The following is a 55708-nucleotide window of genomic DNA, read 5'->3' as shown; positions in this document are numbered from 1 at the left end:
TGAAGTTCGAGCCCGCCGAGACCGACGTGGACCTCGGCGGTCCTATCGTGCGCACGTGGGCATACACCCACCGATTACCGGGCAACGAGATCCGAATTCGCAGAGGCCAGCGGCTGCGCGCCTCGGTGACCAACAAGCTGCCTTCAGACACCAGCATCCATTGGCACGGACTCGCGATCGTCAACGACATGGACGGGGTGCCGCCGCTGACGCAGCCGCCGATTCCGGCGGGCGGGACCTTCGAATACGACTTCATGGTCCCTGACGCCGGAACCTACTGGTATCACTCACATGTCGGAACACAGCTCGACCGCGGCCTCTACGGCGCGCTGATCGTGGAAGACCCGAACGAGAAGGCCGATTACGACGACGAACTGGTATTGGTGCTCGACGACTGGATTGACGGGACCGGCACAACTCCCGACCAGGTGCTGGAGAATTTGCGCAAGACCGGGATGAAACCGATGGCACCGGGTGGGCCGGGGGTCAGCCCGACAAGTCCGGTCGGCGCCGACGGCGGCGACGTCACATACCCGCATTTCCTCATCAACGGCCGTGTTCCCGCCGATCCCGACATGCGTGATTACCGTCAGGGACAACGTATCCGGCTGCGGATCATCAACGCCGGTTCGGACACGGCATTTCGGATCGCCGTTGCCGGTACCAGCCTCAATGTCATCGCGACCGACGGCTACCCGGTGATGCCCGTGCAGACGAAGTCGGTCATCCTCGGGATGGGTGAGCGGGTCGATGCCACGTTCACGGTCAACGAGTCGGTACCCGTGGTCGCCGTCCCTGAGGGCAAGCAGGGCCACGCACAGATGAACGTCCGGGTGGGAGACGCGGCGACGACAACCGAGGTCGACGACTTCGTCGCCTCGGTACGCAATGAGGCGCCCCTCAACACGGCGACGCTGTCCCCAGCGCCGGAAGTCACGCTGCCCGCCCGCACACCTGAGCAGGTGATCGAGGCGAAGCTCAGTGGTCCAGGACCGGACTACACCTGGCCTTTCAACGGACGGCTCTACGACCCGGCGAAAGACGGTATCGGGGTTAAGCGGGATCAGCGGGTGCGGTTACGAATCATCAACGAGTCCATGATGTTTCACCCGATTCATCTGCACGGCACACGTTCCAGGTGATGAGTGGGGGCAACCCGCGAGCCCGCAAGGACACGGTGCTGGTGCCGCCGAAAGAAACCGTCGAAGTGGACTTCGACACCGTCAATCCGGGCAAATGGATCACGCACTGCCATAACACGTACCACCTCGAGGGCGGCATGGCGGGCTGGATCTTTTACGAGGCCTGACCTACATCAAGACGGCTTGATGCGCTAAGCGCTGTCAGCTTGATCTGAACTTCCTGAAAATCCGCTTGGGAAGTCATTCACAGTTTCGGCAAACCGCGTTGCATGGCTATTCACGGGGGCGGCGCAGGCAGTCGCTCACTATCGAACTCGCTTGGGATGGAGCAACGAAAATGGCACGCAATCGCGCGAAGACGATCGCCGCCGTCGTGGGCGCCGGCGCCATGGTCACACTGGGCACCGCAGGCGCACTGACCGACGGCGGCGGCCCCGTCGGCCCGTCGGTCGAATCAGCGTCGCAGATGACGCTGGGCAGCACCGCGACGATGGCGTACTCCGCAACGGAGGAGACGTCGGTGGCGGTACCGGTCGATAAGGCGCCGCCATACGGAGGCTCGGGCGGCTAGCACCACACCCCTTCGCCGCAGATAAGCCCTGAGCTACTTCAACAGAGCGCGCGACATCACCACGCGCTGAATCTGGTTGGTGCCCTCGTAAATCTGCGTGATCTTGGCGTCGCGCATCATCCGCTCGACCGGGAAGTCCTGCGTGTATCCAGCGCCGCCGAACAGCTGCACGGCGTCGGTGGTGACTTCCATCGCGACGTCGGAGGCAAAGCATTTCGACGCCGACGAGATGAACCCGAGCGCGGGCTCGCCGCGTTCGGCCCGCGCCGCGGCGGTGTACACCATCAGGCGCGCCGCCTCCACCTTCATCGCCATGTCGGCGAGCATGAACTGCACACCCTGGAAGTCGCTGATCGGCTTGCCGAACTGCTTGCGCTCCTTGGTATAGGCGATTGCGGCGTCCAGCGCGCCCTGCGCGATGCCGACGGCCTGCGCGCCGATGGTCGGCCGCGTGTGATCAAGCGTGTGGAGTGCGGTCTTGAAGCCCGTGCCCGGCTCGCCGATGATGCGGTCGCCCGGGATGCGGCAGTTCTCGAAGTACAGCTCGGTGGTCGGCGAACCCTTGATGCCGAGCTTTTTCTCCTTCGGCCCGACGGTGAAGCCCTCGTCGTCCTTGTGCACCATGAACGCCGAGATGCCGTTGGCGCCCTTGTCCGGGTCGGTCGACGCCATCACGGTGTACCAGGTCGACTTGCCGCCGTTGGTGATCCACGCCTTGGTGCCGTTGAGGATCCACGAGTCGCCGTCCTGCTTGGCGCGGGTGCGCATCGCAGCGGCGTCGCTGCCCGACTCGCGCTCCGACAGCGCATACGAGGCCATTGCCTCACCGGAGGCGATGGCGGGCAGCACCTGCTTCTTGAGGTCGTCGGAGCCGGACAGGATCAGCCCCATCGTGCCGAGCTTGTTCACCGCCGGGATCAACGACGCCGACGCATCGACCCGCGCGACCTCCTCGATGACGATGCATGTGGCGATCGAGTCGGCACCCTGGCCGCCGAACTCCTCGGGGACGTGCACCGCTGAGAAGCCGGACTCGTTGAGCGCCTTGAGCGCCTCCTCCGGGAAACGCGAATTCTCGTCGACGTCGGCGGCGTGCGGGGCGATCTGCTTCTCGCACAGGTCACGCAGCACAGCGCGCAGTTCATCGTGCTCGTCGGGCAGCTTGAACACATCGAAATCAGGGTTACCAGCCATGAGAAACTCCTTGCTACTTGCCAGTAACTTTACCGTCGGCACCGAGCACCCGGTCCTGCAGGGCGGCATCCTTCTCCAGCACCGTCTCTTTGAGTTGCCGCTGGAACGCCTCCACACGCCCGCGCAGGCCCGCATCCGAGGCGCCAAGGATGCGCACGGCCAACAGCCCCGCGTTGCGCGCCCCGCCGATGGACACCGTCGCCACCGGGACGCCCGCGGGCATCTGCACGATCGACAGCAGCGAGTCGAGGCCATCGAGCTTGGCCAACGGCACCGGCACGCCGATCACCGGCAACGGCGTCGCTGACGCCACCATGCCCGGCAGGTGTGCCGCACCGCCCGCGCCTGCGATGATCACCTCGATGCCGCGGCCGGCTGCCGTGCGGGCGTAGTCGAGCATCCGCTCCGGTGTGCGGTGCGCAGATACCACGCCGACCTCGAACGGAATGTCGAACTCCGTCAAGGCATGCGCGGCGTCTTCCATAACCGGCCAGTCGCTGTCGCTGCCCATGATGAGCCCGACCCTCGCGGGACTCTTACTCATGTCCGTCCCATCCGTCCGTCCACTCGGCATGCGATAACCAGTGTGCCGCCCTGCTCGCCCGTTCACGTAATTTCACGACATCGTCACCGATGATGTTGACGTGGCCGACCTTCCGACCGGGCCGCTCCTCCTTGCCGTAGAGATGCACCTTCGCGTCGGGGATACGGCCAAACAGATGGTGCAGCCGCTCGTCGATGCTCATCGCCGGCTTCTGCTGCGCTCCAAGTACATTGGCCATCACCGTCACGGGCGCCACGGGATGGGTGTCACCGAGCGGGTAGTCCAGCACCGCCCGCAGATGCTGCTCGAACTGACTGGTCTTGGCGCCGTCCATGGTCCAGTGCCCCGAGTTGTGCGGCCGCATCGCCAGCTCGTTGACCATCAGCGTACCGTCGGCCGTCTCAAATAATTCGACCGCCAGCAACCCGACCACGCCCAGCTCGTCGGCCAGCCGCAACGCCAGTTGTCCTGCGGTGGCGGCTATTTCGCCGTCAAGCCCCGGAGCGGGCGCGATCACCTCGACGCAGATCCCGTTGCGCTGCACGGTTTCCACGACCGGGAATGCAGCGCCCTGACCGAATGGCGAACGGGCCACCAGCGCGGCCAGCTCCCGCCGCATCGCGACGCGCTCCTCTATCAGAACCTGGTTTCCCGCCTCGAGGTTGCGCCCGGCGAATTCGCGGGCCTCGTCGATATCGCGCGCCAGCAGCACACCGCGGCCGTCGTAGCCGCCGCGCGCGGTCTTCAACACGACCGGTTCACCCGGTGCGAAGGTGTCGAGCTGGGCGACGTCGCTCACCTCGGCGTAGCGCGGGACCGGAGCGCCGATGGCTTCCAAGCGCCGGCGCATCACTAGCTTGTCCTGGGCGTGGATTAACGCCGTCGGTGGCGGCGCCACGTTGACGCCCTCGGCAACCAGCTTCTCGAGCAGCTCGGGCGGCACGTGCTCGTGGTCGAAGGTGAACGCCTGGGCGCCCTCGGCGGCGCGGCGCAGCGCGTCGATGTCGGTGTGCGACCCGATCACCACATCGGGTGTGACCTGTGCGGCGGGATCGTCGGGTGTGACGGCGAGCACGCGCAACGTCTGGCCAAGCGCGATTGCTGACTGGTGGGTCATCCTGGCCAGCTGCCCGCCGCCGATCATCGTCACTTTGGGGATGAACGCCGCTCCGGCGGCGACATCGGGCTTCGGAGCCGCTCCGGCGGCGACATCGGGCTTCGGAGCCGCTCCGGCGGCGACATCGGGCTTCCGCACGCGTTCATGGTGTCATGCGTGGGTGCGGGCTGACCTGCACGGGTGAGCGTTGACCCCGTTGTTTACGTACACTGCGTTGTCGTGTCCTTCACCGATGCCACGATCGCGCGGCTGCCCAGCCCGATCAGGCCCTTCTTCGAACGGCACCACGAACTCATCAAGTTTGCGATCGTGGGCGCGACCACGTTTGTCATCGACTCGGCGGTCTTCTACACGTTGAAGTTGACGGTGCTCGAGCCCAAGCCGGTGACCGCGAAAATCATCGCGGGCATCGTCGCGGTGATCGCGTCCTACATCCTCAACAGGGAGTGGAGCTTCTGCGACCGGGGCGGCCGCGAACGTCACCACGAGGCGCTGCTGTTTTTCGCCTTCAGCGGCGTCGGCGTGCTGCTGTCCATGCTCCCTCTGTACTTCTCCAGCTACGTGCTGCACCTGCGCGTCCCCGACGTGTCGCTGACGGTCGAGAACATCGCCGACTTCATCTCCGCCTACATCCTGGGCAATCTGCTGCAGATGGCGTTCCGCTTCTGGGCGTTCCGCCGCTGGGTGTTCCCCGACGAGTTCGGCCGCAACCCGGACAAGGCCCTGGAGTCGGCCTTCACTGCAGGCGGTATCGCCGAGGCGATGGAGGAAGTACACGAACTCCACCAGGAGGCTTCCAATGTCACCCCGCTGCGGCGTGCGCGGCGGCGTCAGCGCCTTCCGGAGGACCGGCTGTCGGACTCCTCGCCGCCCAGCGTGTCGAAGACTTCGTGATACAGCAGCGAGTGGACCCGCTCCACTTGCGGAATGTCGTGAAACTCCAACGGGTCCTGTGACGCCGACTCGATGATCAGCGTGCCGGTCCGCACCATCCGATCGACCAGGCCGTGCCGGAACTCCACGCTGTTGATCCGCGCCAGCGGAATGTCGATGCCCTGACGGGTGATCAGGCCGTGGCGGAACATCACCCGGCGGTCGGTGATGACGAAGTGGGTGGTCAGCCAGTTCAGGAACGGCCACAGCGTCAGCCAACTGACGAGCAGCAGCCAGACGGCGAGGATCACCAGCAGCACCACCGTCTTGGCCGTGCCCCAGTTCTGCCGCTCGACGACAGCAGCCACGAACGCAGCCACCGCCGAGCTGATGAGAAGCAGCAGTACCGGCCCGATGAGCCGCTTCCAGTGTGGGTGGCGGTGCAGCACCACCTGTTCGTCAGCGGCCAGCACGTTGTCCGGGTAACCCACGGTCAAACTCTATGGCTTGGCGGCCCGCAAATGCGTGATATCGCCGGCCGAGACCGTGACCGTCTCACCTCCGGTGTCAATGCGCAGCCGCCCCAGCTCGTCGACGTCGGCGGCGACGCCCTCGATGGCGCGGTCCCCGGGCAGGCTGGCCCGCACCCGGTTGCCGATCGTGACGCTGCGGGCCCGGTAATCGGCGGCCAGCGTCACATCGGCGCCTGCGCCGCTGCGCCAGGCTTCGATGCGGCTGTCCAGGTGTCGCAGCACCGCCTTGGTGAGCGTGCTGCGCTCCACCGTCGCGCCGAGCGCCGAGAGCGACGTGGCGGCGGGGTCGGGCGCCTCAGTCACGTTGAGACCGAGACCGACGACGACGACGGGCAGCGGCGCGGCCACCTCCGCGAGAATGCCTGAGAGCTTGCCTCCGCTGGCCAGCACGTCGTTCGGCCACTTGAGTCCGGCCTCAACGCCTGCCACCTCGGCGACCGCGTCGACCACGGCGACGCCGGTGAGCAACGGCAGCCAGCCCCACGCCTCGCTGGGTACGCCGCCGACACCGACACCGGCCGACAGCGCAATCTGCGAACCGGGCGGCGTCGACCACGACCTGCCGTGCCTACCCCGGCCCGCCGTCTGGGAATCGGCGATCAGCACCGCGCCGTCGATGTCCTCACCTGCGGCGGCGCGCGCCAGCAGGTCGGCGTTTGTGGATCCGGTTTCGTCGACGTGGTCAATGCGCCACGGTCCGCTTTTCACCCGCTCAGCCTATGTCGATAGCATCAACGACCATGACGAGCGTTTCTGACCATAAGGCCGAGCCCTCGGCAGAGCACACGATCGACATCCACACCACCGCCGGCAAACTGGCCGATCTGCGCAGGCGCGCCGAAGAGACGCTGCACCCGGTCGGCGAGGCCGCGGTGGAGAAGGTCCATGCCAAGGGCAAGCTGACCGCCCGTGAGCGCATCCTGGCGCTGCTGGATGAGGACTCGTTCGTCGAACTCGACGCGCTCGCCCGGCACCGCAGCAAGAACTTCGGGCTGGAGAACAACCGCCCGCTCGGCGACGGTGTGGTGACCGGCTACGGCACCATCGACGGCCGCGACGTGTGCATCTTCAGCCAGGACGCCACGGTGTTCGGCGGCAGCCTCGGCGAGGTCTACGGCGAAAAAATCGTCAAGGTGCAGGAGCTGGCCATCAAGACCGGCCGCCCGCTGATCGGCATCAACGACGGCGCGGGCGCCCGCATCCAGGAGGGTGTGGTCTCACTTGGCTTGTACAGCAACATCTTTCACAACAACATCAAGGCGTCGGGTGTCATCCCGCAAATCTCACTGATCATGGGCGCCGCGGCGGGCGGCCACGTATACTCCCCCGCGCTGACCGACTTCGTCATCATGGTCGACCAGACCAGCCAGATGTTCATCACCGGCCCGGACGTCATCAAGACCGTCACCGGTGAAGAGGTGACGATGGAGGAACTCGGCGGCGCGCACACCCACATGGCTAAGTCGGGTCTTGCTCACTACGTCGCCTCCGGTGAGCAGGACGCCTTCGACTACGTCCGCGACCTGCTGAGCTACCTGCCGAGCAACAACTACTCCGACCCGCCGCGGTATCCGGCCGAGGTTCCCGAGGGCGCCATCGAGGACAGCCTCACGGAAGAGGACCTCGAGCTGGACACGCTGATCCCGGATTCGCCGAACCAGCCCTACGACATGCACGAGGTCATCACGCGGATCCTCGACGACGACGAGTTCCTCGAGGTGCAGCAGGGCTACGCAACCAACATCATCGTCGGCTTCGGCCGCGTCGACGGCCGCCCGGTCGGCATCGTCGCCAACCAGCCCACCCAGTTCGCAGGCTGCCTTGACATCAACGCCTCGGAGAAGGCCGCCAGGTTCGTGCGGACCTGCGACTGCTTCAACATCCCGATCGTGATGCTGGTCGATGTGCCCGGATTCCTGCCCGGCACCGACCAGGAATACAACGGCATCATCCGCCGCGGCGCCAAGCTGCTCTACGCCTACGGCGAGGCGACCGTCGCGAAGATCACCGTGATCACCCGCAAGGCCTACGGCGGCGCCTACTGCGTCATGGGGTCCAAGGAGATGGGCGCCGACGTCAATGTCGCGTGGCCGACGGCCCAGATCGCGGTCATGGGCGCCTCGGGCGCCGTCGGCTTCGTCTACCGCCAGCAGCTCAAGGAGGCCGCCAAGGAGGGCAAGGACGTCGACGGCCTGCGGCTGGAGCTGCAGCAGGACTACGAGGACACCCTGGTCAACCCCTACATCGCCGCCGAGCGCGGGTACGTCGACGCGGTCATCCCGCCCTCGCACACCCGCGGCTACGTCGCCACCGCCCTGCGGCTGCTGGAACGCAAGATCACCCAGACGCCGCCGAAGAAGCACGGGAACATACCGCTGTGAGCGAGCGAACGATGGGACTTCTGTGAGCGAGCGAACGATGAGGCTGCTGTGAGCAAAGACGAACACCACATCACCGAGGTCAGCGATCCCCGCGAGCTGACAATCGACAAGCCGCCCAGCCAGGCGGTCGAGCAGATCAAGATCGTCAAGGGCGAGCCGACCGATGAGGAGCTCGCCGCGCTGGTGGCGGTGCTCAGCGCGGCCTCCGGCGGCCGGGTCGAGCCGGGCCCGCAGGAGCTCAACCTGTGGGGCCATCCCGTCGACAAACTGCGCTATGCGCCGATCAGCTGGCAGCTCGTGACGCTCAAGGAGCGGACCCACATGCGGCGCTGACGAGCGCTTGCGCGAGGATCATCGATCATGACGCGCGTAATCCTTGCCTCAGCCTCCCCGGGCAGGCGAATGGTATTGCGCCAAGCGGGAATCGATCCCGTGGTTGTCGTCTCAGGCGTCGACGAGGACGCCGTCATCGCCGCGCAGGGCGCCGACGCCGCGCCCGGCGATATCACCAACGCGCTGGCGCGCGCCAAAGCCGAACGCGTCATCTCCGAGCTCGAGTCGTCGCTGAAGACGGATTGCATTGTCCTCGGCTGTGATTCGATGCTGTTCATCGACGGCACGCTGCGGGGTAAGCCCGCATCGGCCGATGAAGCGCGCCGGCAGTGGGCGACGATGGCCGGGCGCTCCGGCGTGCTCCACAGCGGTCATTGCGTGATCCGACTGCGTGACGGCTCCCTCACCCATCATGAAGTCGAGTGCGGCCGCACCACAGTGCATTTCGGCAAGCCGTCGGAAACAGACCTGACCGCCTATCTCAACACCGGTGAGCCGCTTCGGGTCGCTGGGGGTTTCACCATCGACGGGTTCGGCGGCTGGTTCGTCGACGGCATCTCCGGTGATCCGTCCAACGTGATCGGCCTGTCGCTGCCCACAATGCGCAGGTTGCTCGGCCGAGTCGGGCTGTCACTGGCCGATCTGTGGTCTGACAACCCCGCGGTAGGCTCGTAGTTGTGCCACTTCCTCCAGATCCTGATCCCAGCCTCGCCACATACGCCCACCCGGAACGGCTGGTGACCCCCGACTGGCTTTCGGGCAACCTCGGCAGGCCCGGACTGGTCGTCGTCGAATCCGACGAGGACGTGCTGCTCTACGACACCGGCCACATTCCGGGCGCGGTGAAAATCGACTGGCACACCGACCTCAACGACCCCAATGTGCGCGACTACATCAACGGCGAACAGTTCGCAGATCTGATGAACCGCAAGGGCATTACGCGTGACGACACAGTGGTGATCTACGGCGACAAGAGCAACTGGTGGGCGGCATACGCCCTGTGGGTGTTCACGCTGTTCGGCCACCCGGACGTCCGGCTGCTCGACGGCGGACGCGATCTGTGGATTTCCGACGGCCGCGACACCACCCTCGACGTGCCGACCAAGCAAACCACCGGCTACCCCGTCGTCGAGCGCAACGACGCCCCGATCCGGGCATTCCGGGAGGACGTGCTGGGCATCCTCGGCAAGGAGCCGCTGATCGACGTGCGCTCCCCACAGGAGTACACCGGCGAGCGCACCCATATGCCGGACTATCCCGAGGAAGGCGCCTTGCGCGGCGGCCACATACCGACCGCCCGCTCGATCCCGTGGGGCAAGGCCGCCCAAGACAACGGCCGGTTCCGCAGCCGCCAGGAACTCGAGGAACTCTACGGCTTCCTGACACCCGACGACAAGACGGTCGTGTACTGCCGCATCGGTGAACGCTCCAGCCACACTTGGTTTGTGCTGACCCATCTGCTGGGCCTGCCGGGTGTGCGTAATTACGACGGTTCGTGGACCGAATGGGGCAACGCGGTGCGCGTGCCCGTGGCCGTCGGTCCTGAGCCGGGCGGGGCGCCCGGCTCCTCATGACCTCCCTACCGGCCCCGTTGGCCGAGGTGGTGTCGGACTTCAAAGAGGTTGAGGGACAGGACAAGTTGGCCCTCCTGCTGGAGTTCGCCGGTGAGCTGCCACCGCTGCCCGCCGACCTCGAAGAGGCGGCGATGGAGCCGGTGCCCGAGTGCCAGTCTCCGCTCTTCCTGAGCGTCGACGCCGACGACCGCGAGCACGTGCGGCTGTACTTCAGCGCGCCGCCCGAGGCGCCCACCACGCGTGGATTCGCCTCGATCCTGGCCCAGGGGCTCGACAACCAGGCCGCCGACGACATCCTCGCGGTGCCCGACGACTTCTACAGCGAACTGGGCCTGGCCGCGCTGATCAGCCCGCTGCGCCTGCGCGGCATGTCGGCGATGCTGGCCCGCATCAAGAGGCACCTGCGCTGAGAGGTTCGGGAGTTCACCGGTCAATCCGGTGGATCGGAGTTTTTCTGTGAGCGTTCGGTTTTGATGCGCCGCGCGCGGCCCATAGCGCGAGATTGGGATCGCGCAGGCATGGCAAGCCCGGATCCGGAACGTTCGGGGATCCGGTCGGATGTCGGTAGGTGACCGGTGTCGGTGTTCCACCAGGGGAACAGACTTCGACAGCCTGGATGCGTGGTGTAGCGCTTGCCGGTCGGTGAGGTCCAGGTGGCCGCGCCGTCGGAGGCGAGGGTCAGCGCCCAGTCGCCGACCCAGAAGGTCTTCAAGAGATGGTGTTTACGACACAGACAGACAAGATTCGACGCATGCGTCGGGCCGATCGGATACGGCACGACGTGATCGATGTCGCACCGTTCTGCCGGCACCCGACATCCGGGGAACCTGCACGTCATGTCGCGGGCGCGAATGAACTCGGCGAGCCTTGCCGAGGGCCTGTACCGAGGCTCGGGATCGGCTCCGCACGGCGTGCGCAGTGGCCGCAATCTGGCTCCGTTGGCCAGCATCACGGCCAGCAACGGGGTCGGCACCGTCGAACCATCTGAAAGCACCGCGACACCGAAATCGTCTCGGAGAGAAGGTTCTTCTGCTTGGAGTTGCTCCCTCTCGGGCCGCGATTCGCCATGTTCTTGAAGTTTTCCGGCCGCAGCGATCGCTGTCTCGTCGGCGATCACGGCGATCACGACGGAAGATTTGGACGTGGGACGATCCTGAACCGGGCAGTCCGACCGACCACACATACACCGAAGGAATGCGTTGCCTTCGGACATCGCGAACAGGGCGTCGGAGCGGCGTTCGCCTGCGCTGCGTGGATCGTTCTCGCACACCGACCGGGCGATCGCGGCAGCCTTCTTGTAGAGCAGCTTGATGTCGGCGGCGGGCATCTTGCCGTAGAACGACGTCAACCCCTCTTCGTCCTCACGACATCCGATACCGAAATCACGTCCCCGCACGCGCTGTTTGACCTGGATGACCGCTTCACGGTCGTACTCATAGATCAAGGCGTCGACCGCGGTGGTCAGCTCAGCATCGGCGAGCGGCCCCCACGTCCGCGCTCGCTCGGACAGCGCTGCGTCGAGCCGCGCCCACACCGCGGCGTCGACGATCAGACGTGTGCGCCAGGTGATCGCGTAGACCACCCGGGCGCTGAGCTGACCCCGCGTGAACAAAGCGGCTACCCGCGGCAGCCGATCCCGCAGGATCTCAGCGATCCGCAGCTGCCCACATGCCCTGCCGTGGGACATGTTCGTCGCCGCGGCCACCTCGGCGGCCACGGAATCGAACGCGTCGCACGCCCACATCGACGTGTCGTCGCGGTGCGGATCGGGAAGCCGGCGGGTCAGCAGCTCGCCGACAGCGGCAAGCCGGAGCGCGGCCGAAGCAGCCTCGGCGCGAGTCGCTTCCTCGACGGTGGCTATCAAACCGCTGTCATCAATTGACTCGAACACATGTTCGATTATGCCGGTCATCACCGACACGCGGGCGCGTCGCTACTCGTTACTCGTCGGTAGCCGGGGCCACTTGGGGTCGGCCCTGCGCAGGCGCATAAACTGCGCGGGATACATTCTTAAAGACGATTCTTAGACAAGCGATGACGCCAAAGTCGATCAGGAGGCGCAGTGCCAAGTCACGCCAGCTCACGCATCCAGAAAGTGCTGGTAGCCAATCGCGGTGAGATCGCCGTTCGGGTGATCCGCGCGGCCAGGGATGAGGGAATCCCGAGCGTGGCCGTGTACGCCGAACCCGACGCCGACGCGCCGCACGTCCGGCTCGCCGACGAAGCGTTCGCGCTGGGCGGTCAGACGTCGGCGGAGTCATACCTCGACATCGGCAAGCTGCTCGACGCGGCCGAGAAGTCGGGCGCCAATGCGGTTCACCCCGGCTACGGATTCCTCTCGGAGAATGGCGATTTCGCGCAGGCGGTCCTCGACGCTGGCCTGATCTGGATCGGTCCGAGCCCGCAGTCCATCCGCGATCTCGGTGACAAGGTGACCGCGCGCCACATCGCCGCCCGCGCAAAGGCGCCGCTGGTACCCGGCACGCCGGATCCGGTCAAGAACGCCGACGAGGTCGTCGCGTTCGCCGAGGAGTACGGCGTGCCCGTCGCGATCAAGGCCGCATTCGGCGGCGGCGGCCGCGGCATGAAGGTGGCCCGCACCATCGAGGAGATCCCCCACCTGTACGAGTCGGCGGTCCGTGAGGCCGTCGCGGCGTTCGGTCGCGGCGAGTGCTTCGTCGAGCGCTACCTGGACAAGCCGCGCCACGTGGAGGCCCAGGTGATCGCCGACCAGCACGGCAACGTCGTCGTCGCAGGCACCCGCGACTGCTCGCTGCAGCGTCGCTTCCAGAAGCTCGTCGAGGAGGCCCCTGCCCCGTTCCTGACCGACGCGCAGCGCAAGGAGATCCACGAGTCTGCCAAGCGCATCTGCAAGGAGGCCCACTACTACGGCGCGGGCACCGTCGAGTACCTGGTCGGCCAGGACGGCCTGATCTCGTTCCTCGAGGTGAACACCCGCCTTCAGGTGGAGCACCCGGTGACCGAGGAGACGTCGGGCATCGACCTGGTGCGCCAGCAATTCCGCATCGCCAACGGCGAGCCGCTGGACATTACCGAGGATCCGACGCCGCGCGGCCACTCGATCGAGTTCCGCATCAACGGCGAGGACGCCGGCCGCGGTTTCCTGCCCGCACCCGGCCCGGTGACCAAGTTCGAGGCGCCGACGGGACCGGGCGTGCGGCTGGACTCGGGCGTCGAGACCGGCTCGGTCATCGGCGGGCAATTCGACTCGATGCTGGCCAAGCTGATCGTCAGCGGCGCCACCCGCAAGGAGGCGTTGGAGCGCTCCCGTCGCGCGCTGGCCGAGTTCAACGTCGAGGGCCTGGCTACGGTCATCCCCTTCCACCGGGCAGTGGTGTCCGACCCGGCGTTCATCGGTGACGACAACGGCTTCACGGTGCACACACGCTGGATCGAGACCGAGTGGGACAACCAGATCGAGCCGTTCACCGGTGGTGAGCCGGTCGACACCGAAGACACCATCCCGCGCCAGACGGTCGTGGTGGAGGTCGGTGGGCGCAGGCTCGAGGTGTCGCTGCCGGGCGATCTGGCCATCGGCAACGGCGGCGGCCCGACCGCGCCCGGTGTCGTCCGCAAGAAGCCCAAGCCTCGCAAGCGCGGCTCCCACGCCGGCGCCGCCGCGTCGGGCGATGCGGTGACCGCCCCGATGCAGGGCACGGTCGTCAAGGTCGCCGTCGAGGAGGGTCAGGAGGTCTCCGCGGGCGATCTGGTTGTCGTGCTCGAGGCGATGAAGATGGAGAACCCAGTCACCGCGCACAAGGACGGCACAATCACCGGCCTCGCGGTCGAGGCGGGCGCCGCCATCACGCAGGGCACGGTGCTGGCGGAGATCAAGTAGCCCCTCGAGGGCGACGCCGGCGGCGCGGTCTAGTCGGGCGTGACCAGGCTGCGCTGCTGGAGCTCGGTCCCGAAGTACCGGGCCTTCAAGTCCACGACGACCGGCTTCTGCTCGCCGCGGCGCGCCAGCGAATCGCGGGCCATCTGCTCGAAAGAAATCTTCTGCGGCCCACCGATATTGGTGTAACCGTTGAGCGGCGCCGCGACCGCGGCACGGGCCACGTCGGCGGCCACCTGATCCGCGGCGATCGGCTGGATCAACGCATCCGGAACACGCACCTCGTCGCCGACGACGAGTGACTCGGTGATCTGGTCGGTGAACTCAGCGAACTGGGTCGCGCGCACCAGCGTGTAGGGCACGCCCGACGCGGTGATGATCTGCTCCTGGGCGACCTTGGCGCGCAGATATCCGCTTTCGGGCAGGCCGTCCAGCCCGACGATCGACAGCGCCACGTAATGGCCGACGCCCGCCTTCTTGGCCTCCTCGACCAGGTTGGTCGTCGATGTCGTGAAGAAATCCATCACGGGGCCGTCGGAGAAGTCCGGCGAATTGAGCACGTCGATCAACACCTCGGCGCCCGACAGCGCCTCGGCGAGGCCCTCGCCGGTGAGCACGTCCACGCCGGTGTTGCGGGAGGCGGCGGCGACATCGTGGCCGTCGGTGGTCAGCAGGTCGACGAGCTTGCTTCCGATGAGGCCACTGGCCCCGATCACGGCGATCTTCATCCCTACTATTAGTGCCCATGGAACCGGTGGAAATCAATGCCGGCGCTTGGTATTTGCGCGGCGTACCAGCCGACGTCGGATATCGGTGGGATGTCTGCGAACCCATCACGGGACAGGTGGTGGCCGAGGTATCGCTAGACCCGCGCAGCGGCCTGATCGACACGAAGGCGCAATCCGGCTACGCCGAGGCCGCGCAGACCGCAGCAGATGCGGTACGCCGGTTCGCCGATTCCCCCTTCGGCGACGCCTAACGCTCGTCGATGTCGGCCCCAGTCGCGAGGTTGGCGCAGTCCACCCACTCGACGTCGCCGCGCGAGGCGAGGAACCGTCGCGCGCCTTCATCTCCGTCGAGGGTGGCCACCAAGCCGGGCCAGTGCCGCCGTGCCACCACGACGGGGTGGCCGGGCCGGCCGTCGTAGCCCGCCCGCGCGATGCCCGACGGCGACGTCGACGCCGCGGTCACGACGCGACGCACCGCGGCCGCACCGACGTCGGGGGTGTCGACGGTGAGCACGACGGCGTAGTCGGCTGGACCGCTTTCCAGCGCAGCTATCCCCGCCCGCAGCGAGGCGCTCATTCCGTCGGCCCAGTCGCGGGCCACCACCGGGCGTGCCCCCGCAGGCACGTCGACCACCGCCGCGCCCAGCACCACGACGATGTCGTCGCATCCACCGCCGGACAGCGCTGCCACAGCCGCAGCCAGCCATCCTCCGTCTGCGGCGAGCACCTTGGGCATTCCGTACCGCGTGCCCGCGCCCGCGGCGAGGACGATCCCGCCCACGTGCCCCGTCATGTGCTCAGTGTTTCACGCGCTCATCTACGTCAAAATTGACATTTCTGGTGTGTCTTACAAGCCGAATCGACGCGCTGAGCAGGCTTTTTCAAGATCAAGAATTCATGATTGAAGATTCGCGCCGAATGCGCGTAGGGTCAGAACAGGTTGAGTTCCCAGCCTCGGGAAACGTCATCGACATGCGGAGGTATTTCTCCGCAGCGATGGGCTTTGAGGAGCCAGGGCCTTGAACTTTTGACGTGAACCACAGTCCGAAATCTTCTTCGACTGATGGAGTCACAAACCATGTCCACTGCTACCACCATTTCTCGTCCTGCAGACCGTGGGGACGGTCGCACCGCCACATTCGCCACGCGCTGGCTGACGTCGTCGGTCGCCGTCATCACGGCTGACGGCGATCTCGACGCGTGCAACGCCCAAGAATTTGTCGAATACGCACTGCGCGACGCCGACCGCACCGAACGACTGGCACTGGATCTCACCGGTGTCGAATTCTTCGGCACCGCCGGCTTCTCCGCACTGCACACGCTCAACGTGCGGTGTGCGGGTGCCGGTGTCGAATGGGTGTTGGTGCCCAGTCGCGCCGTCAGCCGCCTGATGAAGATCTGCGATCCCGACTCGACGTTGCCGATTGCGGCCACGATGCCCGCTGGGCTGGCACGGCTACGCGCCGAACAGCATCCGCTACTGAAGCTGGTCTCGGAGCCGCGTTAGCGACTTCGCCAGCAGCCGCGACACATGCATCTGTGAGATGCCGACTCGCTCGGCGATCTGGGTCTGCGTCAGCGACTCGAAGAACCGCAGCAGCAACACGGTGCGTTCGCGCTCCGGAAGCGCTTCGAGCAAGGGCCGCAAGGCTTCTCGGTTCTCGATCTGATCCAGGCTCAGGTCTACGTCACCCAGCGTGTCGGCGATCGCGGGCGCGTCCTCGTTGCCGCTACCCCCGCTGTCGATCGACAGGGTGTTGTAGGAACTCCCTGCCACCAAGCCCTCGACGACCTCGTCGCGGTCCATTCCGAGTTCGGCGGCGAGCTCCGTCGGCGTCGGGGCGCGCCCCAGCCGCTGCGACAGTTCGGCCGTCGCTCCGCCCAGCCGCAGATGCAGCTCCTTGAGCCGTCGCGGCACCTTGACCGACCAGCTGTTGTCGCGGAAGTGCCTGCGGACCTCGCCCATGATCGTTGGCACCGCGAACGACACGAAATCCGAGCCGGCGTCGACGTCGAACCGGATCACGGCATTCACCAGTCCCACACGGGCAACCTGGACGAGGTCGTCACGGGGTTCACCGCGGCCGTCAAATCGGCGCGCGATGTGGTCGGCCAGCGGAAGGCATCGCTCCACAATGCGGTCGCGCTGCCGCGTGAAGGAGGCGGAACCCTCCGGCATGCCCTGTAACTCGCGGAACATGCCTGCGACATCCGCATATTCAGAGTTCTGTCGCGATGACGAACCCTGGGAGGACCTCGGACTCACCTGAGCGAACTCGCTCGTCTCGTCGTCATGGAAATCCCGAATAGACGCCCTTCTTCTGGGCCCCGGCCGTCCTGGAACGTCGTCACCTCGTCGGTGAGCGAACTCAGCACGTGCCAGCTGAAGCTACCCGGGGTCAAGATGTCCTGGCTCTTGCACGTGGTCGACGCGTCGACGACCACCTCGTTCTCGCGCGGATGAACCACCAGCACCAGCGTCGAATCCGGCATGGCGGACCGGATCAGTCGGGTACACGCCTCGTCAACGGCGAGCCGCAGGTCAGACACCGCGTCAAAGTCGAGATCCTCGAAGGTGCCGATTGCCGCGATCACGGTACGTACGACGGCAAGATTCTCCAACTCGGCGGAGACGCGCACCTCTACGGAACGGTCACCGCGCTGGTGTCCGTTGTTGATCTTCTCGACTTCGGCCATCTGACCTCCCGGAAATGTCGACCCGACACTACTCCAAGCCGTCTGCCAGCTAACCACCGGCGGTCCCGAGCTCTGACCACGTGTGACGCGGCGACCGGCGGGGTAATAACCCCCAATGACCGTGATCGCGGCTACGCCGTACGTTGTGGCGCAGCATGAGTCCGCGCGGATGGTGCTGTGACATCGATGTCTGATACCCAGGTCCCGCGAATTTGTAACGGTAGGTTTCCGTGCGGCTGCGACGCAGCGTAGTCAGTGGGCCCGGCCTGCACCGGGTGCGCCGCGGGCGAGGATTCTCCTACCACGACCAGGACGGCAAGGCGATCACCGATGAGGCGACGCTCACGCGGATCAAGGATCTGGTCATCCCTCCCGCGTGGAAGAACGTCTGGATCTGTCCTTACGAGAATGGCCACATCCAGGCCGTCGGGACGGACGCCGCCGGCCGCAAGCAGTACCTCTACCACGAGCGGTGGCAGGAGGAGCGCGCCGAGGAGAAGTTCGATCGCGTGCTGGAGATGTCGAAATCCCTGCCCGCGATGCGCCGACGCCTGGCGCAGGATTTGCGTAGGCGGGGTCTGGATCGCGACCGTGTCCTGGCCGTGGGTCTGCAACTGCTAGACCTGGGCTACTTCCGTGCCGGCGGTGAGCAGTACGCCGAGGAGAACAATTCCTACGGCATCGCGACGCTGCTGTGCGAACACGTGACGCTGCAACGCAAAGCGGTCGAATTCGACTTCCCCGCCAAGAGCGGGGTACGCCGCACGCTGCTGATCGACGACCCCGAGGTGGTCCGCTCGGTACGTGCGCTGCTGCGCAGACCCGACCGCACCGACCGGTTCCTGGCCTGCCGCAACTCGTCGGACTGGCGCGAGATCCACTCCGACGATCTGAACGCCCGGTTCAAGGAATTGGTCGGCGACGAGTACAGCGTGAAGGACTTGCGCACCTGGCACGGCACGGTGCTGGCGGCGACGGCATTCGTCGACGCCGATCCGCCGGTGAACAAGACGGTGATCAAACGGGTGGAGTCGGCAGTGATGAAGGAGGTGTCCGAGGAGCTCGGCAACACCCCCGCGGTGGCGCGCAGCTCCTACGTCGACCCCCGCGTGGTCGAAGGCTACGAGAAGGGCATGACGATCGCCGCCGGTGTCCGGCGGGCCGACCGCGTGAAGTCACCGACCGAGCGTCAGGAAATCCTGGAAAGCAGCACGGCACGGTTGATCCGCAAGGTGGCGCGCAGCTAGAACCCACCCGGGACGCCGTTGCCGACCAACCTCAACCCCGCGTCGGCGATCATGGTCGCGTCGAGCAGGTTTCGCGTGTCGACGACCACCGCCTCGCGCGACTGCTCGGCGATCGCGGCCCAGTCGAGGTCACGGAACTCCGGCCACTCCGTCAACACGACGATGGCGTCGGCTCCCTTGGCGGCCAGATAGGGATCGTCGAGGCCCGTGATCATCGCAGCGCGCAGCGCGGCGGGCTCGATGGATGAGAGCCGCGGGTCGTAGCCGGCTATCTGCGCTCCGGCCCGGGCCAGGTCGGCGCAGATGGTCAGCGCGGGCGAGTCGCGGACATCGTTGGTGCCGGCCTTGAACGTGAGCCCGAACGCAGTTATTCGCGCCTCCTGCAGCGGCACATGCATTGCGCGGGTGAGGGTTTCGGCGACCCGGCCCGGCTGAACAAGATTGGTGGCACGCGCCCCGGCCACCTCGGGTAACTCGATGCCGTGGCCACGGCCGGTGTGCAGCAGCGACGCGGTGTCCTTCGGCAGGCACGAGCCTCCCCAGCCTGGGCCCGGCGACAGGAAGTGCGGACCGATCCGCACGTCAGCTCCCATGCACCTGGTGATGTCTTCGACATTCGCACCGACCGCGGCGCACAGCCGTGCCAGCGAGTTGGCGTAGGAGATTTTTACGGCCAGAAAGGCATTGCTCGCATACTTGGCCAGCTCGGCGCTTTCCGGGCTCATCCGCAACGTCAACGCCGTTGCGGCGCGACATGTCTCGATAACGGTGTCGGCGGCGCGCTCGTCGTCGGCGCCGACCACGAGCCGGTCGGGGTGCCGGAAGTCGTAAACCGCGTATCCCTCTCGCAGGAACTCCGGGTTGGACACCACTGAGATGCCCGTACCGCGCAGTCGCTCCGCGATACCGCGGCAGGTTCCGACCGGAACAGTGGACTTCACCGCGATCACCGCCCCCGGCCGCAAAACGGTCGCCAATTGCTCTGTCGCGGCGTGGACTGCGCTGAGGTCACACGATCCGTCATCGGCGCTTGGGGTCGGCACACAGACGAACACCACATCGCGGTCGGCCAGCATCGAGTAGTCGGTGGTGAATCGCAGGTCGCCCGAGCGGAGGCCGCGCACCAGAAGGAACGGCAGGCCGGGTTCGTCGAGCAGCGTCACCGCCTTGCTCAGGCGTTCCACCTTGGCTTGGTCCACGTCGACACAGATGGTGTCGTGATGTGTCTCCGCAAGGCAGACCGCACTGGTCAGCCCGACGTAGCCGGCGCCGACGACCCCTACCCGCATACCCGTCATGCGCTCTCCTGCAAGACCTCTCGAGTAGCTGCCAACACGCGCGCCACGGTGATCAACAGCAATCCCGGATCCGGACGGTCACCGTGCGGGTCTCCCCTGTCGCCGGCCCATACCGCGATGTGTGGGCCGGTACCGCGCGGACCCCACTGGCACGGCGGTGTCGGGCCGAACAGCAGCACCGACGGCGCACCCGTCGCGGTGGCGATGTGACCCACCCCGGTATCCCCGCAGATGAGCAGCTTGCAGTCATGGATCAGCGCAACCAGACCGAGCAGGTCCAGTTCGCCTGCCAGCACGGCGCTTTCGGCCAGACCCGCTTGTCGGGCGACGCTGTGGGCCAACTGCAGTTCACCAGAGCCCCCGGTGATCACGACCTCGTTGCCCTGCGCCGCGAGTTCGGCGGCCACCTCGGCGAACCGGTCAGCGGGCCATCGCCGCGCCGCCGCTGCGGCCCCGGGATGGATGACCACCGCGCCGGAACGTTTGGGATAGCCGGCGGGGCGCGTGATCGCCATATTTCCTGGATCACAGCGGACCCCGAACGACTCGAGCATCGCGCACCACCGGTCGACCTCGTGCATGTCCGGCCGCCATGGCGGGCCGACGAGATCGGGATAAGCCGTGTGCCGATGGCTCAGCAGCGTCCCCGGCGCGAGGCCTCGCAGATCGGCGATGCTCTCCGGTCCGCAGCCGTGCAGGTTCACCGCCATCGCCGGCGGAGACTGCATCGGTGGCAGACAGCCCAGCCCGGCGGTTGGCTTCAATGCGTCGACGGCTCCCGAGTGGATCGCCAGCTCGCGCAACGGCTCCGGTGCAGCGAGGACGATGTACGCGTCGGGATACGCGGCGCGAATGCCACGCATCGCCGGAATACCGGTCAGGAAATCGCCGAGCCCGAGGGCGCGCAGGACGACGATCGTGCCGGCCGTCATGGCCACGAAGACTCCGTCGATGCGCAGATCACCAATTCCCGCACCTCGCAGCCCGCCGGTTGGGTGAGCGCGAAAACGACGGTCTCGGCGACGTCTTCCGGCTGATTCAGTTTTGCGTCGGGCGGCGGCTTGTACTGTTCCGTGCGGCCGTCGAAGAACGGCGTGTGCATGCCACCGGGGATCAACGTCGTCACACCCACTTCGCCGGCGAGTTCGGCGGCGAGCGCCCGGCTGAACCCGACCACGCCGAACTTCGAGGCACAGTACGCCGTCGCGTCGCTGACCGCCTTGATGCCGAGTGTGGATGCACACGTGACGATTCGACCGCCGGATTCCCGAAGATACGGCAACGCAGATCTGATCACCGCCGCGGTGCCGAGCAGGTTGACGTGAATGACGCGTTCCCAGTCCTTGACAGCGACCTCGTCGAGCTTGCCGCAGGAGTCGATGCCCGCAGCGGTGAACACCCCGTCGATGCGGCCGTCGGCGCGCTCGGCGAGCGCGCGCACCGCTGCGTCGACCGCCGCTGTGTCGGCGAGGTCGGCACATTCGAATGCGACATCGTCGTCGATGTGCTGTCGATCGATGACAAGCGGCGTGCCGCCGTGTCGCGCAACGGCTTTCACCGTCGCCGCGCCGAGGCCCGATGCGCCTCCGGTGATGAGTACGTTTCCCAGCGTCATGGGTTTCACTCCTATCGTTGGATCATGACCGCGCGGCCGCGATCAGGTTGGACGACGAGTAACCGGCGACAATCGGCAGCAGCACCACTTCACCGCCATGCCGGCGTACGACCTCAGCCTCGGGTAGGTCGGCTTCGGTGTAGTCGCCGCCCTTCACCCACACGTCCGGTCGCAACCGCTCCAGTGCCGCTTCCGGCGACAGCTCGTCGAAGATGATCACGTCGTCGACACATTCCAGTGCAGACAACACCCGGGCACGGTCCTGAGCCGGCATCACCGGCCTGGCCGGGCCCTTCAGCGCGCCTACGGAGCTGTCCGAATTCAGAAGCACCACAAGGGCGTCGCCGAGTTGACGCGCCTGATGCAGCAGCCGCACGTGGCCGGTGTGCAGAAGATCGAAGCACCCACCGGTGGCGACCAAGCGCCCGCCGTTTCTGCGCAGCGCCTCGAGGTCGGCTGCCGCGGCCGGGCGTCCGCGTGCGGCGATTGGTGCGGGACTGGACACGCCCACCGCTCCGCCGGCCGCGACGAAGTTGGTGGCCGCCTCGACGGCCGCGCGAACCGAGGCTTCCGCATCGCCCCCGCTGCCGAGGGTCAGCGCCGCAGCAACAGCGAACCGGTCTCCCGCCCCGCATGGATCACCACCGCCCGTCACAACCGGCGCGGCGACGTGGACTGATCCGGCGGGGGTCGCCAGGAGCGCACCCTTGACGCCTATGGTCACAGCCACCGCTCGCGCGGCCCATCGGCCGCGCAGCGACTCGGCCGATGCCTCGCCCGCCTCGGCCTGGTTGGGTGTCACCAACCAACAACCTGGGGTGGGTGTTTCGCCACGGGGATGGGGATCCCAGACCACGGGCACCCGGTCGGCGACCTTCGACAGCGCGTTGCGGATGCCGCGATGCGCAGCGACACCGTGACCGTAATCCGCGACAAGAATCGCCGCCGCCGATTCCAGCGCGGTCATGGCCGATGCCGGCGCCTCGTCGGCTGCCGCGGTCCCGTCGCCGTGGTCGAGCCGCAGCATCGACTGCCCGCGTGCCCGAATCCTCGTCTTGCACAATGTGCTTCCGGTCATCGACAAAGCGATCACCTCGACGCCCGACGCGGCAAGCAGGTCAGAAAGGACGCGGCCGTCGACATCGTCGGCCACCGCGGTCACCAGCACAACATTGCGCTCGGTGCGGGCGGCGAGCACGGCGGCAAGCCCCGCACCGCCCGGTCGGTGCCACATCCGTTCGGCGTCGACGACGGGTACGGGCGCCTCTGGGCTGAGCCTGCTGGCGCTGCCCTCGATATCCACGTCGAGCATCGAGTCGCCGACGATGATCAGGGGCCTAGCCACGGTGTCCACCTGCGCCAAGGAGCACGTCGTCGACGGCGATGCACAGGGCATGCACGAGCAACAGATGGATCTCCTGAACGGTGGCGGTGGAGCCCGCCTCGACGCAGACCGCGTCGTGGCACATCGCGGCCAACGGGTTGGGTGCGGGACCCGTCAGCGCCCAGGTTGTCAGGCCCTCCTCGTGTGCGGCCTTCACCGCTGCCAGCACGTTGCTACTGGTGCCGCTGGTGGACAGCGAGATGAGGACGTCACCGGGTTGGCCGTGCGCGTGCACGCCGCGGGCGAAGATCTGGTCGATACCGTAGTCGTTTCCGATGGCGGTGAGAGCGGAGGTGTCGGCGTGTAATGCGATGGCCGACATAGGCTTTCGTTCGTCACGGAATCGGCCGACCAGTTCGGCGGTGAGATGCTGGGCCTCGGCGGCGCTACCGCCGTTACCGCAGGCGAGCAGCCGTCCGCCGCGGGTCAGCACATCGGCGAGGTGCCTGCCCCACAGCATGAGTCGGTCCGCCTCCGAGCCGACACCCTCAACGGCCTCCGCCAGGGCTTGCATGTGCGTCTGGATCATGGGGCTCCTCCCAATCGATCGACCGCGGCGACCAACTCGGTGTCGGTGATGCCGTTAAGACATGGGTGTCCGACCACCGGGCATTCGCGGGCGCGGGTGAGTTGGCACGCGGCATTCTGGTCGCCGAGCCGGATCACGTTCTGCGCGTATGGCATCCACTGCGAGGCCGGTACCACGGGTGCGAACAGCGAGACGACCGGCGCGCCGACCGCGGCCGCAAGATGCGCGGGGCCGGTGTTGGGCACGACAACGACACGCGCGGCGGCGAATACGGCGCCCAGTGTGGCCAGCGTCGTGCGGCCGCCGAGGTCGACGGCTATCTCGCCCGCCACCGCCGCCGTCAGGTCGGTTTCGTCCGCACCGCCGGTGACGATCACGCGGTGACCGGCGCGCGTCAGCGCCTCCACCATCGCAGCGCTGCGGTCTGCGGTGGGCCGCCGCGCGGGCACCGCCGCACCGGGATGAAACGCCACAAACGTTGTTGTGGTGAGCCTTTCCAGCTCGGGCGGCAGCGGTGGGCAGCTGATGCGCAAGGCGCCGTCGTCACCTGCGGGCAGCGCACAGCCGCTGGCTGCGGCCAGCGACAGCGCCCTCTGCGGTTCTGGGATGCCGTCGCCTACGTGGTGGCGGAGATCGAGCAGCGTGCCGGGATAGTCCTCGCAGATGGCCGCGACCCACGGGACCTGCGCCATTCGGCAGATCAACGCCAGCGGAAGCGGCGACTGGTGAAACGAGGTGAAGATGAAGGCGTGGTCCGGCCGCAGGTCGCGCAGCTGCTTGATCAGTGACTCCACATGCCCGGCAGTCAGTTCCGGCGAATTGAAGTCCACCCATGGCGCCTGCCACTCGATGACGTCACCGACGCCGGGCAGCAGCTCGGCGGCTTCGCGGCCGCGCGGGCCGGCTAGGAAGGTCACGTCGTCATGGGCGGCGGCGATGGCGCGCACCGCCGGCCCGGTGATGAGGACGTCACCGGCGCTGTCGAGGCGAGCGATTAGGCCGAGGCTCATCGGCACTCCTGCAACACCATCGACACCGCGCTGTTCAGGTCGGCGGCCACCCTCGCCCTGGCGCGCGCCTCGCTGATCTCGTGCTCCAGCGTCCGGTGCGTCGGCACGAGCACCGCATCGGCGCCGGCCGTCAGCGCCGCGGTGACGTCGCCGCCCGTGTCGCCGATGAGCACGCACCTGCTGGGGTCCACTCCGAGCGCCTCCGCTGCGGCGAGCACCATGCCCGGGGCAGGTTTGCGGCATGTGCAGCCGTCGCCGTCGTCGTGAATGCAGACCTGCCATGCGTCAAACGGGCCAAGCGCATCGTCCACCCGTGCGTTCACCGCGGCCAACTCATCAGGAGCGATGAGGCCCTTCGCCACGCCGGACTGGTTGCTGACGATCGCCAGCAGCAGTCCTTCTTCGCGGAGTCTGCGCAACGCGTTCGCCGCGCCGGGCACCGGCCGCACACGGGTGGGGTCGTTGAGATAGGGGACGTCCTCGATGATCGTGTCGTCGCGGTCGAGCAGGACTGCCAGCGGCGGATCGCAAAGCGCGGACCGGAATTGCCGTTCGCCGGCGAGGCGGTGGAACACCGCGACCGGGGGGATGAGGATGCTGGTCACCACCATGCGCGCGATCTCGGACAGTGTGCGAGGGCCGGCCAAGATGCGGCGCACCGCGAATTCCGTTGTCAGGGCGGCCCACAACGCTGCAGATTGCAGGGCCCACCGCCACCGCCCGGTCAGTGCCAGGATCACTGCGGCGGCGATCGTCGCCGTAGTCACCGTGTGCGTCGGCAGCCGACCCCGCCCCTCGCCGACCGCAGTTCGCCATTTGCGTCCATGCTTGCGCCGCATCAACGCGTTGTCCCGATTTCCGATTTGGGCGCGCACGCTGCTCATCCAGGTCGATGGGGCAACCGGATGGGTGGACCGCCGCGATCCCGGTGCGATCGCGCCGTTCTTGGTGATGCGCACCGCCAGATCGGAGTCTTCTCGGTAGGCCCTCGGGAAGCGCTCGTCGAAGCCGCCGACGGCGATTAACGCCGACCGCTTGAACGCCATGTCGGCGGTGATCCATTTCGCGTCGCTGAGCCGTTGAGTGCGCCGCTCGTCGTCTGTGGCACGGCGGCCGGCGACACGGGGCACCTCGATCACCGCCTGTGAACCGACGGCGCGGGCTGCCTCGGCATCAGCAATGTCGGCTGCCGCGGCTGCGAGCCAGTTGGGCTGCGGCACAACGTCGTCGTCGAGGAAACAGATCCATTCGGCCCGGACGCTGCGCCACCCCATGTTGCGTGCCGCCGCGGGGCCTCGGCCTCCGCTGCAGAACACGTTCACCGGCAACCGAGTCGTCAAATCCAGCGGCGGGTTCGCGTCGGCGCGGTCGTCGACCACCACCACCGCCACCGGCTGCGGACCCGCTGATCCGTCGAGCTCGGCGAGCATCCGGTGTAGTCCCTCGCGGCCGATGGTCGGGACGACGATGGCGAAATCGGCTGTCATCGCGGCCTTCTCACCACAAACGGGCCGATCGCCAGCAAGTCGATCGGTGAGCTGCCGAAGCACTCCAGCGCATCACGGGGACTGTCCACCATAGGTCGCCCCGCGGTATTGAAACTGGTGTTGACGATCACCGGCACGCCGGTGCGCTCGGCGAAATGGCTGATCGTCGCGTGCAGCAGAGGGTTGCTCGTGTCGACCGTCTGGATGCGGGCCGTGCCGTCGACGTGCGTAACCGCGGGAATGCGTGACCGCCACTCCGCGGCCACCTCGTGGACGAACAGCATGTAGGGGCTGGGGATGGGGCCGGCGGAGAAGATTTCGGATGCTCGCTCCGCTAGCACCATTGGAGCCACGGGCCGAAATTGCTCGCGCCCCTTGACATTGTTGAGCCGCTCGAGGTTCTCCGGATGACGCGGATCGGCCAGCAGGGAACGCCCGCCGAGCGCTCGGGGTCCGTACTCGGCCCGGCCCTGAAACCACCCGATTAACTGGTTTTGGGCCAGCGCCTCGCCGACGGTGCCCGCCAGGTCATCCGGCCGCTCATGGGGGACGGCGGCCGCGGTGAGCGCGGCGGCGATCTGCTCGTCCGTCCAGCCCCGGCCCAGTGCCGCCGACGGCATCGGCGTGATGGGCTCACCGGCTTCCCCGGCGAGGGCCAGGGCCGCGCCGAGTGCCGTGCCCGCGTCGCCCGCCGCCGGCTGCACCCACACGTCGTCGAATCCGCCGTTGTTATAGATCTTCGAGTTCGCCACGCAGTTGAGCGCCACACCGCCTGCAAGACAGAGGTTTCGGTGGTCGGTGCGCGACCGCAACCAGCCGACGAGCTCGAGCAGCACTTCCTCGACCACGCGCTGGACACTGCACGCAAGATCGAAGTTGTGCTCGCCACGCGTACTGAACGACTCCCAGTCGACCGGTTCAGTACGAAAGCCGCCATTACCGGTCGCGTAGACCAATTTTCGCAACGGCGCGATAAACCGCGGCTCCCCGTAGGAGGCCATCGCCATGACCTTGTACTCGTCGCTGGAGCGTTTGAACCCCAGGTGCTCGGTGAGCCCTTCGTAGAACAGTCCGAGCGAATGTGGCAGCTCCTGCGCGGCGAGGATGTCTAGCTTGCCGTCCCGGTACGCGCCGGCCAGCATCGACGTGCGTTCACCTCGACCGTCCACAACCAATACGGCGCTGTCGGGGTACGGCGAGGCCAGCGCCGTCGACGCGGCGTGCGCGACATGATGGCGCACATAGCGCACCGCCCCAGGATCGAGGCCGGGCAGCGCAGTCTGCAGAAACCGGGGGGCTCGGTCGGCGTACAGCGTTCGCAAATACTCCCAGTCACGGTCAAGACCGTCGATATTGTCTGCGCGACTGTGCATCAGCCGGGGATCGTAGGAGTAACCGACGGCGTCGATCTGTGACGGTTCCAGCCCGGCTTGCGCCAGGCACCATCGGGCCGACTCGACCGGTAGCTCCCATGTCGAGAACGGCACCGCAGACTTGCCGTGCTTGCGGCGGGTGAACCGCTCCTCTTCAGCGGCCGCAACGATCTGCCCGTCGACCACGATCGCGGCGGCGGAGTCATGGAAGACCGCATTTATGCCGAGGATGCGCACTGTTGCCTCCTGTGCCTCCTGAACCAGTCGACTGTTCGGGCCAGACCCTCGCGGTACGAAACCTTGGGCTGCCAGCCCAGTTGCTCACGCGCCAAAGTGATGTCAGGACAACGGCGTTGTGGATCGTCCTGCATGGCCGGTCGGTGAACGATCGCTGAAGTGCTCTTCGCCAGGTCACGGATGACGTCGGCGATCTCGAGCACCGTCAACTCGTCGGGGTTGCCGATGTTGATGGGGCCAGAGCAGCCCGCGCGTGCAAGCCTGACCAGTCCGTCGACGGTGTCGTCGACGTAACACAGCGAGCGGGTCTGGCGACCTGTGCCGTTCACCGTGATCGGCTCACCACTCAAGGCTTGCTCGGTGAACGTGGGCACGATCCGCCCGTCGTCACAGCGCATCCTGGGCCCATAGGTATTGAAAATCCGGGCCACCCCGACATCGACGGTGCGGCCGCGGTGATATGCGAGGGTGAGCGCCTCGGCGAACCTCTTTGCTTCGTCGTACACGCTCCGCGGACCGACCGGATTCACGTTGCCCCAATATGTTTCATGCTGAGGGTGTTCGAGCGGGTCACCGTAGACCTCGCTGGTCGAGGCCAACACCAGGCGCGCACCGCAGCACTCGGCGAACTCCAGTGCGTGGGCGGTACCGACCGCACCGGCGCGCAATGTCTCGACCGGAAGCCGCAAGTAATCCCGCGGTGACGCGGGTGAGGCGAGATGAAAGACCGTGTCGGGGTCCGATGGAAGAACGACGTCGCGCCATGGCTTGCTGATGTCGTGGCCGACGAAGCGGTAACCGGCGCGGCCGTGCAGCAGTGTGGCCGCGCCGGGCGCGCTGGTCGACAGGTCGTCGATGCAGACGACCTCGGCCCCCTCAGCGAGGAGTCGCTCACAAAGATGACCCCCGAGGAAGCCGGCTCCGCCGGTGACAACGGCGCGTTTGATCTCATGCATCGGCGTTTTCCAGCCCCGCCAACGGGTACGTGCTTGGGTTATGGCAGGTGCCACTCGCACATCGTTCGTGATCGCCAGCCGCAACCGCGCCGCGGAGCTCTCGACCACGATCACGCGCCTGCTCAACACGACCAACTGCCGGATCATCGCCGTGGACAACGGTTCTGAGGACGACTCGGTTGCGGTCGTCCGACGTTTCGCGCATCAGTCCGCAGGCCGGGTGTCGGCCATCGAGCTGAAATCGAACCGCGGCGTGGTGGCCCGCAACGTCGGCGTGGCTGCGGCCACGACCCCGATCATCGCGTTCTGCGACGACGATTCGTGGTGGGAGCCATCGGCGATCACCAACGCCGAGGATCTCTTCGACCGTCACCCGACGCTGGGCCTGCTGGCCGCGCGCACCGTCGTCATGCCGCACCGTCACGACGATCCGATGGTGTCGGTATTGGCCGACAGCGCACTGGGCAGACGGCGGGACCTGCCGGGCCCGTCGATTCTGGGCTTCATGACCTGTGCCGCTGTCGTCCGCAAGGCGGCTTTCGTTGCGGCGGGCGGATTCAGCGAGCTGCTGCACTTCTACGGCGAAGAACAGCTGCTGGCGCTTGACCTGGCCGCAGTCGGCTGGGACCTCTGCTACTGCCCGCAGTTGACCGCCTACCACCAACCGTCGGAGATCCGCGGCAGTTCGTCGGCTCGGCAGGCTCGAGAGCTGCGCAACGCCGTGCTCACCACCTGGATGCGTCGGCCAATGTGGCCATGCCTCAGGGCCACGGGTCGGTTGCTGCGCGCGGCGGTGCGCGACGCAGACCATGCGCGGGGCGCCCTGGAGGCCCTGGTGCGACTGCCGTCGGTGATGAAGCTGCGCAGGCCGCTGCCCGACGAGGTGGAGCGGGCGCTCGCACTCATCGAGTCGGGCTGAGCGCACAAACCTCATCCGAACGACACCTGCGGGTAACTCGATTGCGCCAGCTGGTGATAGATGCGCAGAGTGTCCGCCGCGACCCGGTCCCAGGAGTAGCGCGCGCACACGCGATCCCTGCCGGCCAAGCCAAGGGATTGCCGCAGAAACGAGTCGCGCAGAAGTCGATTGACCGCGGCGGCGATCTCCACCGGCTTCTTCGGACTGACCAGCTTGCCCGTCACATCCTCGACGACCGTGTCCAGCATGCCCCCAACGGCCGAAGCCACCACCGGAATGCCACACGCCATGGCTTCCAACGGCACGATGCCGAACGGCTCGTACCAGGGAGTGCATGCGACGGCGTCTGCTGAGCGCAGCATCGCCGGCATTCCCTCGCGCGGAACAGCACCGTGGAGATGCACACGGCGCGCGACGCCGAGTTCCTTGGCCAACGCGCGTAATCGACACGCTTCAGGGTCTGAAGCCAAGGCCGCTTGGTCGGGACCACCGACGATGACCAATTCGGCGTTCGGGATCGACGGCATGGCGCGGATCACGTCGTCAAAACCCTTGCGGGGCACGAGTCTTCCTACGCCGAGGATGCGATGCCTGGCGCTTTTGTCCGCCACAGGGCCGTCTGGCCGAAACACGTTGTTGTCGACCCCGCACGGAACCACCGAAGTGCGTGCCCGCGATCTACCCATCCGCATGAGCTCGAAGACTTCGTCCGTGCAGGTCGCGGCGATCCATGTGGCGCCCTTGGCCACCGACCTTTCCAGCCGCAATCGTTCTTTCGGGCTGGTGTCCTGCGCCCCCTGGTGGCGTCGCTTCACCACGCCCAGCGCATGGAACGTCTGCACGGTGGGCAGATTCAGGTGCCGGGCCGCCAGCTGGGTCGCGATGCCGGACATCCAGAAATGCGCATGTGTGACATTCGGGCGGTCGGCGGTCCACCGTGCGTCGAGGTAGCGGGCGAATTCGCCCATGTACTGCAGCAGTTCGTCCTTGGGAAGCTGTTCGGCCGGCCCTGCAGGGACGTGCACCACCGTGTAACCCTGTGGCGCGATCACCTGCTCAGGTACATCGGGGTTGTCGCGCCTGGTGTACACCGAGACTTCGTGTCCCCTGCGGACCAGCTCGGCGGACAACTCCGCCACATGCACGTTCTGTCCGCCCGCATCCGCGCCACCAAGCGTCGCCAGCGGGCTGGCGTGCTCGGAAACCATCGCGATCTTCATCGGTTTCCTCCCATCAGTTCATGCACACTGCTGCTCGATGACCTCGCCCCACTCGGCGAGGAATCGATCCAGCGAGAAATGCGCAATTGCGTATTCGCGTGCGGCTTTACCGGCCAGGGTCGCCGCGGCCCGGTCGCTGACGAATCTCCTGATGGAGTTCGCCAGTGTTCCGACGTCCGCGCTCACCAGGCCGGCCTCAGCCGGCACGACGAGCGGCGCCATCGTGGAGGCCACTGCCACCACGGGCAGCCCCAGATACATCGCCTCGACAAGTGACATGCCCAGCGACGTCCACCGAGCGGTGTGCAGATACACCCGACGCCGCGCCACTTGCCGCAGCAACCGCCGCGTGGGGACATCTCCCTTGGGCCGGACGCCGCGAAGTGGGCGGCGGCCCAGTTCGAGCGTGTCAATGCCCCAGACGTCAATAGGGACATGTGCGCCTAACTCGATGAGCACGTCGGTGCCCACCGTGCGCCACCGCCGTAGGGGCTCATTGATCATGCTCGCCGCGGCCGCTACGTCACCTGTGTAGAGATAGCCGGGGTCGGCGATCCCATGGGTGATCACCCGCGTCGGTGCTGCGCCGCTGTCCCACATGAGCCGGTTGAAGTCAGTGACGTGGACGACGGGAATGTCGCTGCGGGCGGCCACCGGATGGGTGCTGTCGACCGGTAACGGACGTGGTGCGTTGTGCTCCACGTACACAGCCGGAACGTCGACGCCGGGGCGACGGCCCAACCACCGCTCTGCGAGGTCGAGCTCCTGCGGCCGCTGCAGGATCACCAGATCGATGTCCTCGTCATGCAGTGCCTCAACCGGAACCTCCTGCGCGCGTGGCCAATTGCGGCCCGCAAGACCGCGGCCGTCTGCGTCCTGAGCGGAATTGACGGGCACGACGTAGCGGTGCCGACCCGCGACGAAGGATTCCGTCCACGACCCGTGCACATGCCACACGAGCAGTGAGCGCGCGGAATCACCGACAGTCATGACGCTGAGCTTTCCTCGGCGCCGAGTGGACAAACGTCAAGCGGTCGACTCTTCGCAAACTGGATCCGAACCGCTTCGTTTTCTGGATTCTCAACGCTTTGCCAGCGTTTCATGATCTCTTCTCCGGGTATTCCGCTGGCATGCCCGGAAGCGACGAGATCCCCATCGCCGATGCAGTCGAGCAGCAGCAGGAAGCCGTTGTGCCGGTTGTCGATGACGAAGTGCCTGCCGAGCCGCCCACAGACGTTCCGCTTGAGGCGCCGGATGCTGACTGGCAAGAACAGCTCGACGAGGTAGCCGAGGACCCCGATGATGAGCGCGTCGATGAATGAAAAAATGAGATGACATGCGTTGCCGGGCAGCGTTGCTGTTGGTGCTCCTGTTAGTTGCACTCGGGCTGCTGCTCACACGCTGTCCCGCCAACCGCGACGGAATGCCGGGCCAGCTGGCCCAAGCCATGGAGGAGACGACGGGCGCTGCCCGCAGTGCCGCGTTGGCGTTGGACCAATGGTCCGCACATCGATCAACCGCCCAGCTCACCAGCGTGCAACTGTCTGATGCCCGAGACCAGGTACTCAAGGCCTATCACGGGGTCGCTGGCCTCCGCGCAGACGATCCTGTCGACATCGAGCGCCAGCGCATGCTCACCTCATCGATGACGGCCATCCTCGGCCAGCTGAACGCGGCGTCGGCGACGATCCGCGGCGTGACGACCGACCCTCGACCGGATAGGTCGCGCGCCGACCTGATCGCCGCCGCCGACGGCCTCGAGAACAGCTACCGCTGATGGGCAAGATCTTCTCGGTCGCACTCGGAATCCTCACCGCCATAGGGGGATTCCTCGACATCGGCGATCTGGTGACGAACGCGATCGTCGGCTCTCGGTTCGGCCTCGCGTTGGCGTGGGTGGTCCCCGTCGGCGTGTTGGGCATCTGCCTCTACGCCAACATGGCCGGTCGGGTGGCCGCCGTCAGCGGCCGGGCGACGTTCGAGATCATCCGGGAGCGGCTCGGGCCCCGCGCTGCAGCGGCCAACCTGTCCGCTTCGTTCTTCATCAACCTGATGACGCTCACCGCCGAGATCGGCGGTGTGGCATTGGCATTGCAGTTGGCGACGGATGTCGGCCGGATGCTGTGGATACCCGTGGCCGCCTTCGCAGTGTGGGTGGTGATCTGGCGGGTCAAATTCTCGATCATGGAGAACGTCACGGGCCTGCTCGGCCTGTGCCTGATCGTATTCGCCGTGAGTGTGTTTGCGCTGCAACCGAACTGGGGTGATCTCGCCCATCAGGCCGTTGCGCCGGTGATATCCCAGCAGGAGTCGGCGGCGACGTACTGGTATTTCGCGGTCGCCCTGTTCGGCGCAGCGATGACACCGTATGAGGTGTTCTTCTTCTCCTCCGGCGCGGTAGAGGAGCACTGGACCGCCAAGGATCTGGGTACGTCGCGACTGAACGTCATCATCGGCTTTCCACTCGGCGGCATCCTGTCGATCGCGATCGCCGCGGGCGCGACAATCGTGTTGCTGCCGAACCAGATTGAGGTCACCGCGCTGTCGCAGACCGTCATGCCGGTCGTCGCCGCCGGAGGAAAGCTCGCGTTGGCCTTCGTCATCGTCGGTATCGTCGCCGCGACGTTCGGCGCGGCGCTGGAGACCACGCTGTCCGGCGGCTACATCCTGGCCCAATTCCTCGGGTGGCCGTGGGGCAAGTTTCGCCGGCCCGCCGAGGCCACGCGATTTCACGTCGTGATGTTCGTGTCCATCGTGGCCGGCGCCGCCGTGCTGTTCACCGGTGTGGACCCGATTCAGGTAACCGAATACTCGGTCGTCTTCTCGGCGATTGCGCTGCCCTTGACGTATTTGCCGATCCTCATTGTTGCCAACGACTCTCAGTACATGGGCGATCAGACCAACGGGAAGGTGACGAACATGCTCGCGTCGGTGTATCTGGTCATCATCCTGGCTGCATCCTTGACGGCGATCCCCTTGATGATCGTGACGGGAGCAGGCCAGTGACCACGGAATTGCCAGTAAAACGACACCGCGGCACCCTCGTTGACGCGCGGCTGCATCTGTTGGACCGTCAGCTCTTCGACGCCAACGGCGACCCGGTCGGCATCGTCGACGACCTCGAGCTGTCCGGAGTGGAACTCGGCCAGGACGTCGCGCAGGGCTCCGAGGCACCGCAGGTGACCGCGCTGCTGTCGGGGCGGGTAGTGGCCACCCGCATCCTCGGCGGTGGACCACCACGGTCGCTACTGCAAGAGATCCCTTGGAAGCTGGTCGCCTCGGTGGGCGTCGTCGTCACACTCAGCGAGACCGATACGCCGTTCGATATGACCTGGGTCGAGCGGTGGCTGCGCGACCACATCATTCGCCACATCCCCGGGGGCCGGCATGCAGCTGAGTAGATTTCTCGGGCTGCGCGTCGTCGACGCGGGCAACCATCCCGTCGGGACAGTGATCGACGTACGGCTGACGGTGGGTGGTGAGCTTGACCGCGATCCCGCCACACCGCGGGTGCTCGGCCTGATCGTCAGCCCGCGGACGCGTTCGTCATTCCTCGGCTACGAACGCAGCACCGCCACCGCGCCGGTGCTGCTGGCCCGATTGCTGCGCTGGCGACACCGCGGCACGTTCCTGGCATCCTGGGAGGACGTCGCTCGTGTCGGAGATCACGTCGTGACGCTTCGTCCCAGGTACACGAAGTATTCGGCGGTGCTGCCGTGACCGGCGGGCGTTTATCTCCTCCGGCGCTCGGGAACCCTACGGTTGCGCGGGAAAGCTTCTCGTGTGGCCCGATGAAGGGCGAAAACCCATAGCTGACTCCCTTTAGCGGAAAGGTGAAGCATGACCGAGAAGAACAGTGGTCCGCAGGAAGCCATCAAAGGCACCGTCGAAGACGTCAAGGGCAAGGCCAAGGAGGCCGTCGGCACTGTGACCGGTCGCAACGACCTGATCGAGGAGGGCAAGGCCCAGCAGGACAAGGCCGACGCCCAGCAGGACGCCGCCAAGAAGGAAGCCCAGGCCGACGCTGCCCGCGGTAGCGCCAAGGCCGCTGAGAAGCGGCAAGAGGCCAACCAGTAATTAGGTCATCAACGAGAAATCCCAGCCGGATCACCGGCTGGGATTTCTTGTGTCCGTCGCTCGATCAGCTGCTGGGCGGCTGACGTTGCGCATCGGGATGTTCGGCGTACCACCGCTCTTCGATGCCGCGCACCCGCCGGTGTTCGATGATCAACCACGCGGCGCCGACGACCAGCAGGACCGCTGCGGCGGAACCGAATGCGATGCCGGTGCTGTGGTGGGCGGTGGCGTGCGCGGCCAACGCTCCGACGAAGCACGCGAGCGCGATTCCGATGACGATCAGCGCGGGCATGTTTTTGGTGTCTTTCATCGACTCGCCCGCGTGCGGCCGGGTGGTCCGCGAGTGGTCGACGGGATCCTTCGGGCTTTTCATGGCAGCTCCTTTCGCCATACCGCGTGCCCGCTTTTGCCGGGATATATCCACGGTAGAACCACGTCGCGGTCATCGGCGTTGAATTTTTCGATCACTGGGCGGCCGGGTACTGCCGGGCTTTCAGCAGGCTGGCCAAGTGTGCGGCGTTGCGTGCCGCAGACGCTGTGGTCTTGGCCACCGGTTCGGGGACTTCGTCGAGGTCGCTGTAGTTCTTGGACTGCATCGCTTCGCCGTTCCAGTACGTGTTCGCCTGCCCGGCGAGTGAAAAGCCGATGTCGTTGAGGCCCTGGGCGCAGTCGGCGAACACTTTGTGCGCACCGTCCTCGTTGCCGACGACGCAGACGAGGGCGACCTTGCCGTACATCACCAGGCGGCCTTCGTCATCGGTGTTGGACAGTTCGGCGTCGAGCCGCTCCAGCACGCGTTGCGCGATGCTGGAGGGATGGCCCAGCCACACCGGGGTCGACAGCAGCAGGATGTCGGTATCAAGGACGCGCTGCCTTAGCTCAGGCCATTCGTCGCCGTCGCCCATGTCGGCCTCGACGCCGGGCGCGATCGCATGATCGGCGCAACGCACCGTTTCGGTGTTCACGCCGTGCCTACGCAGCTGTTCACAGACATGCTCGGCCATCAGCTCACTGCTGGAGGGGGCCGGGCTGCGTTTCAGGCTGCAGATCAGGGCGAGGGCAGTAAGGGGCGGTGAATTCTCACCCATGACATCACCTTTCGCTCAGGCGACGGCGACAAGAGGCATGCTCTTGGCGAGCACCAGCAGCGTGGCGGCCATGAGGAACCAGCCCGCCCCGTGCCACGGCCACGACATGCTGCGCTGGCGCCATATCTGATAGGTACGGGCGAAAGCGCGCAGCGCACCACACAAGAGGATCATCGGTGCGCCGAAGGCCAGGAACGTACGTTGCGGCGTGCCACAGGCGGCGACATCGAAGGTTGCGCCTCCGCACGTGCCGATCCACAGGGACGCGGCAATCAGAAATACGACCGCGGCCGCCGCTACGCCTACGCTGAACCGGGCAGCTCGGATAAGGCCGTCGCGGGCAGGAACTTCGCCGCGACCCACGTCCTCAGCGCTCTGGTACACAGCTAGCTAAATTCCCGTGATAACGAACCGATAAACCTCGCGGTTTGCGGCCAGCATGGCTTTGCCGCAGGGCGGGTAGCTTCCATCGCATGGCCGACTACATCCACCTGGGCAGAAAGCTGATGTGGGTCTGGGACCACCCCGAGCCGCTACAGGGCGAGACGTTGCCGCTGCTGCAAAACGAGATCATGCGCCTGAGCCGCGACGGCCCGCTGTTCACCAGCTCTCTGTCGCCGGGTGAGGCCGATGAGCTGTCCCGGCTCTGCGACGCCGTTGCCGCCGAAAATGGCCACACCTGGCGGTGGGAAGCCGCCGAGGAGAGCCCCCAACCCGAGAAGAAAAAAGGCGGGTTCTGGCGCAGGCAACGGCGCTGACCCTCGACTTGTCGGACGGTCGACCTACCATTCGCTCGTGGGCGGCAAGAGGGTCGGGATCTATCTGGTCCTGGCCATCGCATCCGGTGTGGCCGCCCATCTGCTCAGCGCGAGCCTGGCATCAAGCGTTGCCATCGGCGCCGTTGCGCCCGTAATTCTCGCGGCGGCCCCACGATTTCTTGTGGCCACTGTGAAAGGCGCATTCACCCCGAGCCTCCGCGAGTCGCCGGCCTCGTCGGCCATGAGTGGCCTTGAGTTCGAAGATCATGTCGCGCGGATAGCGCGGTCGTGCGGCGTGCCGGTGATCATGACCTCGGTGACCGGCGACTGGGGCGTCGACCTGATCGTGGGGCATCGGCCTGAACGCGTTGCGGTGCAATGCAAGAGGCAGTCGCGACCCGTCGGCGCCGGTGCCATACAGGAGGTGGTTGCGGGTGCGCCCATGCACGGGTGCACGAAGACCATGGTCGTTACTAACCATGAATTCACCCCGGCCGCAGTGAAACTCGCCGAGCGGCACGGCTGCATTCTGATCGACGGCTCGCAGCTGTCGCGGCTACGATCGATCATTCGACGGAGCACAAAATTGCCTTCCCACCCCACGTGAAAACAAGTGCCTTTGCGGCCATCACCGGTCGCGGATGAAAAGCCCGCGCGGTTGTTGCACACACGCAAATTAAGATGGTGAGCGTGTCAGAGACCAGGCGTCGGTTGTCCCCCGAGGATCGGCGGAGCGAACTGCTGGCGCTGGGTACCAAAGTGTTCGGTGAACGCCCCTATGACGAAGTTCGGATCGACGAGATAGCCGAACGTGCGGGTGTGTCGCGCGCGCTGATGTACCACTACTTCCCCGACAAGCGTGCATTCTTCGCCGCTGTGGTGAAGGCCGAGGGTGACCGCCTGTTCGAGGCGACCAACACGCCTGCAATACCGGGCCAGACGCTGTTCGAGCAGTTGCGCGCCGGCGTGCTGGCCTACCTTCACTACGACGAGAAGCATCCGCACGGCGCCTGGGCCGCCTATGTCGGGCAGGGCACCTCCGATCCGGTTCTGCGCGGCATCGAGGATGATGACAATGAGCGTCAGGTCAACCGCTTGATGGACCGGCTGTGTAAGAGGCTGGACGGTGACCTGGACTCTGAAGTCGATCGCGACATCCGCATCACGATGTTCGGCTGGCTGGCCATGACGATGGAGATGTGCCGGCAGCGCATCAAGGACCCATCCCTGGATGCCGGTCGCATCGCCGACACGTGCGCGCATGCGCTGCTGGATATGGTCGGCCGGCTACCCGGCATCCCCGCGATGCTCAGCGACGCGGTCGCACACGAGCGACGCGGTACATGATCGACGGATGCACCAGCCGCGTCGGCGGATCGATGAACCCGGTCACCCTGATGAGTTGTTCGGCGCATCCGATGTCGGTCTCGCACACCGTCAACAGCCGTTCGACGTAGCGGTTGGCGATGCGGGTGGTGATTGATCGGCGACCCTCGATCTCTGGCTGGCTGAGGTCGGCGCCGGTGGCGAATCGCCACGCCACCCCGATCGGTTGCGCTGCGGCGCGAAAGTAACGCCGCGGCAGACCATCCGCACCGTCAGACAGGCTGCGCTGCAGCGCGAGTGCCTGTAAGGCGGCGACCGTCATCCCCTGGCCGTAGATCGGGTTGAAGTTGGCCACCGCGTCTCCGATGACGACCAGTCTTTCGGGGAGCCGTCTCATCTTGTCGTAGCGCCTCCACCGGTTCTGGGGGTACCGGTAGCGGCAGATCTCGCTGAGCGGCTGGGCTTTCCGTAGCGCCGCGGACACGTGCGGCGGCATCAGTTCCTCGACGAATGCCAAGCGCTCGTTCGGCTCGTTCGGCGGTTCGACACCGGCCATCCCGAACACGGTGAACATCCACGTGTCGTTCTCGTAACCGAAAAGCGCCATCCCCGTGGGCCTTCCGGGCACCGGAGTGCTCGCCACCACCATCTCCCGCAGCGTGCCCGGCGGCATTCTCAGCAGCTGGCTGGAATACACGACCTGCACCGTCACGGTGTCCTCGACCGGGCGCCCATAGCCCAAAGCTTCCAGCGTCGCCGGTGTGCGGGCCGCGCGGCCGGTGGCGTCCACCACCAGGTCGGCCTCCAGCGCCCGCTCACCCGCACCGTCGTGGAACACGACACGCGCACCGGTGATCCGGTCCCGCGACGACGTCGATGTCAGGCCAATGGCGTCGTAACGGGTGAGGAAGCGAACGTTGGCCATCGCGCGCACCCGTCGGCGCACGAGGTTCTCCAACAACGGCCGGCTCGGAAAATACAGCGGCGGGACGGTGGTGAACGCGCCCTCGGCCGGCGCGCGGTGCCCGGCGAGGTAAAACGACGCCCGCGACAGGTCGCGGTAGTCGAATGCGGGAACGCCCGCGGCAATCATCTCGTCACCGAAGCCAGGAAACAGCTCGCCGAGTATCAACGAGCCACGGCCCAGCAGACCGTGGGCATGACGGCCCTGCGGCACCCCGCGACGGTTGACCGCGGCGTCGGGCAGCTCGTCGCGCTCGACGACGGTCACCGATCGGTAGAAGTCGGCGAGCACCCTGGCGGCCAGGAGGCCGGCCATGCTGGCGCCGAGAACGACGGCGTGGGCCCCGACCATGGCTCATTTTCACGCTCTGCAGCCGCCGACCGCTGACGTTTGTCGGTGCCCGTTGGCACGATGGCTATGTGAGCGCAGCAAGCCCGTCCGCCCAGAACCCGCTCGCCCGGTTCAGCCCCTTGACCAGGGAGTGGTTCTCCGGCACCTTCGCTGCGCCCACCAACGCCCAGGCCGAAGCCTGGTCGGCCATCGCCGCCGGGGACAACACCCTCGTCATCGCGCCGACCGGGTCCGGTAAGACGCTGGCCGCGTTCCTCTGGGCGATCGACCGGCTGGCGTCCAACCCGCAAAAGAAGCCTGCCGGTACGCGGGTGCTCTACGTATCGCCGCTGAAGGCGCTGGCCGTCGATGTCGAGCGCAACCTGCGCACGCCGCTGACCGGCATCGGCCGCATCGCCGAACGGCAGGGCCAGGCCGCGCCGGAAATCAGCGTCGGCGTCCGCTCCGGCGATACGCCGCCGGCGCGGCGGCGCGAGCTCATCGCCAAGCCACCCGACATCCTGATCACCACACCGGAGTCGCTGTTCTTGATGCTGACCTCGGCGGCGCGCGAGAGCTTGGCCGCGGTGCAGACCGTCATCGTCGACGAGGTGCATGCCGTCGCGGCAACCAAACGCGGTGCTCACCTGGCGCTGTCGCTGGAGCGGCTCGACCAGCTGCTGGACAAGCCCGCCCAGCGCATCGGGCTGTCGGCGACCGTGCGCCCGCCCGAGGAGGTGGCACGCTTCCTGTCGGGCCAGACCCCGACCAAAATCGTCGCCCCGGCGGCGGCCAAGACCTTCGAGTTGTCGGTGCAGGTGCCGGTTCCCGATATGGCGAACCTGGCGAACAACTCGATCTGGCCGGACGTCGAGGAGCGCATCGTCGACCTGATCGAGGCACACCACAGCTCGATCGTGTTCGCCAACTCCCGGCGTCTGGCCGAGCGACTCACGTCGCGGCTCAACGAGATTCACGCCGAGCGTCTGGGCGTCGACCTCGAAACCCCGCCCAACCCTCAGGTGGCCGGCGGCGCGCCCGCCCATCTCATGGGCAGCGGACTGGCATCCGGCGCCGCGACGTTGCTGGCCCGCGCCCATCACGGCTCAGTCAGCAAGGAGCAGCGCGCACAGGTCGAAGACGACCTCAAGAGCGGGCGGCTGAAGGCCGTCGTCGCCACGTCCAGCCTCGAGCTGGGTATCGACATGGGGGCCGTCGACCTGGTGATCCAGGTCGAGACGCCCCCCTCGGTGGCCAGCGGGCTGCAGCGCATCGGCCGGGCGGGCCATCAGGTCGGCGAGATCTCCCAAGGCGTGCTGTTCCCGAAGCACCGCACCGACCTCATCGGCTGCGCGGTGACGGTGCGACGCATGCTCTCCGGCGACATCGAGACCATGCGGGTGCCGGCCAACCCGCTCGACGTGCTCGCCCAGCACACGGTGGCAGCCTGCGCGCTGGAGCCGTTGGACGCCGACCTGTGGTTCGAGGCTGTGCGGCGGAGCGCGCCGTTCGCGACGCTGCCGCGCAGCGCGTTCGAGGCGACGCTGGACCTGTTGTCCGGCAAGTACCCGTCCACGGAGTTCGCCGAGTTGCGGCCGCGTCTGGTGTACGACCGCGACGCGGGCACGCTCACCGCGAGGCCCGGCGCCCAGCGGCTAGCCGTCACCTCCGGCGGCGCCATCCCCGACCGCGGCATGTTCACCGTCTACCTGGCGTCGAGCGCAGACTCCGAAAAGCCCTCGCGGGTAGGTGAACTCGACGAGGAGATGGTCTACGAATCGCGCCCGGGTGACGTCATCTCACTGGGCGCCACCAGCTGGCGGATTACCGAGATCACCCACGACCGGGTGCTAGTGATCCCGGCACCGGGCGAACCCGCGCGACTGCCGTTCTGGCGCGGCGACGGCGTGGGCAGGCCGGCCGAACTGGGTGCGGCGATCGGTGCGTTCACCGGTGAGCTCGCCGGCCTGGGCCGCGATGACTTCGAATCGCGCTGCGCTGCAATGGGGTTCGATGACTACGCCACCAACAATCTGTGGCAGCTGCTGAACGATCAGCGCCAAGCCACGGGAACGGTGCCCACCGACTCCACCTTCGTGGTCGAGCGGTTCCCCGATGAGCTGGGCGACTGGCGGTTGATCCTGCACTCCCCCTACGGTCTTCGGGTGCACGGCCCGCTGGCGCTGGCGGTGTCACAACGGCTGCGTGAGCGCTACGGCATCGACGAGAAGCCGACCGCCTCCGACGACGGCATCATCGTGCGGCTGCCCGATACCGAGGACGCCCCGCCCGGCGCCGACCTGTTCGTGTTCGACGCGGAGGAGGTCGAGCCGATCGTCACCGCGGAGGTGGGCGGTTCAGCGTTGTTCGCGTCCCGGTTCCGTGAGTGCTCGGCGCGCGCACTGCTCCTGCCCCGGCGCCACCCCGGCAAACGGTCACCGCTGTGGCACCAGCGGCAGCGGGCGGCGCAGCTGCTCGACGTGGCACGCAAGTATCCCGACTTCCCGATCGTTTTGGAAACGGTCAGGGAATGCCTGCAGGACGTCTACGACGTGCCGACGCTGACTGAGCTCATGCACCGGATCGCGCAGCGCCGGCTGCGGGTGGTCGAGGTCGAGACGCAGACCCCGTCACCGTTCGCGGCCTCTCTGCTGTTCGGATACGTCGGCGCGTTCATGTACGAAGGGGACAGCCCGCTGGCCGAGCGACGGGCCGCGGCGCTGTCACTGGACAGCATGCTGCTGGCCGAGCTTCTGGGCCGCGTCGAGCTGCGCGAGCTGCTCGACCCTCAGGTGATCGCGAGCACCGCCGCACAGCTACAACATCTCAGCGAGGACCGCGCCGCGCGCGACGCCGAAGGCGTGGCCGACCTGCTGCGGCTGTTGGGTCCGCTGACCGAGAGCGAGATCGCCGAGCGGTGCACCGCCGATGATGTCGGCGGCTGGCTGGAGGGACTGCGCCACGCCAAGCGCGCGCTCACAGTGTCGTTTGCCGGACAGACATGGTGGGTCGCGATCGAGGACATCGGACTGCTGCGAGACGGTGTCGGCGTCGCGGTGCCGGTCGGCGTGCCGGCGATCTTCACCGAGAGCGTCGCCGACCCGCTCGGCGAACTGCTGGGCCGCTACGCGCGCACCCGGGCCCCGTTCACCACTCACGACGCGGCAGCGCGCTTTGGGCTGGGTCTGCGAGTCGCCGCAGATGTGTTGGGCCGCATGGCCATTGACGGTAAGTTGGTGCGCGGCGAGTTCACCGATCAGGCCGACAGTGGCGACCAGTGGTGTGACGCGGGCGTGCTGAAGATTCTGCGACGGCGGTCGCTCGCGGCGCTGCGCGCGCAGGTGGAGCCGGTTAGCACCGCAGCCTATGCTCGGTTTCTGCCGGCATGGCAGCAGGTCGGGGTGGAACGCGCCGCGGGCATCGACGGGCTCGCATCGGTGATCGACCAACTGGCGGGTGTGCCGATACCGGCGTCGGCGATCGAGCCGCTGGTGCTCTCCTCCCGTGTCCGCGACTACCAGCCGGCGATGCTCGACGAACTGCTCGCCTCCGGTGAGGTGACCTGGTCGGGCGCCGGCGCCATCGGCAGTGGCGACGGCTGGATCGCCTTCCACTCCGCCGATTCCGCGCCGCTGACGCTCGCAGAGCCGACCGAGATCGAGTTCACCGATACCCACCGCGCCATCTTGGAGGTCCTCGGTGGCGGCGGTGCGTACTTCTTCCGCCAGCTCGCCGGCGGCGAGCCCGAACAGTTCAAACAGGCGCTGTGGGAATTGATCTGGGCCGGCCGGGTCACCGGCGATACGTTCGCACCGGTGCGGGCCGTGCTCGGCGGCGTCGGACGACGATCGGGTAAGCCAGCACACCGCCAACGCTCGCGACCACCGCGGCTGAGCCGCTACAGCGTGGCCCACGCCCAGACGCGCGCCGCCGATCCCACCGTTGCGGGACGATGGTCGGCCCTTCCGGTCGCAGAGCCGGATTCCACTGTGCGCGCGCACTTTCAGGCCGAGCAGCTGCTGCACCGGTACGGCGTGCTGACCAAGGGAGCGGTCGCCGCCGAGGGCGTCCCCGGCGGGTTCGCCATGCTCTACAAGGTGCTGACGGCATTCGAGGATGCGGGCCGCTGTCAGCGCGGCTACTTCGTCGAGTCGCTGGGCGGGGCTCAGTTCGCCGTCGCGTCGACCGTCGACCGGCTGCGGTCGTACCTCGACAACGTCGAGCCGGAGCGTAAGGAGTACCAGACCGTCGTACTGGCGGCCGCCGACCCCGCCAACCCCTACGGCGCGGCCCTAGCGTGGCCCGACGGTACCCACCGGCCGGGCCGCAAGGCGGGAGCTTTGGTGGCGCTGGTCGATGGCGAACTCGCTTGGTTTCTCGAACGCGGCGGCCGCACCTTACTGACCTTCACCGACGACACCGACACCCACCACGCCGCGGCGGGGGCACTTGCCGACCTTGTCGGCACGGGCCGCGTGCAGTCCCTGCTCGTGGAGAAGGTCAACGGCGAACCGGTGCTCGCCCCGGATACCGCACATTCGGGCGTGGTGGCCGCGCTGACGAACGCCGGCTTCGCCCGCACCCCGCGGGGTCTGCGGCTGCGCTGACGACTCCTAGAGTGCAGGACATGGCGTTACGCACAGCGTTGACCGAGATGTTCGGCATCGCCCATCCCGTCGTGCTGGCCCCGATGGGCGAGGTCGCCGGCGGTGCGCTGGCGGCCGCCGTCTCCAACGGCGGCGGGCTGGGCGTGATAGGCGCCGGGCGCGGGGATCCCACGTGGATGACGCAGCAGTGCGAGCTGGCGCGGGCAGGCACGGACAAACCGTGGGGCGTCGGTTTCCTGTCCTGGGCCGTCGATGCCGCGGTGATCGACACCGCCATCGCTCAGTCGCCCGCGGCGATCATGCTGTCGTTCGGCGATCCGACGCCTTTCGCCGAGGCCATCCACGCGGCGGGGATACCGGTCATCGTCCAGGTCACCGACTTGGCCGAAGCCCGGTGCGCGCTAGAGGCAGGAGCCGACGTCGTGGTGGCGCAGGGCGCTGAGGCGGGCGGCCACGCCGGCGGTCGCGCCACACTGCCCTTCGTGCCCGCTGTTGTCGACATCGCCGGATCCGTCCCGGTGCTCGCCGCGGGCGGAATCGCCGATGGGCGCGGCCTGGCTGCCGCACTGGTGCTCGGCGCCGCGGGCGCCGTCATCGGCACCCGTTTCGAGGCCACCCATGAGGCGCTGATCAGCCGGGAGGAATCCGAGGCGATCCTCGCCGCCGGCGCAGCGGACACCACGCGGGGGCGCGCGCTCGACGTCGTGCGCAACTCGCCATGGCCTGCGCGGTATCCGGCGCGCACGCTGCGCAACGCGATCACCGACACATGGCAGGGCCGGGAAGACGACATGGACGACGCCGCCAAGGCAGCCTACCGCGAGGGAGTCGCCAGCCGTGACCTCGACTACCTGCCGATCTGGGCCGGTGAAGCCGTCGACCTCGTCACCGAGAAAGACAGCGCCGCAACGCTTGTCGGCCGGATCGCCCGCGACGCCGAGCGCACCATCGCCACCGCAGGCGGCCGACATGGCTGAGCTTTTCACCACGCCCTTCGGGTTCGAATCCACCGCGGCCGACGTCATCGACGGCGTCGACCTGACCGGCAGGACCGCGATCGTCACCGGTGCTTCGTCGGGCATCGGCGTAGAGACCGCGCGGGCGCTGTCGGCGGCGGGAGCCACAGTAACGCTGGCCGTCCGCAATACGGCCGAGGGACAGCGGGTGGCAGACGAGATCCGCGCCGACACCGGCAACCGCCGCGTCAGCGTCGGCGAGATCAACCTCAGCGACCTCGCGAGCGTCGCCGCGTTTGTCCGGGCTTGGACCGGGCCGCTCGACATCCTGGTCAACAATGCCGGTGTAATGGCCGTCCCTGAGTTGACTCTCGCGGCCAGCGGACACGAGTTGCACTTCGCCACAAACCATCTCGGCCACTTCGCGTTGGCGATCGGACTACACGACGCGCTGGCTGCCGCGGACGGGGCCCGTGTCGTGTCGGTGAGCTCGGGCGGACACCTGCGTTCGCCGGTGGTGTTCGACGACATCGACTATGCGTTCCGCGACTACGACCGGTTCGGCGCCTACGGACAATCCAAGACGGCCAACGTGTTGTTCGCCGTCGAGGCCACCCGGCGCTGGGCAGACGACGGCATCACCGCCAACGCGCTGATGCCGGGCGCGATCTTCGACACCCGCCTCGGCCGTCACGTGGATGCGGGCCACGCGGCAGCAGCGGCTACACAACTCCGACTCAAAACTGTGGAACAGGGGGCGGCGACCTCGGTGCTGTTGGCCGCCTCTCCCCTGCTCGACGGCACCGGTGGCCGGTACTTCGAGGACTGCAACGAGGCACGCCTGGTCGACCGGCGCGGTGCGCCCGGCACCGGCGGCGTCGCCCCCTACGCGCTGGACCCCGCCAACGCCGAACGGCTGTGGGATGTCTCTGTGACGATGACGGATTAGCGATGCCCGAAGGCGACACCGTCTTCCACACCGCCGCCGCTCTCCGTGAGGCGCTGGCAGGTAAGACGTTGACGCGATGCGATGTTCGCGTCCCCCGCTACGCCACCGTCGACCTGACCGGACAGCGAGTCGACGAGGTCATCAGCCGGGGCAAGCATCTGTTCATCCGGGTCGGTGCGGCGAGCATCCATTCGCATCTGAAAATGGAGGGCAGCTGGCGCGTCACCACCACGGGCCGACCCAGCCGCGCCGGCCACCGTATCCGCATCATCTTGGAAGCCGGCGACGTGCAGGCAGCCGGGATCGACCTCGGCGTGCTGGAGATCCTCGACCGCGCTGATGACGAAGCCGTCGTCGCCCACCTCGGGCCGGATCTGCTTGGCCCGGAATGGGATCCGCACATCGCGGCGGCCAACCTGGTCGCCGACCACGACCGGCCGCTGGCCGAGGCGCTGCTCGATCAGAGGGTGATGGCGGGGGTGGGAAACGTCTACTGCAACGAGCTGTGTTTCGTCTTCGGCCACCTGCCCACTTCGCCGGTGAGTTCGGTGAAGGATCCGCTGCGGGTGGTGCAGCGGGCACGCGACATGCTGTGGTTGAACCGTAACCGGATCAACCGGACGACGACCGGTGATACCAAGCGGGGACAACAGGTTTGGGTGTACGGGCGGGCCGGCGAGCCGTGCCGCCGCTGCGGGACGACGATCGCGTCCGACAACAGCGGCGACCGGATCACGTTCTGGTGCCCCAATTGTCAGCGCTAAATGCGCGAAACGGAATTCCAGCACCGGTTCTGCGAGTAAACGCGGGCTGGAATTCCGTTTCGCGGGAAACTAAGGCAGCGCGAGCCGGATGATCTTGCGGACCACGGTGGCGAATTGCCTGGGCAGTGGGCCCTTGTTGTAAGGGATGCCGTATCGGCGGCAGATCTCGGCGACCTGCGGGGCGATCTCGGCATGCCGGTGAGCCGGGATGTCGGGGAACAGATGGTGCTCGATCTGGAACGACAGGTTGCCGCTGAGGATGTGGAAAAGCTTTCCGCCCGTCAGGTTTGCCGAGCCCAGGATCTGGCGGAAGTACCACTGCCCGCGCGTCTCGGCCTTGGTCTCCTCGATCGAGAACTCCTGCACATCGTCGGGGAAGTGACCGCAGAAGATGATCATGTACGACCAGACGTTGCGGATCAGGTTCGCGGTCAGGTTGCCCGCGACTACCCACGGCGCGAACGGCCCGGCCAGCAGCGGGAACGCGACGTAGTCCTTCAGCGTCTGCTTCTTGGTCTTGCGCCAAATCGCCTCGAGGATCTCGCGTTTGTCGGCGATCGTGATGTCGCCGGCGCGGATCCGCTCGCTTTCTAGCTCGTGCAGCGCAACGCCGTACTGGAACAGGACCATCAGAAGGAAGGCATACACGGGGTTGCCCAGGAAGTACGGGGTCCACCGCTGGTCGGGGCTCATGCGCAGGATGCCGTAGCCCACGTCGCGGTCCATCCCGACGATGTTGGTGTAGGTGTGGTGCATGTAGTTGTGAGAGTGACGCCACTGGTCGGCCGGGCAGGCGGTGTCCCATTCGAACCTCTTGCTCGACAGCGCCGGATCACCCGTCCAGTCGTACTGGCCGTGCATGACGTTGTGGCCGATCTCCATGTTGTCGAGGATCTTCGACAGGCCCAGCATCGCGGTGCCCGCCAGCCAGAAGGGCGGGAAGATGCCGCCGAACAGCAGTGCCCGGCCAGCGACCTCTAATCCGCGTTGCGCTTTGATGATGCGACGGATGTAGGTGACGTCGCGCTCGCCGAGGTCGGCGATCACGCGCTCCTTGAGCGCGTCAAGCTCACGGCCGAACGCCTCGGCCTGCTCGGGGGTCAGCGTGACGGCCTTGCCCGCGACGGTCTTGGTCAGAGTCTTGGGCTGCGTGATGGTTGGTGCAGTCATCGTGAATCCTTTCCTTACAACGCGATCTCGACGTCGCCGACGGGGGCGGTGACGCAGATCTGCACGTCCTCCTCGTCAGCGGTGGAGACCGCTCCGGTGAGCAGGTTGCGCACCGCGCCGCGGGTCTTGCGGCGGGTGCAGGTGTGGCAGATGCCCATGCGGCATCCGCTCTCTGGGGTGAGGCCGGCGTCCTCTGCCTGCTGCAGCAGCGGCCGGCCGTCGTCGGTGGCCTGGACATCGCTGTCGGAGAAGGTGATTCGGCCACCCACCGCGTCGGCGGGGACGCCGAAGGTCGGCGGCACGAAGCTCTCCGATCGCGCGCCGGGGCACTGGGCGCGGACCGCCTCCACCAGCGCTGGTGGGCCGCAGACGTAAACGGCGTCCGGCTCGGGCATGGCCGCCGTCAGATGGTCGGCGTTGAAGTGGCCGACCACGTCGCCGACCCCGTCACGGGTGTAGCCATGCAGGACACGCACTCCCGTCATTGTGGCGAGTTCGTCGGCATAGCACGCCTCTTCGGCGTTGCGCGCGTAGTGGAGAAAGGAGATGTCGCCATCGAATCCCTCGGCCCGCAGCGTCCGCAGCATCGACATGACCGGGGTGATGCCGCTTCCGCCGGAGACCAACAGGATCCGCCGGGGCAGGATCGCCGGCAGCGTGAAGTCGCCGCCGACGGAGTCCAGGCCGACGATCATGCCGGGGCGGGCGTGGTCGCAGAGATAGGTCGACACCAGCCCGCCGTCGTGGCGGCCGATCGTCAGTTCGATGTGGCGCGCGCTCTCCGCACTCGCCGGCGAGTAACAGCGGGTGCGTCGGCGGCCGTCGATCTCGACGGTGAGGTTGATGTGCTGGCCGGCCCGGAAGCCGGTGAACGCACGGTTCGGTTCCAGGGTCAGCGTGACGCTGCGCGGGGTCTGCCGGCGCACCGCGACGACCCTGGCTCGGGCCTCGCCGAGGGTCCAGGTGGGGTCGACTAGCTCGGTGTATCGGTCAACGCCGTGGGGGCCGGTCAGCAGCTCCAGCAGAGGCGACCGTCGCGCGCGGCGTGTCAAAGTTTCAGTGAACATGTGTACACCGTGCGCGCATACACGGGGGTACGTCAATAGGATCGTGCCTGATTGTGGTATGTTTCACAGAGTGAACAGCCGTACGCCCAGCTCACGTACGCGCAGATCGGAACGCTCACGGTCGCGGGACAGCCTGTCTCGCGAAGAGCGCAAAGAGGCCACCCGTCGCGCGATCGTGACGGCCGCGCTGCGCCTGCTCGAGGACCGCGGCTTCTCGCAGTTGAGCCTGCGCGAGGTGGCCCGCGAGGCCGGCATCGTGCCCGCGGCGTTTTACCGGCACTTCGAGTCGATGGAGGCGCTCGGCCTGGTGCTCATCGACGAGTCGTTTCGCGCCCTGCGTGACATGCTCCGCAGCGCGCGCTCGGGCAAGTTGGATCCCAAGCGCGTCATCGAGTCCTCTGTCGACATCCTCATCGAAGGCGTCAACGACCGGCGTGAGTATTGGCGCTTCATCGGCCGCGAACGGTCCAGCGGGGTGACGGTGCTGCGCTATGCGATCCGCACCGAGATCCGGTTGATCACCTCCGAGCTGGCCATCGACCTGGCCCGCTTCCCCGGACTGACGAACTGGAGCAGCGAGGATCTGAACATATTGGCCAGCCTGTTCGTCAACTCGATGATCGTCATCGCAGAGGCGATCGAGGACGCGGGCGATCAGGCGACCCTCGACGAGATCAAGCGTGTCGCGGTGAAACAGCTGCGCATGATCACCGTCGGTGTCGCCCGGTGGCGCAGCACCCCTTAGCGTGTGGCTCATGCCACTCCTTGAACTGTCCCACCCGAGGCCCGAGATCACCGTCGTCACGCTGAACCGGCCCGAGAAGCTCAACGCGCTGTCCTACGAGTTGGTGGAGGAGCTGCATGCCACCCTCGGCGACATCGCCGCCAGCGAGGAATGCCGGGTGGTCGTGCTCACGGGTGCCGGTCGCGGCTTTTGTTCGGGTCTGGACCTGACGGCGCCGAATCCCTTGGACGCGGGTGGCGGTTTGGAGTTCCCCCGCTCGGGCATGCGGTGGCAGGAGCGCATCGCCGATCTGACCGCTCGTATCCATCGGCTGCGCCAACCGGTGATCGCGGCGGTCAACGGCCCTGCTTACGGCGGCGGATTGGGCATAGCGGCGGCCTGCGACATCCGGCTGGCCGCCACGTCGGCGCGGTTCTGCACGCAGTTCATCAAGCTCGGCCTCGGCGGCTGCGACATCGGCGTCAGCTACACGCTGCCGCGCATCATCGGCGCAGGGCACGCGTTCGACATGATCCTGACCGCGCGCGTCGTCGACGCCGAGGAGGCGCTGCGGCTAGGGCTGGTCACCCGCTTGTCGGACGACGGATCGCTGCTCGACGACGCCTTGGCGGTGGCCGAAACTCTCTGTGGCTACGGCGAATTCGGTCTTGAATCGACCAAGCAGGTGCTGTGGGCGAATGTGGAGGCGCCCAGCCTCGAGGCGGCCCTGCACGTGGAGAACCGCAGCCAGATCCTGGCGTCCAGCGGCGGCACGGTGACTCGGTTCAGCGAGGAGTTCCGCCGCCGTCCACGATGATGACGGTGCCGGTCATGTAGCTGCCCGCGTCCGAACACAGCAGCAGCGCCGGACCGACCATTTCGTCGGGTGCCGCAAGCCGTTTCATCAGCGTGTTGCCGACCATTCCGTCGACCGCCTCCTGCGGGTTCTGCTGCATCATGTAGGTGTCTACCGGCCCGGGCGCAATCGCGTTGACGCGGATGCCTTGGTGGGCGAACTCCGCAGCCATCGAGCGGGTGAAGGACATCATCGCTGCCTTCATCGACGAGTAGATGGACAGCATCGGCGAGAAGATCATCGCGCCGATGGACACCACGTTGAGCACCGCGGCGTGCTCGCTGGCCTTCAGGTGCGGCAGCGCTTCTTGGACCAGGAAGACCGGGCCGCGCAGGTTCACCTCGTAGGACTTGGTCAGCGCGTCCACCGTCATCGCACCCAGCGGTTGCGCCAACGGGTTGGCGGCGTTGTTCACCACCACATCGACGCCGCCGAATTCGTCGACGGTGCGCTGCACGAGCTCGCCGAGGGCGTCGACCTCCCCCAGATGGGTCGGCACGCCGATGGCCTGACCCCCCAGCTCGCGAAGGTGAGCGGCGGCTTGTTCGCATGCGTCGGGTTTGCGGCTGGCGACCACCACCCGGGCGCCGGCGAGGACGAATCCCTCGGCTAGGGCGAGGCCGATGCCGCGGGTGCCGCCCGTGACGATGACGGTGCGGTCGGACATGTCGAAGAGACGGTCAAATGAGGTGCGGTCCATCCGGTCAGTAAACACGTCGGCGTTAGCAGCCTCGTAGGTGTCTAGTCGGTCAGCGTCCACGTCGATGTGGCGATCAGGTCACCGCGATCGAGGCCGTCGGCGCGATAGTGGTGGATCTTGAGGTACTCCTCGTTGGTCACCATGTCGATGAACGCAGTCGGCGACGGATACTCCACCACGAGGATGGCGTCCCACCACGGCTGCTCCCCCTCGCCGATGACCTGCGTCGGCGCTCCGCCGGCATACCGAACGGTGGCGCCTGCCCGTTGCAGGTGCGGGACGACTTCCTGCCCGTAGCGCAGATAGCTTTGGCGACCGCCGTCGGCACGGAACTTGAGCAGGTTGATCATCACGACCGGCGCATCGGCGGGCCGCGCAGCGAGTGCGGCCATCTGCTCGGCGGTCGGTTCGAGGGGTGAACTCATCCGTCGATACTGCGCCCGCTGTCGAACCGACGCAAACGTCCGCCGAGCGGGTCGGTGAACTCAATGCTGTGCGCGAGCAGCCGCAGAGGTGTCGAGAAGTCGTCGCGTGCCACGTCGACGACGTTGGGGTACAACGGGTCTCCGATGATGGGCAGGCCCAGCGATGTCATGTGTACCCGCAACTGGTGTGTCCGGCCGGTATGTGGCGTCAGCCGGTACAACCCGCCACCGAGATGTTCAATGAGTGTCTCGGCGTTCGGCTCACCGGGTTCTTCGACGGCCTGTAACTGCCCGCGGCGCTTGATGATTCTGCTGCGGATCGTCATCGGAAACTCCAGCGTCGAATCGACCGCGGCCCGTGCCAGATACGCCTTGCGCACCCCGCCGCGGGCGAACATCGTCTGGTATGCACCCCGCACCTCGCGTCGCGACGTGAACAGCAGCACCCCTGCTGTCAGCCGGTCCAACCGGTGCGCGGGGCTCAGCGCCGGGAGGTCAAGCGCGCGGCGCAACCGCACCGTCGCGGTCTGCGCGACGTGCCCGCCGCGCGGCATCGTCGCCAGGAAGTGAGGTTTGTCGACCACCACGATGTTCTCGTCGCGGTGGAGCACCGGAATGTCCAACGGCACCGGCACCTCGTCGGGAAGATCGCGGTAGAGGTAGACGTTCGAATTCGGCGGCAGCACAGTGGCTGCGGTGACCACGCCGCCGTCGGCGTCAACGACCTCCCCGGCGAGCACCTTCGCCGCGGCGGCCTCGCCGAATCGGTCCGCAAGCTCCACAAGCACGGCCCCGCCGCGCAGCCGCACCCTCGCGGGGCCAAGCCCATCGCGCTGCGGCAACGGCGCGGGACGTCTCAATTGAGGGGCACCGGCTCGAGGATCTCGGCGCGTGCCTCCGGCGCGGCGGCCCGCAGCGCGTCGGCGGATTCGTCATCGGGCTGCTGCTGGGACCGGACCTCGGCGTCGACCCGCGCGATGTAGGTGTTCACCTCGCGATCCACATCCTCTGCGTCCCAACCCAATACAGATGCGACGACCTCGGCCACCTCGCGTGCGCAGTCCACGCCACGGTGCGGGTACTCGATGGAGATGCGCATGCGCCGGGCCAGGATGTCCTCGAGATGCAGTGCGCCTTCGGCGGCCGCGGCGTACCACGCCTCGACCTTCAAATAGACCGGCGCTTCGGTGATAGGCGTGAGCAATTCCGGGTTGCCTCCACCTTCTTGGCTGGCCATCGCGAGCACCTCACCGATCAGCGAGCCGTAGCGGTCCAGCAGATGGCGGACGCGGTAGGGATGCAGACCGTACATCGCGCCGACGTGCTCGGTCTGATTGATCAACGCGAAATACCCGTCGGCGCCCATCAGCGGCACCTTCTCCGTGATCGACGGGGCCACCCGCGCCGGCACGAATTCGCTTGCGGCGTCGATGGCGTCCTCACCCATCACTCGATAGGTGGTGTACTTTCCGCCCGCAATGGCGACCAGCCCCGGCGCAGGGACGGCGACGGCGTGCTCGCGCGACAGCTTCGAGGTTTCCTCGCTCTCACCTGCCAGCAGCGGCCGCAGCCCGGCGTACACGCCGTCGATGTCGTCGTGCGTGAGCGGTGTGGCGAGCACCTGGTTGACGCGGGTGAGGATGTAGTCGATGTCCGCCTTGGTGGCCGCGGGATGGGCCAGGTCGAGGTTCCAGTCGGTGTCGGTCGTGCCGATGATCCAGTGCGTGCCCCACGGGATGACGAACAGCACCGACTTCTCGGTGCGCAGGATGATTGCGACCTCGCTGACGATGCGGTCGCGAGGCACCACGATGTGCACGCCCTTGGATGCGCGGACCCTGAACCGGCCGCGCTCCTTCGACAGCGCCTGGATTTCATCGGTCCAAACTCCGGTGGCGTTGACGACGACGTGACCATGCACTTCGGCGACGGCGCCGTTCTCGGAGTCGCGGATCTTGACGCCGGTGACGCGGTCGCCTTCGCGTAGCAGGTCGACGACTTGCGTCGACGTCCGCACCACCGCGCCGTAATGCGCAGCCGTGCGCGCGACCGTCATGGTGTGCCGCGCGTCGTCGACGACGGTGTCGTAGTAGCGGATGCCGCCGATCAACGAGCTGCGTTTGAGTCCCGGCGCTAGCCGCAGCGCACCGGCCTTGAGCAGATGCTTCTGTGCTGGAACGGATTTCGCGCCGCCCAGTTGGTCGTAGAGGAAGATGCCCGCGGCCACGTACGGCCGCTCCCACCATCGGTGGGTCAGCGGGAACAGGAACGGCAGCGGCTTGACGAGATGGGGCGCCAGCGTCGTCAGCGACAGTTCACGCTCATGCAGGGCCTCGCGTACGAGCCCGAACTCCAGCTGTTCGAGGTAGCGCAGCCCGCCGTGGAACATCTTGCTGCTGCGGCTGGAGGTGCCCGACGCGAAGTCGCGGGCTTCCACCAGCGCAACCTTGAGGCCGCGGGTCGCCGCGTCGAGTGCGGCTCCGGCGCCGACCACGCCGCCGCCGACGACCACGACGTCGAATTGTTCGTTGGCGAGCCGGTTCCAGGCAGTCGCGCGCTGGTCAGGGCCCAGAAGGGTCTGCCCGCTGCCCGGACCGGGTATCGGGTCGGCGGGGCCGATGGTTCGCTCGCAAGCGTCGCTCACGGCACAGGACTCCTAGTTACTTGTCAGTACGTGTCAAGGCTACGTGGTGCGCCTCTTCGCGCGCGTCAGTCAAGGTCGTCGTGCGCCATCAGCCTGCGGCCGGCCTCGGTGAGCGAACCCGATAGCGAGGGGTAGACCGAGAACGTTTCGGCCAGGTCGGTGACGGTGAGGTTGTTCTGCACGGCGAGCGCGATCGGCAGGATCAGTTCCGACGCGATCGGCGCGACGACCACGCCGCCGATCACCACGCCGGTGGCAGGCCGGCAGAAGATCTTGACGAAGCCGCGGCGCAGCAACGACATCTTCGCCCGGGCATTGGTGGTCAGCGGCAGCATGATCGTGCGCGCCGGCACGGTACCGTCATCGATCTTGCTCTGCGGCACACCGACCGCGGCGATTTCGGGACGGGTGAACACGGCGGCGGCGACCGTGCGCAGCCGGATCGGCGACACGCCCTCGCCGAGCGCGTGGTACATCGCGATGCGGCCCTGCATGGCGGCCACCGATGCCAGCGGCAGCAGACCCGTGCAGTCGCCCGCGGCGTAGATGCCGGAGGCGGAGGTACGCGAAACCCGGTCCACCGGAATGTAATTGCCGGATCCGAGTTCGATGCCCGCCTTCTCCAGACCGAGCCCGGAGGTGTTGGGCACCGACCCGACCGTCATCAATGCGTGACTGCCCGTGACGGTGCGGCCGTCGGTCATCGTCACCACCACGCCATGGGCATCTCGGGAAACGGATTCGGCGCGGGCATTCTTGACCAGCGACACGCCGCGCTCGTTGAATGCGTCCTCCAACACTGCGGCGGCATCGGAGTCCTCGTGCGGAAGGATCTGATCGCGGCTGGCGACCACGGTGACCTTGACCCCGAGTTCGGTATAGGCGTTGCAGAACTCGGCGCCCGTCACACCCGAACCGACGATGACCAGATGCTCCGGGAGTTCGGTGAGTTCGTAGAGCTGACGCCAATTGAGGACGCGCTCGCCATCGGGCACCGCGCCGGGCAGCACCCGCGGGCTGGCGCCGGTGGCGATTAGCACCACGTCGGCCTTGAGCGTGCCCACCTTGCCGTCATTGGTGGTGACCTTGACGCGATGGTGGGCCATGCCGGGAGTGTCGTCGACCAGCTCGCCGCGGCCCGCGGTCGTGAGGTCGCCGAGGTCACCGTCGTCGACAGCGACGGCATCGGCGGGGCCTGCGTGCTGTGGGACTGCGTTCCCTCGAAAACGCTGATCGCGTCGACGGGCGTGCGGACCGAACTGCGCCGCGCCAACCCGCTGGGCTTCGACATCGCGATCGAAGACGCCAAGATCTCGCTGTCGCAGATCCATACCCGCGTCAAGACGCTGGCCCGGTCGCAGTCCGCCGACATCGGCAGCCAACTGCTGCGCGCCGGTGTGAACGTCGTCGCGGGCCGCGGCGAGCTGGTCGACGACACTCCCGGCATGGCCCACCATCGCGTCAAGGTCACCACCAATGACGGCA

58 protein-coding genes and 3 pseudogenes (1 of these 61 cut by a window edge) are annotated in these 55708 nt (G+C 67.0%); 29 read left to right on the top strand and 32 right to left on the bottom strand.

The annotated features are described in order from the left end of the window. Positions 1 to 1309 (top strand): annotated as a pseudogene (locus tag A5651_RS15205) (multicopper oxidase family protein) (it extends 115 nt beyond the left edge of the window). Between the two features lie 170 nt (positions 1310 to 1479). Then, positions 1480 to 1713, top strand: coding sequence for a hypothetical protein (locus A5651_RS15200; RefSeq protein WP_066982176.1), 234 nt, complete (start codon positions 1480 to 1482; stop codon positions 1711 to 1713). 33 nt (positions 1714 to 1746) lie between these two features. Here A5651_RS15200 and A5651_RS15195 read toward each other — a convergent pair whose 3' ends face one another. Genes A5651_RS15195 through A5651_RS15185 form a run of 3 tightly spaced genes read right to left on the bottom strand, consistent with a single transcriptional unit; the run spans position 1747 to position 4610 of the window. Next, the gene (locus A5651_RS15195) at positions 1747 to 2907 is read right to left on the bottom strand and encodes an acyl-CoA dehydrogenase (protein WP_066982174.1); all 1161 of its coding nucleotides are present in this window, start codon (positions 2905 to 2907) and stop codon (positions 1747 to 1749) included. Positions 2908 to 2920: 13 nt separating this feature from the next. After that, a complete protein-coding gene (gene purE / locus A5651_RS15190; RefSeq protein ID WP_066982173.1) occupies positions 2921 to 3451 on the bottom strand; it encodes a 5-(carboxyamino)imidazole ribonucleotide mutase in 531 nt (176 codons plus the stop codon). Continuing rightward, on the bottom strand, positions 3444 to 4610 hold the full coding sequence (locus A5651_RS15185; RefSeq protein WP_304441188.1) for a 5-(carboxyamino)imidazole ribonucleotide synthase: 1167 nt from the start codon (positions 4608 to 4610) through the stop codon (positions 3444 to 3446). Before A5651_RS15185 ends, purE begins: the two co-directional genes overlap by 8 nt. Before the next feature lie 177 nt (positions 4611 to 4787). Between A5651_RS15185 and A5651_RS15180 the strand changes: the two genes are divergently transcribed. After that, positions 4788 to 5462, top strand: a complete 675-nt coding sequence (locus A5651_RS15180; RefSeq protein WP_066982172.1) for a GtrA family protein — start codon at positions 4788 to 4790, stop codon at positions 5460 to 5462. Here the strand turns inward: A5651_RS15180 and A5651_RS15175 are convergent. Further along, entirely contained in the window at positions 5399 to 5932 is a 534-nt protein-coding gene (locus A5651_RS15175; protein ID WP_066982171.1) for a PH domain-containing protein, read from the bottom strand. The genes A5651_RS15180 and A5651_RS15175 overlap by 64 nt on opposite strands. A 9-nt stretch (positions 5933 to 5941) precedes the next feature. Continuing rightward, positions 5942 to 6682, bottom strand: a complete 741-nt coding sequence (locus A5651_RS15170; protein ID WP_066982164.1) for a biotin--[acetyl-CoA-carboxylase] ligase — start codon at positions 6680 to 6682, stop codon at positions 5942 to 5944. A gap of 32 nt (positions 6683 to 6714) precedes the next feature. Between A5651_RS15170 and A5651_RS15165 the strand changes: the two genes are divergently transcribed. From A5651_RS15165 to A5651_RS15145, 5 genes are read left to right on the top strand one after another with little or no spacing between them, the layout of a single operon-like run. Continuing rightward, positions 6715 to 8355, top strand: coding sequence for an acyl-CoA carboxylase subunit beta (locus A5651_RS15165; protein WP_066982161.1), 1641 nt, complete (start codon positions 6715 to 6717; stop codon positions 8353 to 8355). Positions 8356 to 8403: 48 nt separating this feature from the next. Beyond that, positions 8404 to 8688 carry an acyl-CoA carboxylase epsilon subunit gene (locus A5651_RS15160; protein WP_066982160.1) on the top strand — a complete coding sequence of 95 codons (285 nt, stop codon included), beginning with the start codon at positions 8404 to 8406 and terminating at the stop codon, positions 8686 to 8688. Between the two features lie 27 nt (positions 8689 to 8715). After that, the gene (locus A5651_RS15155) at positions 8716 to 9363 is read left to right on the top strand and encodes a nucleoside triphosphate pyrophosphatase (RefSeq protein ID WP_066982157.1); all 648 of its coding nucleotides are present in this window, start codon (positions 8716 to 8718) and stop codon (positions 9361 to 9363) included. 2 nt (positions 9364 to 9365) lie between these two features. Next, on the top strand, positions 9366 to 10262 hold the full coding sequence (locus tag A5651_RS15150) for a sulfurtransferase (RefSeq protein WP_066982154.1): 897 nt from the start codon (positions 9366 to 9368) through the stop codon (positions 10260 to 10262). Beyond that, the gene (locus A5651_RS15145; RefSeq protein WP_066982151.1) at positions 10259 to 10672 is read left to right on the top strand and encodes a SufE family protein; all 414 of its coding nucleotides are present in this window, start codon (positions 10259 to 10261) and stop codon (positions 10670 to 10672) included. Before A5651_RS15150 ends, A5651_RS15145 begins: the two co-directional genes overlap by 4 nt. A gap of 20 nt (positions 10673 to 10692) precedes the next feature. On the opposite strand, the gene A5651_RS15140 is transcribed toward A5651_RS15145, so the two are convergent. Then, positions 10693 to 12153: an HNH endonuclease signature motif containing protein gene (locus tag A5651_RS15140; RefSeq protein ID WP_197496633.1), complete on the bottom strand. Its 1461-nt coding sequence runs from the start codon at positions 12151 to 12153 to the stop codon at positions 10693 to 10695. 171 nt (positions 12154 to 12324) lie between these two features. Between A5651_RS15140 and A5651_RS15135 the strand changes: the two genes are divergently transcribed. After that, complete coding sequence (locus tag A5651_RS15135; protein WP_066982148.1) at positions 12325 to 14121, top strand: acetyl/propionyl/methylcrotonyl-CoA carboxylase subunit alpha; 1797 nt, start codon at positions 12325 to 12327, stop codon at positions 14119 to 14121. 29 nt (positions 14122 to 14150) lie between these two features. On the opposite strand, the gene A5651_RS15130 is transcribed toward A5651_RS15135, so the two are convergent. Continuing rightward, a complete protein-coding gene (locus A5651_RS15130) occupies positions 14151 to 14846 on the bottom strand; it encodes an SDR family oxidoreductase (protein ID WP_066982144.1) in 696 nt (231 codons plus the stop codon). 17 nt (positions 14847 to 14863) lie between these two features. Between A5651_RS15130 and A5651_RS15125 the strand changes: the two genes are divergently transcribed. After that, on the top strand, positions 14864 to 15097 hold the full coding sequence (locus tag A5651_RS15125) for a hypothetical protein (protein ID WP_066982141.1): 234 nt from the start codon (positions 14864 to 14866) through the stop codon (positions 15095 to 15097). Here the strand turns inward: A5651_RS15125 and A5651_RS15120 are convergent. Further along, entirely contained in the window at positions 15094 to 15639 is a 546-nt protein-coding gene (locus A5651_RS15120) for an NTP transferase domain-containing protein (RefSeq protein WP_066982136.1), read from the bottom strand. The genes A5651_RS15125 and A5651_RS15120 overlap by 4 nt on opposite strands. A gap of 285 nt (positions 15640 to 15924) precedes the next feature. Between A5651_RS15120 and A5651_RS15115 the strand changes: the two genes are divergently transcribed. After that, positions 15925 to 16353 carry an STAS domain-containing protein gene (locus tag A5651_RS15115; RefSeq protein WP_066982207.1) on the top strand — a complete coding sequence of 143 codons (429 nt, stop codon included), beginning with the start codon at positions 15925 to 15927 and terminating at the stop codon, positions 16351 to 16353. On the opposite strand, the gene A5651_RS15110 is transcribed toward A5651_RS15115, so the two are convergent. Further along, positions 16324 to 17046 (bottom strand): RNA polymerase sigma factor SigF, encoded by a 723-nt coding sequence (locus A5651_RS15110; RefSeq protein WP_066982132.1) that lies wholly within the window; start codon positions 17044 to 17046, stop codon positions 16324 to 16326. The two genes, A5651_RS15115 and A5651_RS15110, sit on opposite strands and share 30 nt — an antisense overlap. Before the next feature lie 62 nt (positions 17047 to 17108). Beyond that, positions 17109 to 17543, bottom strand: coding sequence for an ATP-binding protein (locus tag A5651_RS15105; protein WP_066982129.1), 435 nt, complete (start codon positions 17541 to 17543; stop codon positions 17109 to 17111). A 230-nt stretch (positions 17544 to 17773) separates the two neighbouring features. On the opposite strand from A5651_RS15105, the gene A5651_RS15100 reads away from it, so the two are divergent. Beyond that, entirely contained in the window at positions 17774 to 18790 is a 1017-nt protein-coding gene (locus A5651_RS15100) for a DNA topoisomerase IB (RefSeq protein ID WP_066982126.1), read from the top strand. On the opposite strand, the gene A5651_RS15095 is transcribed toward A5651_RS15100, so the two are convergent. The 9 genes from A5651_RS15095 to A5651_RS15055 are packed head-to-tail and all read right to left on the bottom strand — an operon-like array spanning position 18787 to position 28679. Further along, positions 18787 to 20088, bottom strand: coding sequence for a UDP-glucose/GDP-mannose dehydrogenase family protein (locus tag A5651_RS15095; protein ID WP_066982123.1), 1302 nt, complete (start codon positions 20086 to 20088; stop codon positions 18787 to 18789). The two genes, A5651_RS15100 and A5651_RS15095, sit on opposite strands and share 4 nt — an antisense overlap. After that, positions 20085 to 21020, bottom strand: coding sequence for a glycosyltransferase family 9 protein (locus A5651_RS15090; protein WP_066982204.1), 936 nt, complete (start codon positions 21018 to 21020; stop codon positions 20085 to 20087). The genes A5651_RS15095 and A5651_RS15090 overlap by 4 nt, the downstream gene beginning before the upstream one ends. Then, positions 21017 to 21703: an SDR family oxidoreductase gene (locus A5651_RS15085; protein ID WP_369803955.1), complete on the bottom strand. Its 687-nt coding sequence runs from the start codon at positions 21701 to 21703 to the stop codon at positions 21017 to 21019. The genes A5651_RS15090 and A5651_RS15085 overlap by 4 nt, the downstream gene beginning before the upstream one ends. A 22-nt stretch (positions 21704 to 21725) precedes the next feature. After that, complete coding sequence (locus tag A5651_RS15080; protein WP_231988696.1) at positions 21726 to 23048, bottom strand: PfkB family carbohydrate kinase; 1323 nt, start codon at positions 23046 to 23048, stop codon at positions 21726 to 21728. Further along, the gene (locus A5651_RS15075; RefSeq protein ID WP_066982113.1) at positions 23041 to 23616 is read right to left on the bottom strand and encodes an SIS domain-containing protein; all 576 of its coding nucleotides are present in this window, start codon (positions 23614 to 23616) and stop codon (positions 23041 to 23043) included. Before A5651_RS15075 ends, A5651_RS15080 begins: the two co-directional genes overlap by 8 nt. Further along, on the bottom strand, positions 23613 to 24626 hold the full coding sequence (locus tag A5651_RS15070; protein WP_066982110.1) for a glycosyltransferase family 9 protein: 1014 nt from the start codon (positions 24624 to 24626) through the stop codon (positions 23613 to 23615). Before A5651_RS15070 ends, A5651_RS15075 begins: the two co-directional genes overlap by 4 nt. Then, the gene (locus A5651_RS15065) at positions 24623 to 26113 is read right to left on the bottom strand and encodes an HAD-IIIA family hydrolase (RefSeq protein ID WP_066982107.1); all 1491 of its coding nucleotides are present in this window, start codon (positions 26111 to 26113) and stop codon (positions 24623 to 24625) included. The genes A5651_RS15070 and A5651_RS15065 overlap by 4 nt, the downstream gene beginning before the upstream one ends. Further along, the gene (locus tag A5651_RS15060) at positions 26110 to 27723 is read right to left on the bottom strand and encodes a carbamoyltransferase C-terminal domain-containing protein (RefSeq protein ID WP_066982104.1); all 1614 of its coding nucleotides are present in this window, start codon (positions 27721 to 27723) and stop codon (positions 26110 to 26112) included. The genes A5651_RS15065 and A5651_RS15060 overlap by 4 nt, the downstream gene beginning before the upstream one ends. Then, complete coding sequence (locus tag A5651_RS15055) at positions 27705 to 28679, bottom strand: UDP-glucuronic acid decarboxylase family protein (protein ID WP_066982099.1); 975 nt, start codon at positions 28677 to 28679, stop codon at positions 27705 to 27707. Before A5651_RS15055 ends, A5651_RS15060 begins: the two co-directional genes overlap by 19 nt. 40 nt (positions 28680 to 28719) lie before the next feature. Between A5651_RS15055 and A5651_RS15050 the strand changes: the two genes are divergently transcribed. After that, on the top strand, positions 28720 to 29598 hold the full coding sequence (locus A5651_RS15050) for a glycosyltransferase family 2 protein (protein ID WP_066982096.1): 879 nt from the start codon (positions 28720 to 28722) through the stop codon (positions 29596 to 29598). A gap of 11 nt (positions 29599 to 29609) precedes the next feature. Here the strand turns inward: A5651_RS15050 and A5651_RS15045 are convergent, their stop codons facing one another. Continuing rightward, entirely contained in the window at positions 29610 to 30818 is a 1209-nt protein-coding gene (locus A5651_RS15045) for a glycosyltransferase (RefSeq protein ID WP_066982093.1), read from the bottom strand. A gap of 18 nt (positions 30819 to 30836) precedes the next feature. Further along, entirely contained in the window at positions 30837 to 31808 is a 972-nt protein-coding gene (locus tag A5651_RS15040) for a glycosyltransferase (protein WP_066982089.1), read from the bottom strand. 140 nt (positions 31809 to 31948) lie between these two features. On the opposite strand from A5651_RS15040, the gene A5651_RS15035 reads away from it, so the two are divergent. The 6 genes from A5651_RS15035 (at position 31949) to A5651_RS15010 (ending at position 34895) form a co-directional block, all read left to right on the top strand. Continuing rightward, a complete protein-coding gene (locus A5651_RS15035; RefSeq protein ID WP_066982086.1) occupies positions 31949 to 32140 on the top strand; it encodes a hypothetical protein in 192 nt (63 codons plus the stop codon). Positions 32141 to 32154: 14 nt separating this feature from the next. Beyond that, entirely contained in the window at positions 32155 to 32595 is a 441-nt protein-coding gene (locus A5651_RS15030; protein ID WP_156662939.1) for a hypothetical protein, read from the top strand. Beyond that, complete coding sequence (locus tag A5651_RS15025; RefSeq protein WP_066982083.1) at positions 32595 to 33824, top strand: NRAMP family divalent metal transporter; 1230 nt, start codon at positions 32595 to 32597, stop codon at positions 33822 to 33824. Before A5651_RS15030 ends, A5651_RS15025 begins: the two co-directional genes overlap by 1 nt. Then, the gene (locus A5651_RS15020; protein WP_066982080.1) at positions 33821 to 34219 is read left to right on the top strand and encodes a hypothetical protein; all 399 of its coding nucleotides are present in this window, start codon (positions 33821 to 33823) and stop codon (positions 34217 to 34219) included. The genes A5651_RS15025 and A5651_RS15020 overlap by 4 nt, the downstream gene beginning before the upstream one ends. Next, on the top strand, positions 34206 to 34538 hold the full coding sequence (locus tag A5651_RS15015; protein WP_066982076.1) for a hypothetical protein: 333 nt from the start codon (positions 34206 to 34208) through the stop codon (positions 34536 to 34538). Before A5651_RS15020 ends, A5651_RS15015 begins: the two co-directional genes overlap by 14 nt. Positions 34539 to 34658: 120 nt before the next feature. Then, positions 34659 to 34895, top strand: a complete 237-nt coding sequence (locus A5651_RS15010) for a CsbD family protein (RefSeq protein WP_066982074.1) — start codon at positions 34659 to 34661, stop codon at positions 34893 to 34895. Positions 34896 to 34959: 64 nt separating this feature from the next. Here A5651_RS15010 and usfY read toward each other — a convergent pair whose 3' ends face one another. The 3 genes from usfY to A5651_RS14995 all read right to left on the bottom strand — a co-directional run bounded on the left by usfY (position 34960) and on the right by A5651_RS14995 (position 36346). Then, complete coding sequence (gene usfY, locus A5651_RS15005; protein WP_066982200.1) at positions 34960 to 35268, bottom strand: protein UsfY; 309 nt, start codon at positions 35266 to 35268, stop codon at positions 34960 to 34962. Between the two features lie 91 nt (positions 35269 to 35359). After that, a complete protein-coding gene (locus A5651_RS15000; RefSeq protein ID WP_066982072.1) occupies positions 35360 to 35983 on the bottom strand; it encodes a flavodoxin family protein in 624 nt (207 codons plus the stop codon). A 15-nt stretch (positions 35984 to 35998) separates the two neighbouring features. After that, positions 35999 to 36346 carry a hypothetical protein gene (locus A5651_RS14995; protein ID WP_231988695.1) on the bottom strand — a complete coding sequence of 116 codons (348 nt, stop codon included), beginning with the start codon at positions 36344 to 36346 and terminating at the stop codon, positions 35999 to 36001. Between the two features lie 110 nt (positions 36347 to 36456). On the opposite strand from A5651_RS14995, the gene A5651_RS25430 reads away from it, so the two are divergent. The 3 genes from A5651_RS25430 (at position 36457) to A5651_RS14980 (ending at position 38088) form a co-directional block, all read left to right on the top strand. After that, the gene (locus A5651_RS25430) at positions 36457 to 36741 is read left to right on the top strand and encodes a hypothetical protein (protein WP_066982066.1); all 285 of its coding nucleotides are present in this window, start codon (positions 36457 to 36459) and stop codon (positions 36739 to 36741) included. Positions 36742 to 36778: 37 nt separating this feature from the next. Then, positions 36779 to 37348, top strand: coding sequence for a restriction endonuclease (locus tag A5651_RS14985; protein WP_231988694.1), 570 nt, complete (start codon positions 36779 to 36781; stop codon positions 37346 to 37348). 83 nt (positions 37349 to 37431) lie between these two features. After that, the gene (locus A5651_RS14980) at positions 37432 to 38088 is read left to right on the top strand and encodes a TetR/AcrR family transcriptional regulator (RefSeq protein WP_066982194.1); all 657 of its coding nucleotides are present in this window, start codon (positions 37432 to 37434) and stop codon (positions 38086 to 38088) included. Here the strand turns inward: A5651_RS14980 and A5651_RS14975 are convergent. After that, entirely contained in the window at positions 38051 to 39382 is a 1332-nt protein-coding gene (locus tag A5651_RS14975; RefSeq protein WP_066982062.1) for an NAD(P)/FAD-dependent oxidoreductase, read from the bottom strand. The genes A5651_RS14980 and A5651_RS14975 overlap by 38 nt on opposite strands. Positions 39383 to 39450: 68 nt before the next feature. Between A5651_RS14975 and A5651_RS14970 the strand changes: the two genes are divergently transcribed. From A5651_RS14970 to nei2, 4 genes are read left to right on the top strand one after another with little or no spacing between them, the layout of a single operon-like run. Further along, entirely contained in the window at positions 39451 to 43968 is a 4518-nt protein-coding gene (locus A5651_RS14970; RefSeq protein WP_066982057.1) for an ATP-dependent helicase, read from the top strand. A gap of 20 nt (positions 43969 to 43988) precedes the next feature. Further along, entirely contained in the window at positions 43989 to 44945 is a 957-nt protein-coding gene (locus A5651_RS14965; RefSeq protein WP_066982045.1) for a nitronate monooxygenase family protein, read from the top strand. Further along, positions 44938 to 45873 carry an SDR family NAD(P)-dependent oxidoreductase gene (locus A5651_RS14960; protein WP_066982040.1) on the top strand — a complete coding sequence of 312 codons (936 nt, stop codon included), beginning with the start codon at positions 44938 to 44940 and terminating at the stop codon, positions 45871 to 45873. The genes A5651_RS14965 and A5651_RS14960 overlap by 8 nt, the downstream gene beginning before the upstream one ends. Before the next feature lie 2 nt (positions 45874 to 45875). Then, entirely contained in the window at positions 45876 to 46637 is a 762-nt protein-coding gene (gene nei2 / locus A5651_RS14955) for an endonuclease VIII Nei2 (protein WP_066982037.1), read from the top strand. A 69-nt stretch (positions 46638 to 46706) separates the two neighbouring features. Here the strand turns inward: nei2 and A5651_RS14950 are convergent, their stop codons facing one another. Together A5651_RS14950 and A5651_RS14945 are read right to left on the bottom strand one after the other, a co-directional pair. After that, a complete protein-coding gene (locus A5651_RS14950; protein WP_066982035.1) occupies positions 46707 to 47807 on the bottom strand; it encodes an acyl-CoA desaturase in 1101 nt (366 codons plus the stop codon). Between the two features lie 14 nt (positions 47808 to 47821). Next, complete coding sequence (locus tag A5651_RS14945) at positions 47822 to 48874, bottom strand: ferredoxin reductase (protein ID WP_066982031.1); 1053 nt, start codon at positions 48872 to 48874, stop codon at positions 47822 to 47824. 70 nt (positions 48875 to 48944) lie between these two features. On the opposite strand from A5651_RS14945, the gene A5651_RS14940 reads away from it, so the two are divergent. Together A5651_RS14940 and A5651_RS14935 are read left to right on the top strand one after the other, a co-directional pair. Further along, positions 48945 to 49619, top strand: a complete 675-nt coding sequence (locus A5651_RS14940; protein WP_066982028.1) for a TetR family transcriptional regulator — start codon at positions 48945 to 48947, stop codon at positions 49617 to 49619. A gap of 10 nt (positions 49620 to 49629) precedes the next feature. After that, positions 49630 to 50415, top strand: coding sequence for an enoyl-CoA hydratase/isomerase family protein (locus A5651_RS14935; RefSeq protein WP_066982191.1), 786 nt, complete (start codon positions 49630 to 49632; stop codon positions 50413 to 50415). Here A5651_RS14935 and A5651_RS14930 read toward each other — a convergent pair. From A5651_RS14930 to A5651_RS14910, 5 genes and pseudogenes are all read right to left on the bottom strand, one after another. After that, on the bottom strand, positions 50384 to 51154 hold the full coding sequence (locus tag A5651_RS14930; protein ID WP_066982188.1) for an SDR family NAD(P)-dependent oxidoreductase: 771 nt from the start codon (positions 51152 to 51154) through the stop codon (positions 50384 to 50386). The genes A5651_RS14935 and A5651_RS14930 overlap by 32 nt on opposite strands. Before the next feature lie 41 nt (positions 51155 to 51195). After that, entirely contained in the window at positions 51196 to 51579 is a 384-nt protein-coding gene (locus tag A5651_RS14925; RefSeq protein ID WP_066982025.1) for a DUF1330 domain-containing protein, read from the bottom strand. Then, positions 51576 to 52439: a pseudouridine synthase gene (locus tag A5651_RS14920; protein WP_066982022.1), complete on the bottom strand. Its 864-nt coding sequence runs from the start codon at positions 52437 to 52439 to the stop codon at positions 51576 to 51578. The genes A5651_RS14925 and A5651_RS14920 overlap by 4 nt, the downstream gene beginning before the upstream one ends. Next, on the bottom strand, positions 52436 to 54199 hold the full coding sequence (locus tag A5651_RS14915; protein WP_066982180.1) for a glycerol-3-phosphate dehydrogenase/oxidase: 1764 nt from the start codon (positions 54197 to 54199) through the stop codon (positions 52436 to 52438). Before A5651_RS14915 ends, A5651_RS14920 begins: the two co-directional genes overlap by 4 nt. An 89-nt stretch (positions 54200 to 54288) precedes the next feature. Further along, positions 54289 to 55371 (bottom strand): annotated as a pseudogene (locus A5651_RS14910) (NAD(P)H-quinone dehydrogenase); the annotation flags it as partial. On the opposite strand from A5651_RS14910, the pseudogene A5651_RS25425 reads away from it, so the two are divergent. Beyond that, positions 55318 to 55708: pseudogene (locus tag A5651_RS25425) on the top strand (NAD(P)H-quinone dehydrogenase); the annotation flags it as partial. The pseudogenes A5651_RS14910 and A5651_RS25425 sit on opposite strands and share 54 nt — an antisense overlap.

This window comes from Mycobacterium sp. 1274761.0 (genome assembly GCF_001668615.1).
Classification (GTDB): domain Bacteria; phylum Actinomycetota; class Actinomycetes; order Mycobacteriales; family Mycobacteriaceae; genus Mycobacterium.
Note: the sequence above shows the minus strand (reverse complement) of the source record. Positions and strands in the feature narration are given on the sequence as shown.

What these genes read in the sequence shown, in the direction of transcription:
- A5651_RS15065 (WP_066982107.1), bottom strand. Translation starts at nt 26,113, where the DNA reads ATGACAGCCGATTTCGCCATCGTCGTCCCGACCATCGGCCGCGAGGGA.
- A5651_RS15075 (WP_066982113.1), bottom strand. Translation starts at nt 23,616, where the DNA reads ATGATCCAGACGCACATGCAAGCCCTGGCGGAGGCCGTTGAGGGTGTC.
- A5651_RS15195 (WP_066982174.1), bottom strand. Translation starts at nt 2,907, where the DNA reads ATGGCTGGTAACCCTGATTTCGATGTGTTCAAGCTGCCCGACGAGCAC.
- A5651_RS14950 (WP_066982035.1), bottom strand. Translation starts at nt 47,807, where the DNA reads ATGACTGCACCAACCATCACGCAGCCCAAGACTCTGACCAAGACCGTC.
- A5651_RS25430 (WP_066982066.1), top strand. Translation starts at nt 36,457, where the DNA reads ATGGCCGACTACATCCACCTGGGCAGAAAGCTGATGTGGGTCTGGGAC.
- A5651_RS15050 (WP_066982096.1), top strand. Translation starts at nt 28,720, where the DNA reads ATGGCAGGTGCCACTCGCACATCGTTCGTGATCGCCAGCCGCAACCGC.
- A5651_RS15040 (WP_066982089.1), bottom strand. Translation starts at nt 31,808, where the DNA reads ATGACTGTCGGTGATTCCGCGCGCTCACTGCTCGTGTGGCATGTGCAC.
- A5651_RS14935 (WP_066982191.1), top strand. Translation starts at nt 49,630, where the DNA reads ATGCCACTCCTTGAACTGTCCCACCCGAGGCCCGAGATCACCGTCGTC.
- A5651_RS14930 (WP_066982188.1), bottom strand. Translation starts at nt 51,154, where the DNA reads ATGGACCGCACCTCATTTGACCGTCTCTTCGACATGTCCGACCGCACC.
- A5651_RS15070 (WP_066982110.1), bottom strand. Translation starts at nt 24,626, where the DNA reads ATGAGCCTCGGCCTAATCGCTCGCCTCGACAGCGCCGGTGACGTCCTC.
- A5651_RS14965 (WP_066982045.1), top strand. Translation starts at nt 43,989, where the DNA reads ATGGCGTTACGCACAGCGTTGACCGAGATGTTCGGCATCGCCCATCCC.
- A5651_RS15145 (WP_066982151.1), top strand. Translation starts at nt 10,259, where the DNA reads ATGACCTCCCTACCGGCCCCGTTGGCCGAGGTGGTGTCGGACTTCAAA.
- purE (WP_066982173.1), bottom strand. Translation starts at nt 3,451, where the DNA reads ATGAGTAAGAGTCCCGCGAGGGTCGGGCTCATCATGGGCAGCGACAGC.
- A5651_RS15120 (WP_066982136.1), bottom strand. Translation starts at nt 15,639, where the DNA reads ATGACGGGGCACGTGGGCGGGATCGTCCTCGCCGCGGGCGCGGGCACG.
- A5651_RS15045 (WP_066982093.1), bottom strand. Translation starts at nt 30,818, where the DNA reads ATGAAGATCGCGATGGTTTCCGAGCACGCCAGCCCGCTGGCGACGCTT.
- A5651_RS15165 (WP_066982161.1), top strand. Translation starts at nt 6,715, where the DNA reads ATGACGAGCGTTTCTGACCATAAGGCCGAGCCCTCGGCAGAGCACACG.
- A5651_RS14975 (WP_066982062.1), bottom strand. Translation starts at nt 39,382, where the DNA reads ATGGTCGGGGCCCACGCCGTCGTTCTCGGCGCCAGCATGGCCGGCCTC.
- A5651_RS15000 (WP_066982072.1), bottom strand. Translation starts at nt 35,983, where the DNA reads ATGGGTGAGAATTCACCGCCCCTTACTGCCCTCGCCCTGATCTGCAGC.
- A5651_RS14925 (WP_066982025.1), bottom strand. Translation starts at nt 51,579, where the DNA reads ATGAGTTCACCCCTCGAACCGACCGCCGAGCAGATGGCCGCACTCGCT.
- A5651_RS15095 (WP_066982123.1), bottom strand. Translation starts at nt 20,088, where the DNA reads ATGACGGGTATGCGGGTAGGGGTCGTCGGCGCCGGCTACGTCGGGCTG.
- A5651_RS14945 (WP_066982031.1), bottom strand. Translation starts at nt 48,874, where the DNA reads ATGTTCACTGAAACTTTGACACGCCGCGCGCGACGGTCGCCTCTGCTG.
- A5651_RS15030 (WP_156662939.1), top strand. Translation starts at nt 32,155, where the DNA reads ATGCGTTGCCGGGCAGCGTTGCTGTTGGTGCTCCTGTTAGTTGCACTC.
- A5651_RS15115 (WP_066982207.1), top strand. Translation starts at nt 15,925, where the DNA reads ATGTCCACTGCTACCACCATTTCTCGTCCTGCAGACCGTGGGGACGGT.
- A5651_RS15055 (WP_066982099.1), bottom strand. Translation starts at nt 28,679, where the DNA reads ATGCATGAGATCAAACGCGCCGTTGTCACCGGCGGAGCCGGCTTCCTC.
- A5651_RS15200 (WP_066982176.1), top strand. Translation starts at nt 1,480, where the DNA reads ATGGCACGCAATCGCGCGAAGACGATCGCCGCCGTCGTGGGCGCCGGC.
- A5651_RS15015 (WP_066982076.1), top strand. Translation starts at nt 34,206, where the DNA reads ATGCAGCTGAGTAGATTTCTCGGGCTGCGCGTCGTCGACGCGGGCAAC.
- A5651_RS15110 (WP_066982132.1), bottom strand. Translation starts at nt 17,046, where the DNA reads ATGTTCCGCGAGTTACAGGGCATGCCGGAGGGTTCCGCCTCCTTCACG.
- nei2 (WP_066982037.1), top strand. Translation starts at nt 45,876, where the DNA reads ATGCCCGAAGGCGACACCGTCTTCCACACCGCCGCCGCTCTCCGTGAG.
- A5651_RS15010 (WP_066982074.1), top strand. Translation starts at nt 34,659, where the DNA reads ATGACCGAGAAGAACAGTGGTCCGCAGGAAGCCATCAAAGGCACCGTC.
- A5651_RS14960 (WP_066982040.1), top strand. Translation starts at nt 44,938, where the DNA reads ATGGCTGAGCTTTTCACCACGCCCTTCGGGTTCGAATCCACCGCGGCC.
- A5651_RS15125 (WP_066982141.1), top strand. Translation starts at nt 14,864, where the DNA reads ATGGAACCGGTGGAAATCAATGCCGGCGCTTGGTATTTGCGCGGCGTA.
- A5651_RS15085 (WP_369803955.1), bottom strand. Translation starts at nt 21,703, where the DNA reads ATGACGCTGGGAAACGTACTCATCACCGGAGGCGCATCGGGCCTCGGC.
- A5651_RS15035 (WP_066982086.1), top strand. Translation starts at nt 31,949, where the DNA reads ATGCCCGGAAGCGACGAGATCCCCATCGCCGATGCAGTCGAGCAGCAG.
- A5651_RS15105 (WP_066982129.1), bottom strand. Translation starts at nt 17,543, where the DNA reads ATGGCCGAAGTCGAGAAGATCAACAACGGACACCAGCGCGGTGACCGT.
- A5651_RS15130 (WP_066982144.1), bottom strand. Translation starts at nt 14,846, where the DNA reads ATGAAGATCGCCGTGATCGGGGCCAGTGGCCTCATCGGAAGCAAGCTC.
- A5651_RS15090 (WP_066982204.1), bottom strand. Translation starts at nt 21,020, where the DNA reads ATGACGGCCGGCACGATCGTCGTCCTGCGCGCCCTCGGGCTCGGCGAT.
- A5651_RS15025 (WP_066982083.1), top strand. Translation starts at nt 32,595, where the DNA reads ATGGGCAAGATCTTCTCGGTCGCACTCGGAATCCTCACCGCCATAGGG.
- usfY (WP_066982200.1), bottom strand. Translation starts at nt 35,268, where the DNA reads ATGAAAAGCCCGAAGGATCCCGTCGACCACTCGCGGACCACCCGGCCG.
- A5651_RS15155 (WP_066982157.1), top strand. Translation starts at nt 8,716, where the DNA reads ATGACGCGCGTAATCCTTGCCTCAGCCTCCCCGGGCAGGCGAATGGTA.